Annotated in this window: 48 protein-coding genes and 1 riboswitch; of the genes, 21 read left to right on the top strand and 27 right to left on the bottom strand. The window is 65.0% G+C overall.

Features of this window, described 5'->3' with window-relative positions:
• The first annotated feature begins 29 nt into the window (after window positions 1–29).
• The 6 genes from HUX88_RS20095 to HUX88_RS20070 all read left to right on the top strand — a co-directional run bounded on the left by HUX88_RS20095 (window position 30) and on the right by HUX88_RS20070 (window position 6422).
• A complete protein-coding gene (locus HUX88_RS20095) occupies window positions 30–2525 on the top strand; it encodes an MASE4 domain-containing protein (RefSeq protein WP_176362912.1) in 2496 nt (831 codons plus the stop codon).
• An 81-nt stretch (window positions 2526–2606) separates the two neighbouring features.
• Window positions 2607–3464 (top strand): metallophosphoesterase, encoded by an 858-nt coding sequence (locus HUX88_RS20090; protein WP_117014916.1) that lies wholly within the window; start codon window positions 2607–2609, stop codon window positions 3462–3464.
• A gap of 10 nt (window positions 3465–3474) precedes the next feature.
• Window positions 3475–3942 carry a GNAT family N-acetyltransferase gene (locus HUX88_RS20085; RefSeq protein WP_117014917.1) on the top strand — a complete coding sequence of 156 codons (468 nt, stop codon included), beginning with the start codon at window positions 3475–3477 and terminating at the stop codon, window positions 3940–3942.
• Between the two features lie 80 nt (window positions 3943–4022).
• Window positions 4023–4517 (top strand): type VI secretion system tube protein Hcp, encoded by a 495-nt coding sequence (locus HUX88_RS20080; protein WP_176362911.1) that lies wholly within the window; start codon window positions 4023–4025, stop codon window positions 4515–4517.
• Between the two features lie 297 nt (window positions 4518–4814).
• Entirely contained in the window at window positions 4815–5726 is a 912-nt protein-coding gene (locus tag HUX88_RS20075) for a hypothetical protein (protein ID WP_117014918.1), read from the top strand.
• 102 nt (window positions 5727–5828) lie between these two features.
• The gene (locus HUX88_RS20070; protein ID WP_176362910.1) at window positions 5829–6422 is read left to right on the top strand and encodes a hypothetical protein; all 594 of its coding nucleotides are present in this window, start codon (window positions 5829–5831) and stop codon (window positions 6420–6422) included.
• Here the strand turns inward: HUX88_RS20070 and HUX88_RS20065 are convergent.
• Window positions 6305–8662, bottom strand: coding sequence for a GspE/PulE family protein (locus HUX88_RS20065; RefSeq protein WP_176362909.1), 2358 nt, complete (start codon window positions 8660–8662; stop codon window positions 6305–6307). The genes HUX88_RS20070 and HUX88_RS20065 overlap by 118 nt on opposite strands.
• A gap of 10 nt (window positions 8663–8672) precedes the next feature.
• Window positions 8673–9569, bottom strand: coding sequence for an MBL fold metallo-hydrolase (locus HUX88_RS20060; RefSeq protein ID WP_117015004.1), 897 nt, complete (start codon window positions 9567–9569; stop codon window positions 8673–8675).
• Between the two features lie 193 nt (window positions 9570–9762).
• Between HUX88_RS20060 and HUX88_RS20055 the strand changes: the two genes are divergently transcribed.
• From HUX88_RS20055 to HUX88_RS20015, 9 genes are all read left to right on the top strand, one after another.
• Window positions 9763–11382 (top strand): HD family phosphohydrolase, encoded by a 1620-nt coding sequence (locus HUX88_RS20055; RefSeq protein WP_176362908.1) that lies wholly within the window; start codon window positions 9763–9765, stop codon window positions 11380–11382.
• A 9-nt stretch (window positions 11383–11391) separates the two neighbouring features.
• Complete coding sequence (locus HUX88_RS20050) at window positions 11392–13671, top strand: adenylate/guanylate cyclase domain-containing protein (RefSeq protein ID WP_176362907.1); 2280 nt, start codon at window positions 11392–11394, stop codon at window positions 13669–13671.
• 244 nt (window positions 13672–13915) lie between these two features.
• On the top strand, window positions 13916–20395 hold the full coding sequence (locus HUX88_RS20045; protein ID WP_176362906.1) for a YDG domain-containing protein: 6480 nt from the start codon (window positions 13916–13918) through the stop codon (window positions 20393–20395).
• Entirely contained in the window at window positions 20347–20622 is a 276-nt protein-coding gene (locus HUX88_RS20040) for a hypothetical protein (RefSeq protein ID WP_176362905.1), read from the top strand. The genes HUX88_RS20045 and HUX88_RS20040 overlap by 49 nt, the downstream gene beginning before the upstream one ends.
• Before the next feature lie 205 nt (window positions 20623–20827).
• Entirely contained in the window at window positions 20828–22417 is a 1590-nt protein-coding gene (locus HUX88_RS20035; protein WP_176362904.1) for a ShlB/FhaC/HecB family hemolysin secretion/activation protein, read from the top strand.
• Window positions 22418–22445: 28 nt separating this feature from the next.
• Entirely contained in the window at window positions 22446–23288 is an 843-nt protein-coding gene (locus tag HUX88_RS20030; RefSeq protein WP_176362903.1) for a FecR domain-containing protein, read from the top strand.
• Window positions 23289–23374: 86 nt separating this feature from the next.
• Window positions 23375–25663 (top strand): cation-translocating P-type ATPase, encoded by a 2289-nt coding sequence (locus HUX88_RS20025; RefSeq protein WP_176362902.1) that lies wholly within the window; start codon window positions 23375–23377, stop codon window positions 25661–25663.
• Complete coding sequence (gene cueR, locus HUX88_RS20020; RefSeq protein WP_161096075.1) at window positions 25660–26046, top strand: Cu(I)-responsive transcriptional regulator; 387 nt, start codon at window positions 25660–25662, stop codon at window positions 26044–26046. The genes HUX88_RS20025 and cueR overlap by 4 nt, the downstream gene beginning before the upstream one ends.
• A gap of 5 nt (window positions 26047–26051) precedes the next feature.
• A riboswitch (cobalamin riboswitch) is annotated at window positions 26052–26273 on the top strand.
• 168 nt (window positions 26274–26441) lie between these two features.
• Window positions 26442–28478: a TonB-dependent receptor gene (locus HUX88_RS20015; RefSeq protein WP_176362901.1), complete on the top strand. Its 2037-nt coding sequence runs from the start codon at window positions 26442–26444 to the stop codon at window positions 28476–28478.
• Here the strand turns inward: HUX88_RS20015 and HUX88_RS20010 are convergent.
• The gene (locus HUX88_RS20010; protein WP_176362900.1) at window positions 28468–29232 is read right to left on the bottom strand and encodes a sulfite exporter TauE/SafE family protein; all 765 of its coding nucleotides are present in this window, start codon (window positions 29230–29232) and stop codon (window positions 28468–28470) included. The two genes, HUX88_RS20015 and HUX88_RS20010, sit on opposite strands and share 11 nt — an antisense overlap.
• 97 nt (window positions 29233–29329) lie before the next feature.
• Between HUX88_RS20010 and HUX88_RS20005 the strand changes: the two genes are divergently transcribed.
• Window positions 29330–30052: a glutathione S-transferase gene (locus HUX88_RS20005; RefSeq protein ID WP_176362899.1), complete on the top strand. Its 723-nt coding sequence runs from the start codon at window positions 29330–29332 to the stop codon at window positions 30050–30052.
• Here HUX88_RS20005 and HUX88_RS20000 read toward each other — a convergent pair whose 3' ends face one another.
• The 4 genes from HUX88_RS20000 to HUX88_RS19985 all read right to left on the bottom strand — a co-directional run bounded on the left by HUX88_RS20000 (window position 30053) and on the right by HUX88_RS19985 (window position 32266).
• Window positions 30053–30253: a heavy-metal-associated domain-containing protein gene (locus tag HUX88_RS20000; RefSeq protein ID WP_176362898.1), complete on the bottom strand. Its 201-nt coding sequence runs from the start codon at window positions 30251–30253 to the stop codon at window positions 30053–30055.
• A gap of 66 nt (window positions 30254–30319) precedes the next feature.
• Entirely contained in the window at window positions 30320–31627 is a 1308-nt protein-coding gene (locus HUX88_RS19995; protein ID WP_176362897.1) for a type II toxin-antitoxin system HipA family toxin, read from the bottom strand.
• On the bottom strand, window positions 31624–31833 hold the full coding sequence (locus HUX88_RS19990) for an XRE family transcriptional regulator (RefSeq protein WP_229213388.1): 210 nt from the start codon (window positions 31831–31833) through the stop codon (window positions 31624–31626). The genes HUX88_RS19995 and HUX88_RS19990 overlap by 4 nt, the downstream gene beginning before the upstream one ends.
• 148 nt (window positions 31834–31981) lie before the next feature.
• Window positions 31982–32266 (bottom strand): type II toxin-antitoxin system HicB family antitoxin, encoded by a 285-nt coding sequence (locus HUX88_RS19985; protein WP_117014933.1) that lies wholly within the window; start codon window positions 32264–32266, stop codon window positions 31982–31984.
• 274 nt (window positions 32267–32540) lie between these two features.
• Here HUX88_RS19985 and HUX88_RS19980 point away from each other — a divergent pair, with 274 nt between their 5' ends.
• The gene (locus tag HUX88_RS19980; RefSeq protein ID WP_117014934.1) at window positions 32541–33173 is read left to right on the top strand and encodes a CCXG family PEP-CTERM protein; all 633 of its coding nucleotides are present in this window, start codon (window positions 32541–32543) and stop codon (window positions 33171–33173) included.
• Window positions 33174–33241: 68 nt separating this feature from the next.
• On the opposite strand, the gene HUX88_RS19975 is transcribed toward HUX88_RS19980, so the two are convergent.
• The 10 genes from HUX88_RS19975 to HUX88_RS19930 form a co-directional block, all read right to left on the bottom strand.
• Window positions 33242–35071: a PhoH family protein gene (locus tag HUX88_RS19975; protein ID WP_176362896.1), complete on the bottom strand. Its 1830-nt coding sequence runs from the start codon at window positions 35069–35071 to the stop codon at window positions 33242–33244.
• 274 nt (window positions 35072–35345) lie between these two features.
• The gene (locus HUX88_RS19970; RefSeq protein ID WP_301547078.1) at window positions 35346–35810 is read right to left on the bottom strand and encodes a peroxiredoxin; all 465 of its coding nucleotides are present in this window, start codon (window positions 35808–35810) and stop codon (window positions 35346–35348) included.
• Window positions 35811–35834: 24 nt separating this feature from the next.
• A complete protein-coding gene (locus tag HUX88_RS19965) occupies window positions 35835–36779 on the bottom strand; it encodes a polysaccharide deacetylase family protein (RefSeq protein WP_176363005.1) in 945 nt (314 codons plus the stop codon).
• A 36-nt stretch (window positions 36780–36815) separates the two neighbouring features.
• Window positions 36816–37868: a bifunctional UDP-4-keto-pentose/UDP-xylose synthase gene (locus HUX88_RS19960; protein WP_117014937.1), complete on the bottom strand. Its 1053-nt coding sequence runs from the start codon at window positions 37866–37868 to the stop codon at window positions 36816–36818.
• A gap of 22 nt (window positions 37869–37890) precedes the next feature.
• The gene (locus HUX88_RS19955) at window positions 37891–38835 is read right to left on the bottom strand and encodes a formyltransferase (RefSeq protein ID WP_176362895.1); all 945 of its coding nucleotides are present in this window, start codon (window positions 38833–38835) and stop codon (window positions 37891–37893) included.
• Window positions 38828–39823 (bottom strand): glycosyltransferase, encoded by a 996-nt coding sequence (locus tag HUX88_RS19950; protein ID WP_176362894.1) that lies wholly within the window; start codon window positions 39821–39823, stop codon window positions 38828–38830. The genes HUX88_RS19955 and HUX88_RS19950 overlap by 8 nt, the downstream gene beginning before the upstream one ends.
• Before the next feature lie 11 nt (window positions 39824–39834).
• The gene (locus HUX88_RS19945) at window positions 39835–40974 is read right to left on the bottom strand and encodes a DegT/DnrJ/EryC1/StrS aminotransferase family protein (protein WP_176362893.1); all 1140 of its coding nucleotides are present in this window, start codon (window positions 40972–40974) and stop codon (window positions 39835–39837) included.
• 52 nt (window positions 40975–41026) lie between these two features.
• Window positions 41027–41398 (bottom strand): SMR family transporter, encoded by a 372-nt coding sequence (locus tag HUX88_RS19940; protein WP_117014941.1) that lies wholly within the window; start codon window positions 41396–41398, stop codon window positions 41027–41029.
• A gap of 16 nt (window positions 41399–41414) precedes the next feature.
• Entirely contained in the window at window positions 41415–43076 is a 1662-nt protein-coding gene (locus HUX88_RS19935; RefSeq protein WP_176362892.1) for a glycosyltransferase family 39 protein, read from the bottom strand.
• Window positions 43076–43468 carry an Mth938-like domain-containing protein gene (locus HUX88_RS19930; protein WP_117014943.1) on the bottom strand — a complete coding sequence of 131 codons (393 nt, stop codon included), beginning with the start codon at window positions 43466–43468 and terminating at the stop codon, window positions 43076–43078. The genes HUX88_RS19935 and HUX88_RS19930 overlap by 1 nt, the downstream gene beginning before the upstream one ends.
• 196 nt (window positions 43469–43664) lie before the next feature.
• Between HUX88_RS19930 and HUX88_RS19925 the strand changes: the two genes are divergently transcribed.
• Complete coding sequence (locus tag HUX88_RS19925; protein WP_117014944.1) at window positions 43665–44897, top strand: pyridoxal phosphate-dependent aminotransferase; 1233 nt, start codon at window positions 43665–43667, stop codon at window positions 44895–44897.
• Between the two features lie 21 nt (window positions 44898–44918).
• Window positions 44919–46241 (top strand): homoserine dehydrogenase, encoded by a 1323-nt coding sequence (locus HUX88_RS19920; RefSeq protein ID WP_176362891.1) that lies wholly within the window; start codon window positions 44919–44921, stop codon window positions 46239–46241.
• A gap of 123 nt (window positions 46242–46364) precedes the next feature.
• On the opposite strand, the gene HUX88_RS32490 is transcribed toward HUX88_RS19920, so the two are convergent.
• The 7 genes from HUX88_RS32490 to HUX88_RS19895 all read right to left on the bottom strand — a co-directional run bounded on the left by HUX88_RS32490 (window position 46365) and on the right by HUX88_RS19895 (window position 51593).
• Window positions 46365–46850, bottom strand: coding sequence for a transposase (locus tag HUX88_RS32490; RefSeq protein ID WP_229219434.1), 486 nt, complete (start codon window positions 46848–46850; stop codon window positions 46365–46367).
• The gene (locus HUX88_RS32485; protein WP_229219433.1) at window positions 46829–47011 is read right to left on the bottom strand and encodes a hypothetical protein; all 183 of its coding nucleotides are present in this window, start codon (window positions 47009–47011) and stop codon (window positions 46829–46831) included. Before HUX88_RS32485 ends, HUX88_RS32490 begins: the two co-directional genes overlap by 22 nt.
• Window positions 47012–47126: 115 nt before the next feature.
• Window positions 47127–47279: a hypothetical protein gene (locus tag HUX88_RS32480; protein ID WP_229219432.1), complete on the bottom strand. Its 153-nt coding sequence runs from the start codon at window positions 47277–47279 to the stop codon at window positions 47127–47129.
• Window positions 47280–47601: 322 nt separating this feature from the next.
• Complete coding sequence (locus tag HUX88_RS19910) at window positions 47602–47919, bottom strand: BON domain-containing protein (protein WP_176362890.1); 318 nt, start codon at window positions 47917–47919, stop codon at window positions 47602–47604.
• A gap of 227 nt (window positions 47920–48146) precedes the next feature.
• On the bottom strand, window positions 48147–49607 hold the full coding sequence (locus HUX88_RS19905) for a sigma 54-interacting transcriptional regulator (protein ID WP_301549485.1): 1461 nt from the start codon (window positions 49605–49607) through the stop codon (window positions 48147–48149).
• A complete protein-coding gene (locus HUX88_RS19900) occupies window positions 49604–50179 on the bottom strand; it encodes a hypothetical protein (protein WP_117014947.1) in 576 nt (191 codons plus the stop codon). The genes HUX88_RS19905 and HUX88_RS19900 overlap by 4 nt, the downstream gene beginning before the upstream one ends.
• Window positions 50169–51593 (bottom strand): sensor histidine kinase KdpD, encoded by a 1425-nt coding sequence (locus HUX88_RS19895; protein ID WP_176362889.1) that lies wholly within the window; start codon window positions 51591–51593, stop codon window positions 50169–50171. The genes HUX88_RS19900 and HUX88_RS19895 overlap by 11 nt, the downstream gene beginning before the upstream one ends.
• A 177-nt stretch (window positions 51594–51770) precedes the next feature.
• On the opposite strand from HUX88_RS19895, the gene HUX88_RS19890 reads away from it, so the two are divergent.
• Complete coding sequence (locus HUX88_RS19890) at window positions 51771–53681, top strand: methyl-accepting chemotaxis protein (protein ID WP_176362888.1); 1911 nt, start codon at window positions 51771–51773, stop codon at window positions 53679–53681.
• A 7-nt stretch (window positions 53682–53688) separates the two neighbouring features.
• On the opposite strand, the gene HUX88_RS19885 is transcribed toward HUX88_RS19890, so the two are convergent.
• The 3 genes from HUX88_RS19885 to HUX88_RS19875 all read right to left on the bottom strand — a co-directional run bounded on the left by HUX88_RS19885 (window position 53689) and on the right by HUX88_RS19875 (window position 56635).
• On the bottom strand, window positions 53689–54909 hold the full coding sequence (locus HUX88_RS19885) for an acyltransferase (RefSeq protein ID WP_229213387.1): 1221 nt from the start codon (window positions 54907–54909) through the stop codon (window positions 53689–53691).
• Complete coding sequence (locus HUX88_RS19880) at window positions 54891–55853, bottom strand: tetratricopeptide repeat protein (RefSeq protein ID WP_117014951.1); 963 nt, start codon at window positions 55851–55853, stop codon at window positions 54891–54893. Before HUX88_RS19880 ends, HUX88_RS19885 begins: the two co-directional genes overlap by 19 nt.
• Window positions 55854–55987: 134 nt before the next feature.
• Window positions 55988–56635, bottom strand: a complete 648-nt coding sequence (locus tag HUX88_RS19875; RefSeq protein ID WP_117014952.1) for a glutathione S-transferase family protein — start codon at window positions 56633–56635, stop codon at window positions 55988–55990.
• A 201-nt stretch (window positions 56636–56836) separates the two neighbouring features.
• On the opposite strand from HUX88_RS19875, the gene HUX88_RS19870 reads away from it, so the two are divergent.
• The coding region (locus tag HUX88_RS19870; protein WP_229219431.1) for an alpha/beta fold hydrolase at window positions 56837–57671 on the top strand (835 nt) is incomplete at its 3' end.

Below are 57671 nucleotides of genomic sequence, written 5' to 3'. Positions count from 1 at the left end.
GCAAGGCCCGCGACCACGGCGGAGGGAGCATGACAGATAGATCGCCGGCAGCAAGCTTGCCACTGTTGCCATTGATGGCGGCGGATCGGCAGTCGCGCAGGCGCGCCCTGGCGTTGACGTTGATGTCGGCGTTGGTCTTTTGCGCACTGTTGCCCTATACCCAGGTGCCATTGGCGCCGCTGGCCGCCTTCATCCCCATCTACGAATCGAGCCTGCTGCTCAACGACCTGATCACCGCCGCGATGCTGTTCGGGCATTTCAGCGTGCTGCGCTCCAGATCGCTGCTGGTGCTGGCCGGCGGCTACCTGTTCACCGCGCTGCTGACCGTGCCGCACATGCTGACCTTCCCCGGCACATTTTCGCCGGCCGGCCTGCTGGGCGGCCACAGCCAGGCCACCGCCTGGCTGTACGTGTTCTGGCACGCCGGCTTCCCCGTGTGCGTGATGGCCCACGCGCTGCTGGGCCATCGCGAGCGGCGGCGTCCGCATGCCCAGGCGCTGCCGGGACGCGCGGCGCTGTGGGCGATCGTCGCCGCGCTGCTGGCCGCCGGCGCCTTCACCGCATTGGCCACGGCGGGCCACGAACTGCTGCCGCCTATCCTGGAGGGCGGCCGCTACACGCTGGCCGGGCGCGTCGCGCTCGGGGGCACCTGGGCCTGCAGCCTGGCCGCGCTGGCCGTGCTGTGGCGCTACTCCAGCCGCTCGCTGCTGGACATGTGGCTGGGCGTGGTGATGGCGGCCTGGCTGTGCGACATCGGCCTGTCGGCCGTGCTCAACGCCGGCCGCTACGACGTCGGCTGGTACGCCGGCCGCATCTACGGCCTGCTGGCGGCCAGCTGCGTGCTGATCGTGCTTCTGTTGGAGAGCAACAAGCTGTTCGCCCGCCTGGTGGTGTCGCACGAGCACGCGCTGCAGCGCGGCGCCGACCTGCACAGCCTGAACCTGCAGAACGAGCAGCGCGCCATGCAGTACGCGAACGCGCTGGAGGAGCTGCATTTCAAGGAAGAGGAAATCCGCGCGGTGGTGCACAACATCGCCGATTGCGTGCTCACCACCGACGCCGCCGGCGTGGTCCGCAGCGCCAATCCCGCGCTGGCCAAGGTGTTCGGCTACACCTCGGCGGACGTGGTGGGGCGGCACATCTCGCTGCTGATCCCGGAACTGGCGGCCGACAGCGAGCGCGCCTTCATCCGCGACGGCGAGGTCGGCGGCCTGCACCGCGACGGCCGCCAGTTGTCGCTGGAACTGGCGATGAACGATTTCGAGATGCACGGCGCGCGCCGCTCGGTGGTGGTGCTGGCCGACATCAGCGAGCGCAAGCAGTTCGTGGCCGAGCTGCGGCGCGCGCAGGTCAAGGCCGAGCAGGCCAACCAGGCCAAGTCGACCTTCCTGGCCAACATGAGCCACGAGCTGCGCACGCCGCTCAACGCCATCCTCGGCTTCGCGCAGATCCTGCTGTCGGACAAGATGCCGGTGACGCCGGAGAAGCGCCGCGAATTCACCCAGCACATCCTCACCGCCGGCAAGCACCTGCTGGTGCTGATCAACGAGGTGCTGGACCTGGCCAAGGTCGAGTCGGGCACGTTGTCGCTGTCGCTGGAACCGGTCGAGCTGCAGGGCATGATGGTCGCCTGCCAGCAGATGATCGGCCCGCTGGCCGACAGCCGCGAGCTGCGCCTGCGCTTCGTGGCCGACCCCGGCATGTACGTGCAGGCCGACCACACGCGGCTCAAGCAGGTGCTGCTGAACCTGCTGACCAACGCCGTCAAGTACAACCGCAAGGGCGGGCTGGTCAGCGTGACCTGCATCGCGCTCTCGCCCGAGCGCACGCAGATCGCGATCCAGGACGGCGGCGAAGGCCTGACCCAGGCCCAGCTGGGCCAGCTGTTCCAGCCCTTCAACCGGCTGGGGCGCGAGGCGCTCAGCGAGGAGGGCACCGGCATCGGCCTGGTGATGACGCGGCGCTTGGTGGAAATGATGGGCGGCACCATCGGCGTGAGCAGCACGGTGGGCGTGGGCAGCATGTTCTGGATCGAACTGAACGCGGCGGCGCGCCCCGGGCTGCCCGCGTTCGGCCCGCCGCAGCCGGCCGGGCCGGCGCTGGCCGCGCAGGACGGGCCGCGCACGCTGCTGTATGTGGAGGACAACCCCGCCAACCTGACCCTGGTCCGGGAGCTGGTCGGCCTGCGCGGCGGCCTCGCGCTGCTGAGCGCCAGCGAGGCGGCCACCGGCCTGCGGCTGGCGCGCGAGCGGCGGCCGGACGCGATCCTGATGGACATCAACCTGCCCGGCATGAGCGGCAACGAAGCCATGGCGCTGCTGCGCGCCGATCCCGCCACGCGCGGCATCCCGGTCATCGCGCTGTCGGCCAACGCCATGCCGCAGGACGTCGCGCGCAGCCGGCAGGAGGGCTTCCTGTGCTATCTGACCAAGCCGCTGAGCCTGGACGAGTTCAACGCCGCGCTGGACACGGCGCTGCGCAGCACGGCGCCGCAGGCGGCCTTCCCCGGCGGCGAACCGGTCTGACGCGGCGCCGGCGCCGATGCGGGCCGGGCCGTCGCAAATAGGCTATCATGCCGCCTCTTTACCCGTTCGATCGTCTTTCCCATGATAGTCCCCCGCAGCAAGCATTTCTCACCGCGCCGGAGCAAGCTGGAAGCGCTGGTCAACGTCGTCCTGATGGGCGGCGTGGTGAGCGCGCTGAGCTACCATTGCCGGCTGCACGGCCGCCTGGGCGTAACCCGCCACGCGCTCGCGCTGCCGGCCGCCAAGCGTCTGGCGCGTCCGCTCAAGATCGCGTTTGCTTCCGATTTCCACGCCGGCCCGCCGACCCACGCCGGCATCTTCCGCGACCTGTTCGAGCGCATCGCCGCCGAGCAGCCGGATGTGCTGCTGATGGGCGGCGACTACGTGTCCGGCCCGGCCGCCAACGCCGAGGCGTTGTGTCCGGCGCTGGCGGCGTGCCGGCCGCCGCTGGGCAAGTTCGCCGTGCTGGGCAACCACGACCTGTCCACCGACGACGGCGACATCTGCCGCCGCTTCGAGGCGGCCGGCGTGCGGATGCTGGTCAACCGTGCGCTGGCGCTGCCGGCGCCGTTCGGCAACGTCGCCATCTGCGGCATGGACGATCCCTGGACCGGCGAACCCGACGGCGCTGCCACCTTCGCCGGCGCCGACGCCGACCAGGTGCGCGTGCTGCTGATGCACGCGCCGGACGGCCTGCTGTACCTGGATGGCCGGGGCTACGACCTGGCCTTCGCCGGCCACACGCACGGCGGCCAGATCGCGCTGCCCGGCGGCACGCCGCTGGTGCTGCCGGCCGGCCCGCTGTCGCGTCCCTATCACTATGGACGCTTCCCGGTGCGCGGCAACGGCGACCTGATCGTCAGTCGCGGCGTGGGTTGCAGCCGCATACCGGTACGCATCAACGCCGATCCGGAACTGGTGATCTGTACTGTGCAATAATCTGCACACCATGCATACCGACATCCAACTCCAGACCGAAGACCCCACCGCCCGCGACTCCCTGTTGTTGATGGAAGAGTTGTCGACCGCGCTGGAGGCGATCACCGGCGACAGCGGCAACGCCTCGTTCGACATCGAAGACGTGTGCGGCCCGGCGGGCTGCTTCGTGGTGGCGCGCGACGGCGCCGGCGTGGCGCTGGGCTGCGGCGCGCTGCGGCCGCTGGAACCTGGCGTGGCCGAGATCAAGCGCATGTACGCGCGCCACGGCACCAGCGGCGTCGGCAGCGCCGTGCTGCGCTTCCTGGAAGAGCAGGCGCAGGCGCTGGGCTACCAGGCCCTGTGGCTGGAGACGCGCCTGGTCAACCGCCGCGCGGTCGACTTCTACGAAGCGCGCGGCTACCAGCGCATCGCCAACTACGGCAAATACATCGGCAACCCGCTGGCTGTCTGCTTCGAAAAGCAATTGCCCTCGGTTTGATCGGGTTGCATCTTTGACGAATCCCAAGCTGCCCGAACGGCTGCCGCGCAAAATGGCCTTTCCTATCAATGGAGGTCAAGATGGCAACCGACATATATGTGCAGATCGAAGGAATCAAGGGCGAGTCCGCCGATAGCCAGCACCGAGGGTGGATTGAGGCCGTCCATGTTGAATGGTCTGTGATTCAGCCCAGAAGCGCCACGGCCTCGACGGCGGGTGGCCACACCGCCGAGCGTGCCGAATTCGAGGAGCTGACGTTCATCAAGCACGCCGACCTATCCTCGCCTATCCTGATGCAAACCTGCTCGATGGGCAGAACGCTTCCCAAAGCCTTGCTCAAATTTATGCGAGCGGACGGGCAGGGGGAGCGGGTCAGGTATTTCGAGGTCGAGCTCACGAACGTGCTGCTCGCCCACGTCAGATCGACCATTCAGCCAGGCCACATCCTTGCCGAGAGCGTGGGGCTGAAGTTCTCCAGAGCCAAATGGAAATATACGCAGCAGAAGATTGGCGGCGGAACTGGTGGCAATACCGCAGGCGGATGGGATCTCGCATCGAACAGAATCTCAATTTGACCAATTCGATACAGCGTCTGGAGGACATCATGCACATGAGCAGCGTTGCCAGGCTTCGTTTGATGAATCGTGAAATGAAAATGGTCCGTTACTACGGCGACCTGGGACCAGGTAAGTGCTCACAGAGCTTTCGAACTGATTAATGATGGCGAGCTGGCGAATGCAGCAGATGAAATTTCGAGCCATACCACGGCATCTGTGAAAAAAAAGAAAAGGAACGTTGCCAAGGTTCTACCCGGTTTGGTCGCCCGGAGGAGGGAGGAAAGTGCTCCATTCAAAAGCGATGCGAAACGCTAAATGGTCGCGATCAAAATGAATTGTTTTCTGTGTCAGCGCGTTTTGATCGCGCTGTCGCTTTCCCTTTATTTCCCGCCGATAGGCGCCCAGCCTGCTGAACCGGATGCGGATATCTTGGGCAAGTGGCGAATCGTAAAGGATGTTAGCCCGACAGGCGCAACCTCCAGCCTTTCCGAACGTGATGTGAGACGATTGATAGGCCAGCCCCTGAGTGTGAGTGCTGAGCTGTTCGAGTTCAACAATCACCAATGCGCCCAGCCTGGCTATCGGCGCAATGTTGAGGATACCGTTGATTATTTCTATCGCGAGTGGCGAGTAAACTCCGATGAAATGCCCATCGGAGCGCGTGTCACGGTCGTGGAGAACCGGTGCGGGAACAACGTGCTTTATCCGACAAACAAGGACCACCTGATTGTGTCCGAGGACGGTTTCTTTTTCGAGGCTGTTCGGGTTGGGAGCAACGCGGCTGCGACACCTGAATCAACAAGCACATCCGAAAGAAAAGGGGCGAATGCCGATATCTTCGGCACATGGACAATCGACGGCGCCGACTGGCAAGGCTCGGGAAAAGACAGCGAGGCGACGAAGAAGAGCAGGGCGGCCATTTACATGGGGATGCCGGTCTACATCAGTGCCAGGCGGTTTTTTTTCAATGAAAACCAATGCAAAAATCCGACGTATAAGCGTAGCCGCCAACAGAAAACGGTCTACTTCCACGGCGACTGGCGTGCGGCCAAGGGGCGGCTTCCTTTTTTGCAAAACATGCTGACTGTAGTCGAAACGAACTGCGGCACCATCTATCCCATCAACAGAAAACTGATCCTGATCGAGGATAGGAACGGCATGTTCTTTTCCGCTGTGCCTCTTTTGCAAGATGAACGTGATAACACGCGCGGCTTAAGCGCACGTTAGCTGTCGGCATGGTCTTACATGCGGACGGCGGGTGCGCCGCTTCCGCGCCGGCGTGAAGTTTGTCATCATGTTGCTCGTTTCATAAAAAGGAGATGGCCGATTATGCGTATCATCGATCAGCGCTACCTTGCCAGCGGCAACCGTTATTCCTCCCAACCCTGCCTGCTCGGCATTCTCGAACTGGACCGCGAGCCGCCCACGCCGGCCGCCATGAAGGCGCTGGAGCGCCGCTTGCTGGCGGCCCTGCCGGGCCTGCGGCGCCAGCGCGGCCTGGTGGGCAAGCGCTGCGACGACCTGCCGCCGCTGGTGCCGCTGGTGCAGCAGGTGGCGCTGGAATTGCGCCGGCTGGCCTGCAACGAGGTGACGCTGGGATTCGTCGGCGTGGTGCCGCGCATGCGCGACCGCTACCGCCTGGTGCTGCCGTATTCTGCCAAGGGCGCCGCCGCGCCGGCGCTGTCGATGGCCACGCAGCTGGTGGACGCGCTGCTGGCCGGCCGCTCGTTCAACCTGAAGGCCGGCCTGTCGCGCCTGCGCGCGCTGGCCGACCGCCGCGCCACGCCGCGCAACGGCAAGCGTGGCTACTTGATGCAGACCGCCCGCACCATCTTGATGTCGGTGATGCCCAGCAGGACCTTCTCGATGCCGTCCATCTTCAATGTCAGCATGCCGTCCTCCAGCGCGGCCGCCAGCAGCTGAGCCACCCGTGCATGCTCCTGTAGCAGCTTCTTGACCTTGTCGGTGCCGATCATCAGCTCGTGCAGGCCGACGCGTCCCTTGTAGCCCTTGTTGCACTCGTCGCAGCCGATGGCGCGGTACAGCGTGAACTTGCCGTCCTTGGCGTAGCGCTGGCGCCAGCCGGCCAGCACGGCGGCGCGGCCGGCGGCGGCGTCCTTGAGGAAACTTTCCGTGCTCTGCAGCTCTTCGCAGAACTCCGTCAGCAGCAGGTTCAGTTCCTCCTCGCTCGGCTGGTAGGCCTGCTTGCACTTGCCGCACAGGCGCTTGGCCAGCCGCTGCGCCAGGATGCCCAGCAGCGCGTCGGCGAAGTTGAACGGGTCCATGCCCATGTCCAGCAGCCGCACGATCGATTCCGGCGCGCTGTTGGTGTGCAGCGTGGCGAACACCAGGTGGCCCGTCAATGAGGCTTCGATGCCCATGCCGACGGTTTCCTTGTCGCGCATCTCGCCGACCATGATGATGTCCGGGTCGGCGCGCAGGAAGGCGCGCATCACGGTCGCGAAGTCCAGCCCGGCCTTGCGGTTGACCTGCACCTGGCGCAAGCCTTTCTGCGTGATCTCGACCGGGTCCTCGGCGGTCCAGATCTTGGTGTCCGGCGTGTTCAGGTAGTTCAGCACCGAGTGCAGCGTGGTGGTCTTGCCGGAGCCGGTCGGGCCGCAGACGAAAAACAGGCCATACGGTTTCTCGATGGTGGCGCGCAGCCGCTCCAGGTTGAACGGCAGCACGCCCAGCTTGTCGAGCGGGATGGGTTCGCCGGCCGCCAGGATGCGCATCACGATGTCCTCGACGCCGCCGGCCGAGGGGATGGTCGCCACCCGCAGCTCGATGTCCAGCGGGCCGTATTTCTTGAACTTGATCTTGCCGTCCTGCGGCTTGCGCCGCTCGGAGATGTCGAGGTCGCACATGATCTTCACGCGCGCCACCAGCGCGCTGCGGTAGGCGGCCGGGATCTCGATGTAGGGCACCAGCGTGCCGTCCTTGCGGAAGCGGATGCCGGTCTTGCCCTTGCCCGGCAGCGGCTCGATGTGGATGTCCGACACGCCCTGGCGGTAGGCGTCGACGATAATCTTGTTGAGCAGCTTGACCAGCTCGTTCTCGACCGCCTCCGACACCTCGGCCGAACCGCCCTCGGCGTCGCCGTCGTCGTCGTCCATGCCCGACAGCAGATCGCCGACGCTGCCGTTGTCGCCGGCCGCGCCGAAGAAGTGCTCGATCATCTGCCGGAACTCGCGGCTGCTGGTCACGCGGAACACCGGCTTGGCCTTGGGGAAGATCTGGTTGACGATGTGGGTGTTGGCCACGCGTTCAGGATCCAGCGCCACCACCAGCATGCCGTCCTTGCCATCCTCCAGCGGCATCCAGCCCGATTCCTCGATGTACTGGCGCTTGAGGTTGCGCAGCAGTTCCACCGGCTTGAGGCGGTCCGGCCGGAAGTGCTCGTACGGCACGCCGAAGTGCCGCTCCAGCGAGGCGCCGATGGCCGCCGGCTTGACCTGGAATTCGTCGATCAGCACCTCCTCGACATCGACATCCTTCTTGCGCGCGGCGCGCGTGGCCAGCTCCAGCTCGGGCGCGGACAGCACCGCGTCGGTCACCAGCCCGTCATATTTGGTGCGTACCATTTGCGGCGGCTTCATGCGCTGGCTGAAGGCCACCGACAGCGTCTCGCACAACTCCTTCACGCCGGCCTCGGCGATGGTGGAGAAGGGCGCGCGGTCGCGGTTGTTGATGAACTGGACCACGCCCAGCAGCTCGCGCGACTGCACCGCGATCAGCGGCGCCACCAGCATCTGCTTGGTGCGGTAGCCGGTGCGCTGGTCCACGCCCTGCTGGAAGCGCAGCTCCGGCGAGTAGCGCGCCAGCTCGGCCTGGTCGTAGACGTCGGCGATGTTGACGGTCTTGCGGGTCAGCGCGACGTAGCCGGCGATGGAGGCGGGCGTGACCGCCAGCTTGAGGTCGCGGAACGAGGTCAGCCCGGTCTTGACCTTGGAGACGATGTAGTCCTTTTCATGGTCCATCGCGTACAGCGTGAAGCGGTCGCAGTTGAACAGGTCGCAGAACTCCATGCCCAGGTCGAGCATGATCTCGTCGAGGTTGCTGGTGGCGTGGATCTTGGTGGTGACCGTTTGCAGCTTCTGAAAGAACGCCAGCCTGAGGTCGACATCGCTGGGGTGTGGACTGGGGAGGCCGGCGTCGTTCATGATGCCCTCGCTAGGTCAGATGGACTTCCATGCCTTCGTAAGCGAGGAAGACTTTCAGGTCGCCCAGCAGCGGCGCGTGGCGCGCCATCACCTCGGCGAACACGGCTTCGAGTTCGTCGTCGCTGCGGGTCGGTTCATGATGGGTGCAGTATAGCGCTTTGGCGCCGGTGCGCAGCGCCAGCGAGAACGCCGAGTCGAAGGTGCCGTGGCCCCAGCCCTGCTTGGCCGGATATTCCTCGCGGGTGTAGGAGCAGTCGACGATCAGCGCGTCGACCCCTTGCACGGTGGCGTCGATGGCGGCGTTGCGCTCTTCCATCCATTGCTGGTAGGCGTCGTGCTCCGGGTGGCCGGGCGGGTGGATGTTGTAGTGCGGCTCGTGGTCGCCGGTGAAGAACACCGACTTGCCGTTGCATTCGATACGATAGCCGAGGTCGGTCACCGGATGGTTCATCACCACGTTGTGCACGGTGGCGTCGCCCACCGCGATCGGCTCGCCGACGGTGAGCGTGCGGTATTCGATGGTGGCGTCCATCTGCGTTTCGCTGACCGGGAAATAACTGTTTTGCAGCTGCACGCCCATCACGTGTTCGATACCGTTGCCGGTCACCGGGTCGGTCACGCCGTGCAGGCGCACGCGGCTGTCGCGCACGAACAGCGGCGTGAAGAAGGGCAGGCCGTGGATGTGGTCCCAGTGGCTGTGGGTGATGAAGATGTTGGCGTGGATCGGCGTGGTTTTGTTTTGCAACAGCGATTGCGCCAGCGAAAAAATGCCGGTGCCGCCGTCGATGACGATCAGGGTGTTGTCATCGGTGCGTACCTCGATACACGTGGTGTTGCCGCCGTAGCGCGCGGTGCGCGGTCCGGGGGAGGGAATGGAACCGCGCACTCCCCAAAAAATAAATTTCATGCTCATCCCTGTTTTTTAGCTCGATACGCCAATTGATGATAACTTTTTTTCCCTGCAACAGGGAAAAAGCCGACACTGCCCATGGTAATTTTGTCTCGCCGCGCATTTGTTGATGTACAACAGCTTGCGCTGAGGCTACACTTCTTCAGTGCGCTTGACGCCAGTCCATTCAACCGCTAGTGAAAAAGCAACCATGCAAGAGTTGAATCAAACCCAGATCGCGCAGCGGCTCGACCAGTTGACCGAGCTGAGCGTCCAGCTGGGCAGCAGCCACGACACCGATACGCTGTTGGAGCGCATCCTGATCGTCGCCAAGAGCATGACCAACGCCGACGGCGGCACCTTGTACCGCCCCAGCGAGGACAAGCGTCACCTCGATTTCGCCATCCTGATCAACGACACCTTGCAGACCCACCAGGGCGGCGTCAGCGGCCAGCCGATCTCGGCGCCGGGCGTGCCGCTGTTCGACGACAACGGCGAGAAGAACCTGGCCTCGGTGGCGGCCTACGCGGCCCACTTCGGCCTGTCGGTCAACATCGAGGACGTGTACAAGGCCGACGTCTTCAACTTCTCCGGCATGGTCAAGTTCGACCAGCTGCGCCACTACCATTCGCAATCGTTCCTGACGGTGCCGATGAGCGACCACGAGGGCGAACTGGTCGGCGTGCTGCAGCTGATCAACGCCAAGGACAAGGACACCGGCGCCATCCGCGCCTTCACCCAGACCGACCAGCGCTTCATCGAGGCGCTGGCGGCGCAGGGCGCGGTGGCGCTGACGCACCAGCGGCTGATCGCCCAGTTGGAGGAGCTGCTGGAAGCCCTGGTCAACTTGATCAACATCGGCATCGATGAAAAATCGCCGTACACCGGCCGCCACTGCCAGTTCGTGCCGGAACTGACGATGATGCTGGCCGAGGCCGTGCACAACACCGAGTCCGGCCCGATGGCCGAGTTCCGCATGACCGACGCCGACCGCAAGGAACTGTGGCTGGCCGGCCTGCTGCACGATTGCGGCAAGATCACCACGCCGGTGCACGTGGTCGACAAGGCCACCAAGCTGGAAACCATCTTCGACCGCATCGCGCTGATCGACACCCGCTTCGAGGTGCTGCAGCGCGACGCCGAGATCGCCGCGTTGAAGCGCAAGCTGGCGCCGGGCAGCGACCACGCCGCCATCGACGCCGAACTGGCCGCGCAACAGGCCGCGCTGCGCGCCGACCGCGACTTCATCCGCGCCGCCAACGTCGGCGGCGAGGGCATGGCGGCGGCCGACCAGGACCGCGTGCGCGCCATCGCCCAGCGCCGCTGGACCGGCCCGGACGGCGTCGAGCGCGACTTCCTCGACGCCGACGAGGTGATGAACCTGACCATCAAGTTCGGCACCTTGACCGAGCCCGAGCGCAAGCAGATCAACAACCACATCTCGATGACGATCCGCATGCTGGAGGCGCTGCCGTGGCCCAAGCACCTGAAGAACGTGCCGGAATACGCCGGCGGCCACCACGAGCGCATGGACGGCAAGGGCTATCCGCGCGGGCTGACCAAGGAGCAGATGTCGGTGCCGGCGCGGCTGATGGCGATCGCCGACATCTTCGAGGCGCTCACCGCCAAGGACCGGCCGTATAAAAAGGGCAAGATGCTGTCGGAGTCGCTGCGCATCCTGGGCAACTTCTCGCTCAACGGCCACATCGATCCCGACCTGTTCGACATCTTCATCCGCAGCAAGATCTATCTGCAGTTCGCCCACAAGAACATGGACGAGAAGCAGATCGACGTCATCGACGAATCCCTCATCCCCGGCTACACACCGTAAGGAGCGCGCGTGCGCCTGATCCCCGCCAAGTGGACCAAGGTCCTGCTGAAGTACGGACCGCGCTGGCTGCTGGGCGTGCTGATCACGGCGGCCGGCGTGCTGTATTCGCTCAACATCTGGGAGAGCGAGGCGGTGGCCCGCTTCGACAACCTGCTGGCCGGCGAGCGCATGAAGCTGGCCGCGCCGGTGCTCGATCCGCGCATCGTCATCGTCGACATTGACGGCCAGGCGCTGACCGAGTTCGGCCGCTTCCCGTGGAGCCGCAACGTGCAGGCGCGGCTGATCTCGCAGCTGACCGGGCACTACCAGGTCAAGGCGGTCGGCTACGATATCTCCTTCCCCGAGCCGGACACCAGCTCCGGCTACGGCGTGCTGGAGAAGCTGTCCAACAAGGAGCTGAGCGACGTGCCGGCGCTGCGGCAAAAGCTAGAGGAACTGAAACCGTCGCTGGACTACGACGGCCTGTTCGCCGCCGCGCTGAAAGGGCAGCCGGTGATCCTGGGCTTCAACCTGTCGCCGGACCAGGTCAAGGGCGAGCTGCCCAAGCCGCTGTTCACCGAGCGCGACCTGAACGGGCGCGAACTGACCGCCTACAACGCCCCCGGCTTCGAGGCCAACGTGCCGGTGCTGCAGCGGGCGGCGGCCGGCGGCGGCAGTTTTTCCGTGTCCACCGATCCGGACGGCATCGTGCGCTCGGCCTACCTGATCCAGCAGGTGGGCGACAACTACTATCCCTCGCTGTCGGTGGCCACGGCCGGACTGTACCTGGGCGCGCTGGCGATCAAGCCGCTGCTGACCGAATCGGTCGACCAGCTGTCGCAGAGCCAGCTGGAGAGCGGCGGCTACGACGCGCTGACCATCCTGCTGCCGGACCACAAGCAGCGCGTGATCCCGGTCGGCGAGGCGATGTCGACGGTGGTGCAGTTCCGAGGCACCGGCGGCCGGGCGGGCGGCGCCTTCCGCTACGTGTCGGCGGCCGACGTGCTGACCGGGCGCGCGCCGGTCGGGCTGTTGAAGGGCACGGCCGTGCTGATCGGCACCACCGCGCCCGGCCTGGTCGACCTGCGCGCCACGCCGGTCAAGGCCGAGTATCCGGGGGTGGAGATCCACGCCAACATCATCAAGTCCATCCTCGACAACCGCTTCAAGTCGCGCCCCTACGCGGCGTTCGTGATCGAGGCCGCGCAGATCCTGGCGATCGGCCTGCTGCTGAGCTTTGCGCTGGCCGCGCTGTCGCCGCTGCGCTCCATCCTGCTGGGCGTGCTGGTGCTGGCCGCCAGCTTCGGCCTGAACTACTACGAATACACCTCGCTCGACCTGATCTACAACCTGGCCATGCAGCTGATCGTGATCGCCTCGGTGTTCGTGCTCAACGTGGCGTGGGGCTATTTCTTCGAGGTGAGGAAGGGGCAGGCGCTGGTGTCGCGCTTCGGCGAGTACGTGGCGCCCGAGCTGGTGGCCGAGATGGCCGACGACCCGGAAAAATACAATATGGACGGCGAGAGCCGCGAGCTGACCGTGCTGTTCGTCGACGTGCGCGGCTTCACCACCATCTCCGAGGGGCTCACGCCCAAGCAGCTGCGCGAGTACATCAACCTGTACCTGACGGCGATGTCGGAGGACATCCGCGACAGCCACCGCGGCACGCTCGACAAGTACATCGGCGACGCCGTCATGGCCTTCTGGGGGGCGCCGGTGGCCTTCCCCGACCACGCCAGCCGGGCGGTGGCCACCTCGCTGCTGATGCAGGCCAGCGCGCGCCGGCTCAACGAGGACTTCATCGCGCGCGGCTGGCCGCCGCTGAAGATCGGCATCGGCCTGAACACCGGCCTGATGCACGTGGGCGACATGGGCTCGAAGATCCGCCGCGCCTACACCGTCATGGGCGACGCGGTGAACCTGGGCTCGCGGCTGGAGGGCATCACCAAGGTCTACGGCGTGGGCATCGCGGTGGGCGAGGCCACCCGCGCCGCCGCGCCGGAATACGCCTACCGCGAGCTGGACCTGGTGCGGGTCAAGGGCAAGCACGAGCCGGTGGCGATTTTCGAGCCGATTGTTCTGGACAAAGATATGGACCCGGCCACGCGCGGCGAGCTGGATCGCTGGCACGCGGCGCTCGCTGCGGTTCGGATGCAACAGTGGGACCGGGCGATGGAGATTATCGTTAACTTGCAGGAAATATTTCCTGAGCGTAGGCTCTACTCCCTATATACTGAGCGCATCACTCACTATCGAGCCCATCCTCCCGGCGCGGACTGGGATGGCGTGACCACATTCGAGACCAAATAGTGGAAAAAGCGTAAACATGATGGCGAAATAACCCGGCGCAATCTCGCCACACGCGGGAAAAAATCTGCCGCCCGGCAGGAAAAAGACGTGGCGGCCTCGGCAAAGAAGGCTACACTTAGGAATATTAGTTTCCTTGTGGATATGCTTTGCGGGCGCGATTCATCTCCCGATCACACTCCGAATAACTGGTTCGCGGCATTCCGGGGCGCGCGGACGTCACTCCCACCGGATAGAGGATGCCGTTATGAAAGCCGACACCAGCCGCTCCACGCAACGCCGCGCGCAGGCCGCGCCCTTGCGCCGCAAACTGATCGCCGTCATGGTGGCCGCCTGTTATTCGAGCGCGCAGGCGGGGCCATCCAACCCGACCGTGGTGGCCGGCCAGGCCAGCTTCAACCTGCAGGGCAAGACCTATTCGATCACCAACACGCCCAACACCATCATCAACTGGCAGAGTTTTTCGGTGGCGCCGGACGAGATCACCCGCTTCATCCAGCAGAGCGCGGACAGCAAGGTGCTCAACCGCATCACCGGCCAGAACCCGACCCAGATCCTTGGCTCGCTGCAATCGAACGGCAAGGTGTTCCTGATTAACCCGAACGGCGTGATCTTCGGCGCCGGTTCGCGGGTGGACGTCAACGGCCTGGTGGCGTCGAGCCTGGCGATCTCCAACGCCGACTTCCTGGCCGGCAAAAACAACTTCAGCGGCGACGCCACGGTGGGCAAGGTCAGTAACGCGGGCACGATCACCACGCCGTCCGGCGGCCAGATCTTCCTGGTCGCGCCGGCTGTTGAAAATAGCGGCGTCATCTCGGCGCCCAACGGCGACGTGGTGCTGGCGGCGGGCCACAGCGTGCAGCTGTTCGACTCCAAGGATCCGAACGTGCAGGTGGTGGTGTCGGCCCCGGCCGACCAGGCGCTCAACCTGGGCCAGATCGTGGCGCAGGGCGGGCGGGTCGGCGTGTACGGCGCGCTGGTCAACCAGCGCGGCGGCATTAACGCCAACAGCGCGGTGCGCGGCGCCAACGGCCAGATCATCCTCAAGGCGAGCGGCACCACGCTGCTGGAGGCGGGCAGCACGACCACCGCCACCGGCAGCAACCTCGCCACCGGCGGCGACATCCGTCTGCTGGGCGACCGCGTGGGCCTGACCGGCAATGCCGTGGTCGACGCCAGCGGCGCGGCCGGCGGCGGCACGGTGCTGGTGGGCGGCGACTACCAGGGCAAGAACGCGGCGGTGCAGAACGCGCAGCAATCGTATGTGGGCAAGGACAGCGTGATCCGGGCCGACGCCACGGCGAACGGCGACGGCGGCAAGGTCATCGTCTGGAGCGACCAGGCCACGCAGATGTTCGGCGCCATCTCCGCGCGCGGCGGCGCCAACGGCGGCAACGGCGGCTTCGTCGAAACCTCCGGCCATTACCTGAACATGCAAGGCACGGTCGATACCCTCGCGCCCAAGGGCGCCACCGGCAAGCTGTTGCTCGATCCGAGCGATGTCTACATCGCCGACAACAGCGGCGTGTCCGGCGTGCCCAGCTCGGTGGGCAACCTCAACCTGGTGACCGGGGGTACGACTTTCCTGGAATCGGGCAGCGTGCAGGATTCGCTGCTGCTGACCGGTACGCTGCACACGGCGCTGCTGGCCAATAACGTGACGGTCAGCACGGGCAACCCCAACGGCAGCGGCGGCGGCGACATTTCGGTGCTGAGCCAGATCCTGCTGCCGTCCGGCCGCACGCTGTCGCTGACGGCCGACCGCGACATCAACCTGAAGGCCCCCATCACCGGCGGCAACAGCGACTTGGTGCTGACCTCGGGCCGCTCCATCGTGCAGGTCACCGAGCCGATCGCGGCGCTCACGGTCCACAACATCAACGCGATGGCGGTCACCAACATCACGCTGGCCAACGACGGCAACGACATCGGCGGCTACGCGTCGCTGCAGGCCACCAACGGCAATGTGCTGCTGACCGGCACCAGCGTCAACCTGGCCAACAGCCTCGCGGGCGGCACGCTGACGGCCACGGCCCAGAACGGCGATTTGCGGGTCAGCGGCAACGTGACCAGCACCGGCAACATGACGCTGACCTCGGCCAAGACCAACGGCCTGGCGACGGTCGACAGCGGCATGTCCGTGCTGTCTTCGTCCGGCAATGTCGTGGTGCAGGCCGATAACATGACGCTCAACGGCACGCTGTCCGCGGCCGCGACGCACGGTGTGCGGCTGACGCCGTATTCCGACGCCACCGCCATCCAGGTCGGCGCCGGCGCCACCGACGCCGCCGGCGTGCTGGGCCTGAGCGATACCGAACTGAAGCATGTCCAGCTGCCGAACAATGGCTGGCTCAGCATCGGCGACGCCGCCGGCGGCAGCGGCTACGGCAGCGGCACCGGCAACCTGTCCGTGGTCGGCAACCTCGATTTGACCGGCGGCCAGAACGCCGGCACGCTGACCTTGTTCAGCCAGGGCGGCAACATCAGCGTCGCCAGCGGCGCGGCCGTCAAAAACACCGGTGCGCTCAGCCTGATCACGCACCCGAGCGGCGACTACCGCATCACCAACGCCGGCAGTCTCACGTCCAGCTCCGGCATCAACCTGTACGCCGGCAAGATGACGCTGGCCGGCGGCACGCTCAACAGCAGCTCGGTCAGCCTGGGTTCGACCAACGCCGTCGACATCGGCGCGACCGGCAACCCATCCAACACGCTGGCGCTGACCAACGCCGACCTGGCCAGCGCCAACACCAGCTGGCTGACGATCGACAACAACAACCAGAGCGCCGCCGGCAACATCGTTGTCAGCCAGCCGCTGACGCTGACCAACAGCCTGGCCCTGACCGCCACCGGCAACATCGCGATGCAGGCTGCGGTCACCACCGGCGGCCTGGCGCTGCGCGCCGGCACCAGTTCCAGCATCAGCGCCACCGGCAACGTGACCGTCAACGGCATCTTCAATCTGCAGGCGGGCAACTGGAATCAGGTCGGCAGCCTGCCGAGTTTCAGCGCCACCGATTTCCGCATCGCCGGCGGCAGCTTCGTGCGCGCCGCCAGCGGCGATGGCGCGATGACGCCCTACCATCTGGTCGATGTCTATGGCCTGCAAGGCATGGCCTCGTTGCCCACCACGTATTTGTACACGCTCGACAACGACATCGACGCCAGCCAGACCGCGCACTGGAATTCCATGGGCGGCAGCAACTACCAGGGCTTCAAGCCGATCGGCGATCTCGATCATGCCTATGCCGGCACGTTCGACGGCAACCACAAGAGCATCAGCGGCCTCTACATCAACCTGCCCACCACCAACCAGATCGGCCTGTTCTCGGTGCTGGGATCGGGCACGATCCGCGACCTCCGGATCGCCGGCGCGACGGTCGAGGGCAACAGCTACACCGGCGTACTGGCCGGCAGCATCCAGATGGGCGGCACCGTCAGCGGCGTGGCGATCGAATCCAACGTCTACGGCAACGGCACCAACCTCGGCGGGCTGGCGGGCTACTCCAACGGCGCCATCGGCACCTCCTACGTGGTCGGCAACGTGATCGGCAAGAACGCCTACAGCGTCGGCAGCACCGGCGGTCTGCTGGGCGGGAACGGCATGTACGGCACCCTGAACACCACCTACAGCAGCGGCGACGTCAAGACCAGCACCAACGACGTGGTCCACGCGCTGGTCGGCGCCGGCGCCGGTGGCGGCGCGGTGACGCACAGCTACTACAGCGCGGCGGGCGCAGGCAGCGACAGCGCCGGCGCGGCCGGCCTGACTTCGACGCAGATGATGCAGCAGGCCAGCTTCAGCGGTTTCGACTTCACCGGCGGCACATCGGTGTGGCGCATCTACGCAGGCCACACGACGCCGCTGCTGCGCGGCTTCCTGACGCCGCTGACGGTGAACGTGACCGGCACCGGCGGCACCAAGATCTACGACGGCGCGGCGGCGGCGTTCGGCCAGACCTACACGCACGCGGACGTCAGCGGCACGCTGGGTTTCGACGGCGCGATCAACACCGGCACCTACAACCTGGGCGGCCTGTATTCGCACCGCTACGACATCAGCTACGATGCCGCGCCGCAGATGGTCATCACGCCGCGCCACATCACCGCCACCGTCACCGGCGCCAGCAAGACCTACGACCGGCTGACTGATCTGGTGCTGGGCACTTCCGACGGCGTCTACGACTTCAGCTACGGCAACGTCGTCGGCACCGACAAGCCCGGCATCAGCGGCACGCTGAGCTTCGCCGACAAGACCGCCGGCACCGGCAAGACCGTCACGGTGGCCAGCGCGTCGCTGACCAACAACCCGAACAACAACTATGTGCTGGATGGCGCCGTCACCGGCAGCGGCACGATCAACAAGGCCAAGCTGCAGATCAGCGGCCTGAGCGCGCCCGGCCGCACCTACGACGGCACCACCGACATCACGGTGAACGGCACCGCGTCGGTCACCCCCATCTCCGGCGACGCCGTGACGCTGAGCGGTTCCAACAGCGCCAAGCTGCAGAACAAGAACGCCGGCGCCAGCAAGCTGGTGCTGCTGGACCTGAACAACTACAGCTTGTCCGGTGACGACGCCGGCAACTACATGTTGGTGTCGCCATCGAGCCTGATGACGGAAATCGCCCCCGCGCAGCTGAGCGTGAGCGGCGTCACCGCCAACAGCCGCGTCTACAACATGAACTGGAATCCGGCCGCCAGCCAGTACGGTACGGGCGCCACGCTGAATGTCGCCGGCGGCACACTCGGCGGCGTGATCGGCGGCGACGTGGTCACGCTGTCGGCCGGCAGCGGCACCTTCTCCGACCGCAACGTCGGCACCGGCAAGAGCGTGACGGCCAACGGCTTCGTGCTGGGCGGCGCCGACGGCGGCAACTATGTGGTGACCGGCCTGCCGACCGGCCTGACCGCCAACATCACGCCCGCGCCGCTGACGCTGACCCTGCTCAGCCGCCAGTACGACAACACCACCAACGCCACCTACTCCGGCGCCACGCTGAGCGGCGTGCTGGGCATGCCGGAAGGCCCGCTCGACGCGGTGTCGCTGCTGATCGGCGAGGGCAGCACCCTCAGCTATGCCGACAAGAACGTCGGCGTCAACAAGGTCGTCAACATCACCGGCGCCCAGCCCGGCATCACCGGTTCCGCTTCCGGCAACTACACGCTCAATGCTGGCGCCCGGGGCACGATCACGGCCCGTCCGACGTCGACCTGGAACGGCAGCGGCGGCGGCCTGTGGAGCGCGGCCGGCAACTGGACCGACAGCATCGCGCCGGACGGCGCCAACGTGCTGGCCGCCGTCATCGGCAGCAGCGCCGGCACCATCACCTACGACGCCAGCGCCGGCAACGTCAAGCTGAACGCGCTCACGGTCGGCAGCGGCAGCCAGCTGGCGCTGACCGCCGGCACGCTGATCGTCAACGGCACCTCCGACCTGAGCAGCGCCACGCTCACCCTCAACGGCGGCAACCTGGTGCAGAACGGCGCGATGACGGTCGCCAACCTGGCCTTGACCAACGGCGTGCTGAGCGGCACCAACAGCGCCGCCAACCTGACCGCCTACAACCTGACGCAAACCAGCAACGGCAGCATCGACACGAGCGGCTCGCTCAACGTCTACAGCAACGGCAACCTCTCGATCGGCAACGCGCGGGCGCAAAGCGGCATCACGCTGGTGGCCGGCGAGGGCAGCGGCGCCATCAGCCAGACCGGCGCCCTGCAGACCGACAGCCTGCACGCGTTCGCCACCAACGGCATCGCGCTGACCAACACCGGCAATCATGTGAACGCCTTTGCCGCCAGCAATGGGCATGGCAACATCGCGCTCACCAACACCGTCTCCAGCGGCGAGCTGGCGCTGGGCGCCTTGACCACCACCAACGGCAACATCGTCATCGACAACCATGGCGGCATCCACACCGGCGGCGCCATCCACGCCTACAACGGCGGCGTGTCGATCACCGCGCACAGCCCGATCACCATCAGCGACCAGGTGGCCGGCGACGACATCGCGCTGTCGGCCAGCACCGACATCACCTTGCTGTCGGGATCGCAGCTGAACGCGACCAATACGATCAAGATGACGGCGACCAACAACATCGTGCTGGGCGGCCTGCTCAGCGTGACCTCGCCGACCGGCAGCATCTCGGCGCTGTCCACCAACGGCAGCATCAGCGTCGGCAGCGCCACCACGATCAACAGCAACGGCGCGCCGGTGTCGCTGGCTGCGCCGTTCGGCTCGGTGAGCGCGGGCTCGATTTCACTGGGAAGCGGCACGGTGCCTGTCATCGATTCCGGTTCGTACCGCCGCAGCGTGGCCGCCGACGCCGCCGCCAAGGCCGCCGCCGATGCGATCGCCGCGCCGCAGCCGACGCCGCCGTGCCAAGGCCGCCGCCGATGTGGCCGCCATGCAGCAGCCGACGCCGCCGCGCGCCGCCGCCGATGGCGGCGCAGGCTGCGCCGACGCCGCCGCCAAGGCAGCAGCCGATGCCGCCGCCAAGGCCGCCGCCGACGCGGGCCGCCACAGCAGCAGCCGACGCCGCCACCTGCCGCCGCCGATGCGGCGGCGCAGGCTGCGGCCGACGCCGCCGCCAGGGCCGCCGCCGAAGCGCTGCCAAGGCAGCGGCCGGATGCCGCGGCCGCCAAGGCCGCAGCGATGCCGCCGCTGCTGCCGCGGTGGAAGCGCCGGAGGCCAGGCCGCCGACGCCGGCCTCGCAAGCCCTGAACAGCACGGTCAACATCATCAACACGGTCACCCAGGTCAATCTTGTCAAGAACCCGGTGGTCTCTTTGCCGACGGAAAGCAGCGTGGCGTCGACGGCGTCGGGCGGCGGCAGCAGCGGTCCCGCCAAGCCGGACGACAAGGTGCCGGACGAAAAAGACAAGGCCAGCGGCAAGGTCGATGTGCTCGCCAGCAAAAACGAGCCGACCAAAAAGATGTACTGCAATTGAGGAAACGCGATTTGCGCTGGGTCGGGCGCCGGGAGTGGACTGAAATCCAACACTCGGCACCGGCGCCATCCAATTCGGCATTTCAAATAGGCATTGAATATGGCGGCTATGCTAGCATCGGCAGAGCGTTCGCTGAGTGCGCCGGCGTTAACGAGAGGCTTTCAAAGTTGAAAAAATACACGCGACAAACACTACGAGCGACCCCATGAGAAATAGCTTAACCCGCTTCCTGGCAGGTTCTCTTTTAAGCGCCGCCGTGGCGTCGGCCTGGGCCGCGGACCAGCCGCCCGCCGAGAGCGCCCCCATCCGTTTCGAGATCGCCCGTTTCGAGGTCAAAGGCAACACCTTGCTGCCGCAGGCGCAGATCGACGCGCTGCTGGCCAAGTACACCGGCAAGGAGCGCGACTTCGGCGACGTGCAGCGCGCGCTGGAGGCGCTCGAGGCCGTGTACCACCAGCGCGGCTACAACGTGGTGACGATCGAGCTGCCGGAACAGGAGCTCAACCGCGGCGTGGTGCAGCTGCGCGTGGTGGAGACGCGCATCGGCCGCATCCAGGTCAAGAACAATCTGTACTTCGACGAGAACAACATCCGCTTCAGCCTGCCCGCCCTGCAGGAGGGCCGCACGCCGGACCTGAAGGCGGTCTCGGCCAACCTGAAGCAGGGCAACGAGAGTCCCGCCAAGGAAGTCACGCTGAAGCTGCAAAGCGGCGAGCGGGACGACGAGGTCGACGCCATCCTGGACGTCAAGGACCAGACCCCCTGGAAGGGCATGGTCAACATCGACAACACCGGCACCCCGCAGACCGGCAAGACCCACCTCGGCTTCATCCTGCAGAACGCCAACCTGTTCAACCGCGACCACCTGGCCTCGCTGCAGTACACCACCTCGGCCGAGGAACCGGGCCGCGTCAAGGTGTACGGCGCCGGTTACCACATTCCGCTGTACGCGCTGGGCGATTCGCTGGACTTCTTCGCCAGCTATTCCAACGTCGATTCCGGCACCGTGTCGGCCGGCGCGGTCAACCTGGCCGTCAGCGGCAAGGGCGCGGTGTACGGCGCGCGCTACAACCAGAGCCTGGCCAAGCGCGGCGAACTGGAAGCCAAGCTCAGTTACGGCGTCGACTACAAGGCCTACAAGAACAGCGTGCAGCTGCAGGGCCAGGAGCTGGGCAACGACGTCACCGTGCATCCGCTCAGCGTGAGCTACCAGGCCACGCTGCCGCTCAAGCAGGGCGAGGTCAGCGGCCAGTTGACGCTGCTGCGCAATGTCTCCGGCGGCGCCAAGGGCGACCAGCACGCGTTCACGCTGGCGCGCGACGGCGCCAAGGCCGACTACACCATGCTGCGCCTGGCCGGCAGCGCGACGCGGGCGCTGGCCAACGACTGGCAATTGCGCGCCATCGTCAACGCCCAGTACACCAGCGACGCGCTGATCCCCGGCGAGCAGTTCGGCGCCGGCGGCGCGACCTCGGTGCGCGGCTTCGTCGAGCGCGAGATTTCCAACGACTCCGGCCTGGGCGTCAACCTGGAGGCCTACACGCCCAACGTCTGCAGCCACGCGGGCTGGAACTGCCGCCTGCTGGGCTTTTACGACGCTGCCTACGTCAAGCGCAACCACGCTCTGCCCGGCGAACTGACCAGCACCAGCATCGCCAGCGCCGGCGTCGGCGCGCGCTTCGTGCTGTCGACCTACGCCAACCTGCAACTCGATTTCGGCCACGTGGTCCGCGCCGGCAACACCGGCCGCGACAACGCCAGCCGCCTGCACTTGCGCCTGGGACTGGCGTACTGAGCGTCCCCTGAATGTACTGGAAATGAATATGTCACAGCCTAAAAACTCTCTCGTGGTCCGGGCCTTGCTCAACGGCCTGCTGTTGCTGGCGCTGTGCGGCGCGGCGGGCGCCGGCTGGGCCGCGCAAGTGGTGGGTACGGTGGTCCAGCTGAGCGGGCCGCTGCTGTCGAAGAAGGCCGACGGCGTGGTGCGGATCTTGTCGATGCGCTCCGAAGTCGAGAGCGGCGATATGCTGGTGACCGAGAAGAACACCTACGCGATGGTCAAGTTCATCGACAACAGCGAAATCACGCTCAAGCCGGGCACCACCTTCAAGGTCGAGAACTTCAGCTACGACGCCGGCAAGCCCGAGGCCGACAACGCCTCGTTCAGCCTGGTCAAGGGCGGCCTGCGTTCGGTCACCGGCCTGCTGGGCAAGCGCAACAAGGAAAAGTTCGCCATGAAGACGCCGAGCGCCACCATCGGCATTCGCGGCACCACCTTCATCGCCGACATCGTCGAGCCGAGCGAGGAGGCGGTGGCCGCGCGCCTGGCCTACAACCTGGCCAGCACCGCCTCGCTGGACGCGCTGGCCGCGCCGGTGCGGCCGCTGATGCTGGCGCAGTTGACGCTGCCGCCGGGCGGGGTGCGCGCGCCGGGCCTGTACGTGCAGGTGCTCGACGGCTTGATCCATGTGACCAACCCGTCCGGCTCCAGCAATTTCAGCGCCGGCCAGTTCGGCTACACGCCGAGCTTGCGGACGCCGCCGGTGGTCCTGCCGGCCAATCCGGGCATCCAGTTCGCGCCGCCGCCGGTGTTCAACCAGAGCACGGGACCATCGTCCAGCACCGGCCCGGGCAAATCGAACGTCATCGACTGCGAAGTGCGCTGAATTCCGCCGTGCCCGCAATTTGGACTTGACCTTCCCATCGTGGGATACTTGATGCTGTCGTCATCGAGTCTTCCATTGGGATCGTCATGTCCAGCTCCGCCTCTCCTGTAGCGCAATCGATCAACATCGAGGGCATGACCTGCGCCTCCTGCGTGGGCCGCGTCGAACGCGTGCTGGCTGCGGTGCCGGGCGTGGACAAGGTCAGCGTCAACCTGGCCACCGAATCGGCGCGGGTGGAATCGTCGCAGCCGCTCGATTTCTCCCTGCTGGCGCAGGCGGTCGACAAGGCCGGCTACCACGCCACGCCGGAACTGCCGCCATCCGCACCCGCGCCCGTGCCGGCCGCGCCGACGCTGGTCCACCCCACCGGTGGCCGCGCGGTGGTGCTGGCGGCCTTGCTGTCGCTGCCTTTGCTGCTGCCAATGCTGCTGGAACTGGCCGGCGTCCACTGGATGCTGGACGGCCGCCTGCAGCTGCTGCTGGCGACGCCGGTGCAGTTCTGGCTCGGCGCGCGCTTCTATCGCGCCGGCTGGCTGGCGCTGCGTGCCCGCAGCGGCAATATGGACCTGCTGGTGGCGCTGGGCACCAGCGCCGCATATGGCCTGAGCGTCTACCAATTGTTCGCGTCGACGTCCGCCATGCCGCACCTGTATTTCGAAGCGTCGGCCGTGGTGATCACCCTGATCTTGCTGGGCAAATGGCTGGAGGCGCGCGCCAAGCGCCAGACTACGTCGGCCATCCGCGCCTTGCAGGTGCTGCGGCCCGAGTCCGCGCGCGTGCGGCGCGGCGAGCAGGATGTCGAAGTGCCGATCGCCGACGTGCGGCCGGGCGAGTTGGTGGTGGTGCGTCCCGGCGAGCGGGTGGCGGCGGACGGCGAGGTGGTGGAGGGCGCCAGTCATGTGGACGAGGCGCTCATCACCGGCGAAAGCCTGCCCGTGGCGCGCCATGCCGGCGACCGCGTGACGGGCGGCGCCATCAACGGCGAGGGCCTGCTGCTGGTGCGGGTGACGGCGGTGGGCGCGGAGAGCACGCTGGCGCGCATCATCCGGCTGGTGGAGGACGCGCAGGCGGCCAAGGCGCCGGTGCAGCATCTGGTGGACCGCGTCAGCGCGGTGTTCGTGCCGGTGGTGCTGGTGCTGGCGGCGCTGACCTTCGCCGGCTGGTGGCTGGCGACCGGCGACGCCGAGCGGGCCATCATCAATGCGGTGGCGGTGATGGTGATCGCCTGCCCGTGCGCGCTGGGATTGGCGACACCGGCCGCGATCATGGCCGGCACCGGCGTGGCGGCGCGCTACGGAATACTGATCAAGGACGCGGAGGCGCTGGAACTGGCGCACCGCATCACCACCGTGGCGTTCGACAAGACCGGCACGCTCACCGAAGGCAAACCGTCGCTGGTGGCGCTGGAGCCGGCCGGCATCGACGAGGCGCGGCTGCTGCAACTGGCCGCCGCCATCCAGCGCGGCAGCGTACCCACGCTGGCCCGCGCCGTCACCGAAGCCGCCGCCGCGCGCAACGCCGCCACGAGCGATGGCGCCGCCGCCGCGCCAATCGTCGCCATGCCGGCCGGCGCCACTGTCGCTGCCGCTGCGCCGGTTGCGACCGACGTCACCGCCTTGCCCGGGCGCGGCGTGGCGGCCATTGTCGACGGCACGCGCCTGATCCTGGGCAGCACGCGGCTGATGCAGGAGGAGGGCGTCGCGCTGGACGCATTGAGCGCCCGCGCCACCGCGTTGGAACAACAGGGCCTGACGATCTCCTGGCTGGCCGCCTCAAACGCGCCGCAGCCCGCGCAGCTGCTTGGCCTGCTGGCCTTCGGCGACCGCGTCAAGCCGCAAGCCCGCGCCGCGCTTCAAGCCCTGCGCGCCCTGCACATCGAGACCATCCTGCTCACCGGCGACAACCAGGGCAGCGCCGACGCCGTCGGCAAGGAACTGGGCATCGACCGCATCGTGGCCAACATGCTCCCCGCCGACAAGGCCAGCATCGTGGCCGGCCTGAAGACTGGCCACGCCTGCATCGCCATGGTCGGCGACGGCATCAACGACGCCCCCGCGCTGGCCGCCGCCGATGTCGGCATCGCCATGTCCAGCGGCACCGACGTCGCCATGCACGCCGCCGGCATCACGCTGATGCGCGGCGACCCCGCGCTGGTGGCCGCCGCCATCTCGATCTCGCGCCGCAGCTACAGCAAGATACGACAGAACCTGTTCTGGGCCTTCATCTACAACCTGGTGGGCATACCGCTGGCCGCCTTCGGCCTGCTCAACCCCATGGTCGCCGGCGCCGCGATGGCGCTCAGTTCCGTCAGCGTGATCAGCAACGCCTTGCTGCTGCGCCGCTGGAAGCCCGACCACCTGAAAGGACAAGCATGAATATCGGACAAGCCGCGGCGGCCAGCGGCGTATCGGCCAAGATGATCCGCTACTACGAAAGCATCGCCCTGATCCCGCCGGGGCGGCGCAGCGACGCCGGCTACCGCATCTACGGCGAGAACGACCTGCACGCGCTGCGCTTCGTCAAGCGCGGGCGCTCGCTGGGCTTCTCGCTCGACCAGATCCGCGACCTGCTGTCGCTGTGGCAGAACAAGGAGCGCGCCAGCGCCGACGTCAAAACCATCGCCATGGGCCATGTGGCGGAACTGAACCAGCGCATCGCCGAACTGACCGAAATGCGCGACACGCTGCAAACGCTGGCCAGCTGCTGCCACGGCGACCATCGCCCCGACTGCCCCATTCTCCAATCGCTGGCCGATTAATTAAAGTATAATCGGCCCGTTTTGGTGCTCGCGCGCCTGTCCAGGCGCGCAGTTAAACGGGAAACATGGAGCTGGCCACGCCAGCCAACATGTGCTGCCCCCGCAACGGTAAACAAGCGTCGTCGTTGACGACAAATCCGCCTCTTCAGACCACTGTGCAGTCGCATGGGAAGGTCAGGCGGTGTCGCTTGCCAGCCCGGATACCGGCCAGACAGGTGGAAATGCCCAGGCATTTCTGTTCAATCCGCTCACGGGGAGGTGAGGGGATTGCATCTGTTTCGATCTACATCTATGCATCTATTTTGCTCGCCACGGCTTTGCCGTCTGGCGGCCGTGCCTTGCGCACGCGCCGTTCGCTCACCCCTGCGCTTCGACTGTTCGTTGAAGGAGCATCCATGATTTTGCTTTCGATAGCCGCGCTGGCGGCGACGGTTCCGCTGGCGACCAACGGCGAGCCTGTGATGGAGGCGGTGGAAGTGCGCGGCCACTACGACAACGGCGTCGGCACGTCCAGCGCCGCCAGCCAGGGATCGGTGACGGCGGCGCTGATCGCCAACCGTCCGGCGCTGCGGCCCGGCGAGCTGCTGGAGTTCGTGCCCGGCGTGATCGTCACGCAGCACAGCGGCGACGGCAAGGCCAATCAATACTTCCTGCGCGGCTTCAACCTCGATCACGGCACCGACTTCGCCACCTTCGTCGACGGCATGCCGGTCAACATGCGCGCCCACGCGCACGGCCAGGGCTACACCGATTTGAATTTCCTGATGCCGGAACTGGTCGACCGCATCAACTACAAAAAAGGCCCGTACTACGCGGACGAAGGCGACTTCGCCTCGGCCGGCGCGGCGCACATGGGATTGGCGAACAAGCTCAAAGAAAGCACCGCCAGCATCACCGTCGGCGAGCACCAGTACTACCGCGCCAACCTGACCGGATCGACGCCGCTGGGCGAGGGTAACCTGGTCTACGGCGCGGAGCTGGGACACAACAACGGCCCGTGGGTCAGCCCGGAGGCCTTCCACAAAAGCCTGGGCGTGCTGCGCTACAGCCAGGGCGGCAGCGACAACCAGTTCAGCGTCACCGGCATGGCCTACAAGGGCGGCTGGTACGCCAGTAACCAGATCCCGCTGCGCGCGGTGCAAAGCGGCGAGATCGACCGGTACGGCGCGATCGACACCAGCGATGGCGGCATCACGTCGCGCTACAGCGTATCGGCCACGCTGCGCCAGCGCACCAGCGACACGCTGTTGCAGGCCAACGCCTACCTGGTGCAATCGAGCCTGGACCTGTACAACGACTTCACCTACTTCCTCGACGACCCGGTCAACGGCGACCAGTCGCGCCAGACCGAGAAGCGCCGCATGACGGGCTTCGACGTGGCGCAGACGTGGTTCGGCAAGTGGGGCGGGCTGGAAGTGAACAACAAGGTCGGCCTGCAGGGACGCTACGACTACATGTCGCCGCTGGCGCTGTACAGCACCGTCAAGCGCCGGATCACCGGCACCATCACGGAATCGAAGGTCAAGGAAGCCAATGCGGCGCTCTATTTCGAGAACACGGTGCAGTGGCGCGAATGGCTGCGCACCACGGCCGGCTTGCGCTATGACCGCTACCGCTTCGATGTGAGCAGCAATATCGCCGAGAACACGGGCAAGGTCAGCGTCGGCATGACGTCGCCGAAACTGGCGGTGGTGCTGGGGCCATGGGCCAAGACGGAATTCTTCATCAACTACGGCGAGGGCTTCCACAGCAACGATGCGCGCGGCACCACAGTGCACCTGACGCCGAAGGAGCGGGAGCCTATCGATCCGGTCACGCCGCTGGTCAAGACGCGCGGCGCGGAGCTGGGCGTGCGGACCGAGTTCGTGCCCGGCCTGCAAAGTTCGATGGCCTTGTGGAAGCTGCGCTCAGCGTCCGAGCTGGTGTTCTCCGGCGACGCGGGCGATACGGCGGCAAGCCGTGGCAGCTACCGTTCCGGCATCGAGTGGAACAACCACTACATCGCCGCGCCATGGCTGCTGTTCGACCTGGACCTGGCTTACTCTCGGGCGCACTACACCGAGCATGACGCGGCGGGCGATTACATTCCGGGCGCGGTCGGCAAGGTGGCCTCGTTCGGCGCGACCGTCACCGATCTCGGTCCGTGGTCCGGCGCGTTCCAGATGCGCTACTTCGGACCGCGTCCGCTGATCGAGGATAACAGCCAGCGTTCGGCGACGACTGCGATCGCGTATGCGCGGGTGGGCTACAGGATAGACCGGCGCTGGGCCGTGTCGCTGGACGCGTTCAACCTGTTCGACCGCAAGGCCAGCGACGTGGATTACTACTACGCCTCGCGCTTGCCGGGCGAGCCGGCCGAAGGCGTCAACGACATCCACTACCATCCGGTGGAGCCGCGCACCTTCCGCCTGACGTTGAAGGCTACATTCTGACGAACATCCACACGGTCAGCGCGGCGCCGACCAGCACCACGAAGCCGCGCATGACTTTTTCCGGCAGGCGGTGGATCAGCCATCCGCCGCACAAGCCGCCGGCGATGCCACCCACGCACAGCGCCAGCGCGGCCGGCCAGCTGATCAAGCTGGAGGTGGCGAAGATCAGCGTGGCGGCGGCGTTCATCGCCATCGCCAGCACGTTCTTGGTGGCGGCTGCGGCGCGCACCTGCTGGCCGGCGATGGTCAGCGCGGCCAGCATCAGGAAGCCGATGCCGCCGCCGAAGTAGCCGCCGTAGATGGCGATGCAGCTTTGCACCAGCATCAGCGTCCAGGGCGGCATGCTGCCTGCCGCGTGCAGCGGTTTCTTGCGGAAGCTGCCCCACGCGAACACGCTGGTGGCGAACAGCACCAGCCAAGGCACCAGCCGCGCGAAGAAGGACGGCGGCGTATTCAAAAGCAGGATGGCGCCGAAGATGCCGCCGATGGCGCTGATGATCAGCATCTGCTTGAACGTCAGCGGCCCGACGTCGCCCGCCAGCTTGCGGCCGGCGTAGGCGGAGGTGATCTGGCTCGGGAACAGGGCGATGGTGGAGGTCATGTTGGCGGCCAGCGGATTCAGGCCGGCCAGCAGCAGCGCGGGGAAGGTGATGAACGAGCCCCCGCCGGCAAGGGCGTTCTGCACGCCGGCCAGGAAGCCGGCGGCGGCGACCATCAGGACAATCGGGAGTTCAAGCGGAGGGACTGGTGGCATGGCGTCTGGGAAGTGGTCGGGTCAACGGTCGATTATAACCGTGTACTGAATATCGTTTTGGGCGGCGCTCCGCCGTTGTCGGTGCTACCATCTTGGCATGACAACACCATACCAACTTTATTACTGGGACGGCCTGCAGGGCCGCGGTGAATTCGTGCGCCTGGCGCTGGAGGAGGCGGCCGTGCCGTATGTGGACGTGGCGCGACAGAAGAAGGGCATGCCGGAGCTGATGGCGTGCCTCGATGGCGGCCAGGTCGATCATCCGTCGTTCGCGCCGCCGGTGCTGCGCGCGGGCGAGCTGCTGATCGGGCAGACCGCCAACATCCTGATGTTCATCGGCGCCCGCCACGGCTTGGCGCCGCGCGCGGAGGCGGGGCGGCTGTGGACCAACCAGCTGCAGTTGACCATCGCCGACATCGTCAACGAGGCGCACGACACGCACCATCCCATCGCCGTCAGCAAGTACTACGAAGAGCAGAAGAAGGAAGCCAAGGCGCGCGCCAGGTGCTTCCGCGAGGAGCGCATACCGAAGTTCCTCGACTACTTCGAGGGCGTGGTGGCGCGCAATCCGGGGCGGGGAGGGTATGCGGTCGGCTCGCGGCTGACGTATGTGGACTTGTCTCTGTTCCAGCTGATCGAAGGCTTGCGCTATGCGTTCCCGAAGACGATGGCGCGGCTGGCGCCATCGTATCCGGCCTTGACCGCCTTGCGCGACAAGGTGGCGCTGCGGCCCAACATCGCCGCCTACGTCGGGTCGAAGCGGCGGATACCGTTCAATGAGGACGGCATCTTCCGCCACTACCCGGAGCTGGACAAATAATCAGGCCGCGCCGGTGACGGGGTAGCCCGCGTCGGCGATGGCCGATTTGAGCGAGGCCAGCGGGGTGGCGCTGTCTATGCGAACGGTCTTGCTGGCCAGGTCGATCTCGACCTTCGCCGCCGCATCGACCGCCTGCACCGCCTTGGTCACCGCGCCCACGCAATGGCCACAGCTCATGTTTTGCACTTGTAGTTGATACATCGTCCTACTCCTTGAACAGTTTCGATGATCATACTGTAGGCCTTCCCGTCGTGGGAAGGTCAAGCACTATCGCGCGTTGCCCGCGAGCGGCAGCGTCTCCAGGCGGTTCTCGATCTCAAGGCGCACGGCGTCCGGCATCTCCATTTCATGCAGCGCCTTGGGCCAAAGGTCCTTGGCGCGCGTGACCGTTTGCGTGACGGCCGCCTTGACGATGCGCTCCGAAATGCCCGCCTGTTTGGCGATGGCGGCATAGGTGTCCAGCGTTTCCTGCCGCTGCAACTGGTCGATGGCGACGTTGGTGGCGAAACCCCGGAAGCCGGCCAGCGCCGCGACGCACACGATGTCATAGGCCGGCGCAAGCTCGGGGCGGACGCCGTCGCGATACAGCACGCTGAAGTTCTTCAGGTGCGCGTCCGAGTTCCCGATCAGCGTGTTGACGGCCTGCCGGATGAAGAACTGGCGGACATCCTCGATGCCGCGCGTGCCAAGGCGGTCCAGCACCTGGACCAGCTTGACGAATTCCCTGGCGCCGGAATACTTCTGGGCCGGCATGAGGGTGAGCAGCTGGCAGGCGTCCTCCATGTGCACCGCGCCGGCGGGGCCGCGGTCGAAGCGCTCGACCGCCAGGAAGCGCATGCCGGCGCCCAGCGCGGCCACCAGGTCCGGGTGGTCGTCCATCGTGCTCATGGGCGCCGGCCGGCATGCCGCGACATCGACTCCGGCCAGGCCGGCCAGCCGCATGCAGGCGTGCTCGTTCATCACCTGCGAGTCGTCGCCGGCCAGCGGCAGCTTGGCGATGAGGTCGGACGGCGTGCCCTTGACCGGCATGCGGTACCGCTTGCCGTCCCGGGCGTGGGACAGCGCCACCTTGTCCTGCACGCCGGACAGCGAGGCGGCGCCCTCGGCGGCCTGCTCGGGCACGCTGATTTCAAGATTGTCGGCGCCGCCGGTGACGCCGTAGGCGCGGGCCGCAGCCGTCAGGTTGTCGAGGTTGGCGGGCAGCACGGTCACGGCGCCCGGCAGGTCCTCGCCGGCGGCGGCCAAAATGCCGAAGTCGTCCATGTCGCGGTCGCTCTTGCGCGTGGCGGCCAGGCGCCGGCGCAGCGCGCCCTCCGGCAGCAGGCCCGCGAAGAAGGGCGGCAGTTCGCCGCGTTCGCGGTACACCGCCGGGTCGAAATGGTTCTTCAGGGTTTCCTGCGTCACTTGCTCGGCGCCGGGCAGCGTCATCGACAGGGAGAGCGTGGCGCGCCGCGTATCGGCCTGGTATTGCTCAGTCGCGAGGAAACGTGTAGCGCGGCCCGCCTCGCACAGCCAGCCCACGTGCCGGCCGCGCAGCCATACTTCCAGATAGCGGGGGACCAGCGCGTGGTTCAATTGAGTCCGCCCAGCAGCCGGTCGACCGTCGATGGAACGTCGTCCGGCCCGATGGCTTTGCCGGACAACAGGCGCGCGACCTCCGGCAGCAGATGTTTGGGGATCAGGACCAGCGTGGCATCCATCGCGCCGGCCAGCGCTTCGTAGGTGCTCAGGCGGGAATCCAGTTTCCCGCTCAGTACGTTGCTGACTTGGGGGACGTTCATTCCGCTGACATCCGCAAGGTTCTGCAGTGTTTTTCCCAGTTGGATACGGCGATGTTGTAGTTGCTCGAACACGGACATTTTATTCTTTCATGTAAATTATGGGTCTAATTTTACGTGAAAACATAAATGTCCGCGCATTGGCGTGTGCTCAGTCCTCCGGCGGATCGTTCAGCTTGGCCAGGTCCAGGCTGACGAGCGCCCAGATGCCGCCGGCGTAGTCCGGCTCGCGCGACAGGTATTCCACCTCGGAGGGTTTGATTTCGAAGGCCTTGCCTTGCTCGACCAGTTGGCCGACATGGCCGTAGATGGCCTTGGTGGCGTTGCTCATGGCCTTGTCCACCGTTTCGCCGGTGGTGACGCAGCCGGGAATGTCCGGCACGGTGACACCATACTTGGTGTTGCCTTTTTTTCGGATCAGGATAGGGATGTCCATGGTCTTGTCTCGGCGGTGGTCCGAAAGTCTGGCGAAATCAATGACTTGCAGTGTCTAGTGTCATACAGGTTGCTGCCGGTTTCAAGCACTTTCGTGGTTGACGTCGTCTTTATTGTGCACTGCATTAGAGATTGACATCGGAATTTTCTTACGATACCATTTAAATAATTCTTAAGCGCATTTTAAGTTTGCTAAGAGAAACATTTCCCGGCCCCCAACCCCTGCGCCAGGCTTGCATTTTTCCAACCACTACAACCTCCGCACAGGGACCAGCATGAAATCCATTAAATTCGCCACAGTAGCACTCGCATTGGCCGCCATCGGCAACGCCAACGCCGCCGTGATCACTTTCCAGACCGGCAGTTCCGGCGCCGGCTCACAGGCTAGCGCGCAAGATTACCGCAGCGTGGTTGACGCCGCCGTTGTCGGCGGTCATACGACCGTTTTGAGCAGCTACGACAACGTGTCGAATAATTCGGTGTTCGGCACCGGCAACTCGGACATCGCCTTCAAGTCCACCATCGATTTCGGCCTGAGCGCCGCCGGCACCTACTCGTTCCGCGCCGGCGTGGACTTTGGCCGTGGCGGCGCCGTATTCCTGGACGGCCAGGCCGTCGCGGTGAACAGCAACGACATGTGGTGGAACTTCAACTACAACACCCCGAACGGCGCCTTCCTGATCAACAACCAGGCGCTGTCGGCCGGCAACCACACGCTGACCATCTACGGCCTGGAAGGCTGCTGCGATGGCGGCCAGCAAGTGCAGTACGCGGCCGCCAACGGCAATTTCCAGAGCTTCAGCGTCAACACCCTGGCGCCAGTGCCTGAACCGGAAACCTACGCCATGCTGCTGGGTGGCCTGGCGCTGGTCGGCGGCTACGCCCGCCGCCGCAACAACAAAGCCTGATAGAAAAAAGAAGCCCCGCCGGCATTGCTGCGGGCGGGGCTAACAGGTACGGGTTTATTCTACTACATTTACAACACGTCGCTGGCGTGGTCCGCCAGGCGCGAGCGTTCGCCGCGCGCCAGGGTCACGTGACCGCTGTGCGACCATCCCTTGAAGCGATCCACCACATACGTCAGGCCGCTTGAACCCTCGGTCAGGTAAGGCGTGTCGATCTGCGCGATGTTACCCAGGCACAGGATCTTCGTGCCGGGACCGGCGCGCGTCACCAGCGTCTTGACCTGCTTGGGCGTCAAGTTCTGCGCTTCGTCGATGATCAGGAACTTGTTGACGAAGGTGCGGCCGCGCATGAAGTTGAGCGACTTGATCTTGATGCGCGAGCGGATCAGGTCCTGCGTCGCCGCACGGCCCCATTCGCCACCGTCCGAATCGGACTTGTTGAGCACTTCCAGGTTGTCGTCGAACGCGCCCATCCATGGCGACATCTTCTCTTCCTCCGTACCAGGCAGGAAGCCGATGTCCTCGCCGACCGGCACCGTCACGCGGGTGACGATGATTTCGTTGTAGAGCTTGGTCTCCAGCACCTGCGCCAGGCCGGCGGCCAGGGCCAGCAGGGTCTTGCCGGTACCGGCCTGGCCCAGCAGGGTGACGAAGTCGCACTCCGGATTCATCAGCAAGTTCAAGGCGAAGTTCTGCTCGCGGTTGCGGGCGGTGACACCCCACACATTGTTCTTGTTGTGGCTGAAGTCGCGCAGGGTTTGCAGCACGGCGGTCTTGCCGTTGATCTGCTTGACCTGGCCATAGAACGGCGCTTCGCCATTCTTCGGCTCCAGGAAGATGAACTGGTTGACCAGCAGCGACGGCACGAACGGGCCGGTGACGCGGTAGAACGTCGCGCTCTGGCCGTTCTTGTTCTCCTGCCAGGATTCCAGGTCCTTGCCGTGCTTGGTCCAGAAATCGTCCGGCAGCTGGACGATGCCCGAGTACAGCAGGTCGGTGTCTTCCAGCACGTGGTCGTTGAAGTAGTCCTCGGCCGGCAGGCCCAGCGCGCGCGCCTTGATGCGCATGTTGATGTCCTTCGACACCAGCACCACCGGACGGCCTTCCTGTTCCGCTTCAAGCGAGCGGACCACGGACAGGATCTGGTTGTCGGCCTTGCCGACCGGCAGGCCGACCGGCAGGTCCGCCGTTTGCAGGCGCGTCTGGAAGTACAGGCGGCCCTTGGCGTCCTTGTTGCCCAGCTTGGACAGCGGGATGCCGTTCTCGATGGCGTCGTCGTCGGTGTTGGAAACCAGCGCGTCCAAGGTGCGCGACACCTGGCGGGCGTTGCGCGCCACCTCGGTCATGCCCTTCTTGTGGTTGTCCAGCTCTTCCAGCGTCATCATCGGCAGGTAGACGTCGTGCTCCTCGAAGCGGAACAGCGACGATGGATCGTGCATCAGCACGTTGGTGTCCAGCACGAACAGCTTGGTGGTGCCGGTCTGGTCCGCGTGACGGCTGGTCGAGGACTTGATCGCCACTTCATGCGGCTTGTGCTTGGCCGGATGCGGCGCCTCGGCGGTGATCGGCGTGACCTTGCTGCGCGCGGCCGGCACCGGCTTGGCCTTGGCGGCCGGCTTGGCCGGTGCCGCGGCGGGCGCGATGCCGGCGGCGGCGTTCTTCAATACGGCGGGCGCGGCCTTCAACACGGCGGCCACGGCTTTTGACTTGGTGGTGGTTTTCGGGGTTTCTGCTTTGGCTTTTGCTACAGGCACTGCTTTGACGGGCGCCGCTTTCTTCGGCGCGGGCGCGACTTCAGCCACCGCTGCGATGGCGGGGACTGGGCGCGGCCCTGTCGCTTTGGGATAATCTTTGGCCAGAAGTATAGTCGCTGGCTTACTAGGTAATTTTGGCAGTGGCATCAGGATCTCATTTGAAGAATATCTGGAGGAATCCGCCCATAGGCGCAGCACACTTTCTGGTCTTGAAAGTGTTGGGACCGGATGGGGTGGATGCTGGGTAAAACAGGGTTATAAGACTGCCGACGGGCGCTCATCATGCCCGGAGAAAGTACCGCGTGGTGGCCGGCTGGCCACCATGTAGGGTGGTGGTGTGAATTACAGTGATGACTCAAGGGCTGTTACGCATAGTTCTGCTACGGTTGAGCAACTCTGGAAGCCGCAACGCGTGCAACAATTAAACCTGACGCGCTACGAATTCCAGCACTTCATCGACGTGACCCGCTACTTTCACGCCTCTCCATTCTTTCACCAATTGCCCGGTAGCGTCAATCACAAACGTACTGCGTTCGATGCCGCGCACCGTCTTGCCGTACATTTGCTTCATCTTCATGACGCCGAACTGCTGGCAAAGCGCCTCGTCGGGGTCGGAAATGAGCTCGAAGGGCAGGCCCAGCTTGGTCTTGAAGCTTTCGTGCGAGCGCAGCGAATCGCGGCTGATGCCGTAGATTTCGGTGCCGGCCGCCTGGAATTGCTCGTACAGGTCGCGGAACGCCATGTTCTCGGTGGTGCAGCCCGGTGTGTTGTCCTTGGGGTAGAAGAACAGCACGGTGTGGCGCGCCGGCCGGCCCGACAGCTGGAAGGTCTGGCCGCCGGTCATGGCGGCGGAAAAATCGGTCACTACGGAAGGGCTATCAGCCACAGGCTATCTCCTGAACGGTACGCATTAAGAACGGGCGGCGCCCTGCACGATCAGCTGGCCCGAGCGACCCGGCAGCTCGCCCCAGGTGATCGGGCAAACCGGCATGGCCTGGTGCCGGACCTTCTGATGGTAATCGGCCATCGACGCCAATGTGTAGCCTTGCGCCTTCCAGCCAGCCAATAACTGCTCGAATATGGGGGCGAGTTTTTGCCCTTCAAGTTCGGAGTGCAAAGTATATACGTGGTCGCGCGTGGCGCCGGCCGTCAGCTTCAGCAGGAAGGCGGCGATGTTGCCGGTGCCGATGACGACGCCGTCGATCTCGCGGCCCAGCAGCTCGTCCAGCGTCGGCAGCGTGGTGGGCAGCTGGATGTGGGACAGCACCTTGTCGCCGTCGGACAGGCGGTGCGGGCCGTCGGCCGGATTGGCCAGCGTGCCGTTCTCGTTGAGCACGCAGCGGCCGTCGGACGCGTAGGCGTAGCCTGCGGTGTCATGCTCGGCGAAGGCGGCGTTGTTCATCTGCCAGCCGGCCGCGCCGTGGGTGCGCGGCGCGGTGCCGAACACCTGCGTGAAGCGGGCGGCGGCCTTGCGCATCATGGCGGTGGACCATTTGCCGTCGCGCCTGGCGACGTTGTCCTGCCACAGCACGTGGTCCCAGGTGTGGATGCCGCATTCGAAGCCGGCGTCGCGCACGCTGCGCAGCTGTTCGGCGCATTCCTTGCCGATGTCCGGGCCCGGCAGCAGGGTGCCGTACATCAGCGTCTTGATGCCGTAATGCTCGACCACGGACGTGCGCGAGACTTTGCTGAAGAACCCCGGACGCAGCGCGCGGCGCAGCGCCCAGCCGGTGTGGTCCGGCCCCAGCGAAAACAGGAAAGTGGCCTGGGCGTTGTGCGCCTTCAGCATCCGCACCAGGTTCAGGGTGCCTTCACGGGTGCCGCGGTAGGTGTCGACATCGATCTTCAACACCATCAGCGGCGCTTGCGTTTGCAAAGTCTCGGTCAAATCTTAGTCCATCAGTTTTTGTGCTTCGGCCACCTGGCTGCGGTAGGCGTCGAAGATCTTCTTCAGCGCTTCGGCCATGGTGGTGGTCGGTTTCCAGCCCAGCTCTTCGCAGGTGTTGGTGATCTTCGGCACGCGGTTCTGCACGTCCTGGTAGCCCGCGCCGTAGTAGGCGCCCGAGGTGGTCTCGACGATCTTGACCTTGGCGGCGCCTTCGGCGTACTCGGGGTACTGCGGCGCCAGTTCCAGCATCATGCCGGCCAGCTCGCGGATCGAGTAGTTGTTGACCGGGTTGCCGATGTTGTAGATCTTGCCGCTGGCGGCGCCGTTCTTGTTCTCGATGATCTTCATCAGCGCGTCGATGCCGTCGTCGATGTCGGTGAACGCGCGCTTCTGCGCGCCGCCGTCCACCAGCGAGATGTTCTCGCCACGGACGATGTGGCCGAAGAACTGGGTCACCACGCGCGACGAGCCTTCTTTCGGCGTGTGGATGGAGTCGAGGCCGGCGCCGATCCAGTTGAACGGACGGAACAGCGTGAAGTTCAGGCCTTCCATGCCGTAGCCCCAGATCACGCGGTCCATCAGCTGCTTGGCGTTGGAGTAGATCCAGCGCGGCTTGTTGATCGGGCCGCAGATCAGCTCGGAGTTCTCGGGATCGAACTCGTCGTCGTGGCACATGCCGTACACTTCCGAGGTCGACGGGAACACCAGGTGCTTGCCGTACTTGGCGGCCGAGCGCACGATGGGCAGGTTGGCTTCGAAGTCCAGCTCGAACACGCGCAGCGGCGCCTTGACGTAGGTCGACGGCGTGGCGATCGCCACCAGCGGCAGGATCACGTCGCACTTCTTGACGTGGTACTCGACCCATTCCTTGTTGATGGTGATGTCGCCCTCGAAGAAGTGCATGCGCGACTTGTACGCCTCATTCTCCAGGACGTCGGTGATACGGTCGGTGCTCATGTCCATGCCGTAGACATGCCAGTCGGTCGTTTCCAGGATGCGCTTCGACAGGTGATGGCCGATGAAGCCGTTGACGCCGAGGATGAGGACTTTTTTCATTTGATAGTTACCCAGGTAATGTTCATTGTCCGCCAGCGGACAGCTCCGCCAGGCGGGATTGCAACTGCTCGGCCGTGACGGAAACCCCGTCGGCCGTCAAGGCGGAAATCGTCAGCATGCGGCCATCGCCGCACACGCCAAAGATGCAATTATCCACTACTGTCAAGCCAGGTGGCAAACTTAGCGATACAACATTGCCGAAATTGCCAGATAATCGGGCCCGTTGCAGCACGTAGCGCACGCCGCCGATATCGGTGAAGGCGCCGGGGTAGGGCGGGGCCACGGCGCGGTGCAGGTTGTACACGTCCTGGGCCGGCAGCAGCCAGTTGATGCGGCCGTCCTCGGGCTTGCGGCCGCCGAAGTAGCCGCCCTTGCTCAGGTCGTTCTTGATGCGCGGCGCCGTGCCGTCCAGCAGCGACGGCAGCACCATCCACAGCGCCTGCTCGGCCGCCACGGTGACCTTGCCGAACACCTCGAAGGCGGTGTCGTCGGGCAGGATAGGCACCTCCATCTGCGACACGATGTCGCCGGCGTCCGGCTTGACGGTCATCTCGTGCAGGGTGGCGCCGGTGACGGTGGCGCCGTGCAGCACCGCCCAGTTGACCGGCGCGCGGCCGCGGAATTCCGGCAGCAGCGAGCCGTGCATGTTGAACGCGGGCGCCACCGCCAGCAGCTCGGCCGGCAGCATGTTGCGGTAGTAGAAGCTGAACATCAGGTCCGGCGCGATGTCCCGCACCTGCTCCAGCAGCTCGGGCGACTTGGCGTCGACCGGCGTGATGTAGGGGATGCCCTCGGCCTGGCACAGCGAGATCACCGATTCGAACCAGATGTTCTCGTTGGCGCTGTCCTCGTGCGTGACCACCAGCGCGACGTCGACGCCGCCGGCCAGCAAGACCTTCAGGCAGCGTACGCCGACGTTGTGGTAGCCGAAGACGACGGCGCGTTGACGCTTATTGGATTCACTCATGGCCTCGGCCCACAGTACGTTTTTCCACACCGGCCGGCGCATCGAGCGACTGGCCGGGCTTTTGTTCCAGGATCGTTTGTACCACGTAGCGCGGGCGCGCGCGCACTTGCTGGAAGATGCGGCCCACATACTCGCCCAGCAGGCCGATACCGAACAGGATAGTCCCCATGAAGAAGAAGGCAATCGCGAACAGCGTGAACAGGCCCTCGGCCTCGGCGCCCAGGAACAGGCGGCGCACCAGCAGCACCATCACCAGCAGGCCGGAGGCGATCGACAGCAGGATGCCGAACATCGAGAAGAATTGCAGCGGCACCAGCGAGAAGCCGGTGACCAGGTCGAAGTTCAAACGGATCAGGCTGTACAGCGAGTACTTCGATTCGCCGGCCGCGCGCTCCTCGTGCTCGACGATGATCTCGGTCGGCTTGCGGGCGAAGCGGTAGGCCAGCGCCGGCACGAAGGTGTTGACCTCGCCGCACTGGTTGACCAGGTCGATCACGTTGCGGCCGTAGGCGCGCAGCATATTGCCCTGGTCGGTGATCTTGATGTTGGTGATGCGTTCGCGCAGGTGGTTCATGGCCTTGGACGCGTAGGTGCGCCATGCCGAATCCTGGCGCTTGCGGCGGATCGAGCCGACGTAGTCGTAGCCTTCGCGGATCTTGGCCACCAGGTTGCCGATTTCCTCGGGCGGGTTCTGCAGGTCGGCGTCGAGCGTGATCATGATGTCGCCGCGCGAGGCTTCGAAGCCGGCCAGGATGGCCATGTGCTGGCCGTAGTTGCCGTTGAAGAGCACCACGCGGGTGACGTCGGGACGGGTGCGGAACTGCTCGGCCAATATCGAGACCGAGTTGTCGCGGCTGCCGTCGTTGACGAACACGATCTCGTAGGTCGTGCCGAGCTTGTCGAGCGCCGGGTACAGGCGGTCGAACAAGGCTTGCAGGCCGGCCTGCTCGTTGTAGATCGGGATAACGACGGAAATTTCTGGCTTCATCAACGACACGCTCATTTGATCAAAATCTCTTTCACGGCTGCGACGGCACGGTCGACATCGGCCGTGGTCATGGCATAGAACATCGGCAGGGTCACGGTCAGGCGGCCGACTTTTTCCGACACGGGGAACATGCCCTCCTTGAAGCCGCGCTCACGGTACATGGTGAACAGGTGGATGGGCGCGTAGTGGTAGCCGGTGCCGATGTTGAAGCGCTCCTGCATCGCGCGCATGAAGTCGGCGCGGGTGGTCGGGCCGTTATCGGGCAACACGATCTGGAACAGGTGGTAATTGCTGGTCTCGAAGGCCCGCACCGGCAGCTGGGCGCCGGACTGCGCCTCAAACTCGGGGCCGAAGGCCTGGTAGTAGTGGCGCGCCAGGTTGCGGCGGTGCGCGGTGATGTTGTCGATGTTGGCGAACTGGCCCAGGCCGATGGCGGCCATGATGTCGCTCATGTTGTACTTGCCGCCGAGGACGTCCACATCGATGCCGTCGACGCCGCTGCGGGTCACGCCCTGCAGGCGGTACTTCTCGGCCAGCTTGGCCTCTTCGAGGTTGTTCAGCACCAGCGCGCCGCCTTCGCCGGTGGTGATGTTCTTGTTGGCCTGGAAGCTGAACGAGACGAAGTCGCCGAACGAGCCGATGCGCTTGCCGTTCCACTCGGAGCCGAACGCCTGCGCCGCGTCCTCGATCACGCGCAGATTGTGCTTCTTGGCGATGGCGTACAGGCGGTCCATGTCGACCGGCAGGCCGGACAGGTAGACCGGGATGATGGCCTTGGTGCGCGGCGTGATCGCGGCTTCGACCTTGTCGAGGTCGATGTTGCGGGTGACCGGGTCGATGTCGGCGAACACCGGCGTGGCGCCCACTTCGATGATGACGTTGGCCGTGGCGACCCAGGAGATCGAGGTGGTGATGACTTCGTCGCCGGCGCCGATGCCGGCGATGCGCAGCGCGATCTCCATGGTGCAGGTGCCGGAGTTGAAGGTGCGTACGGGGCGGCCGCCGAAGTATTCGGACATCTGGGCTTCGAAGGCGGCCACTTTGGGGCCGCTGGTGATCCAGCCGGAACGCAGCACGTCGCCGACGGCGGCGATGGTTGCCTCATCGATGGTGGGTTTCGAAAAAGGCAAGAAAGGTAAGGCGGAGGTCATGGGTGTCGCTCTCGATATTGATTTGGCTTATGGCCGCATTCTAAATTGTTCGTCAGGTCCGCGCCAGCAAGGCGACGCCGACCAGGATGATGCCGATGGCGACCAGGCGCTGCACCGTCAGCGCTTCGCCGAACAGGTACCAGGCGCCGATGGCGGTGACCACGTAGCCCAGCGACAGCATCGGGTAGGCGATCGACACGTCCACCCGCGACAGCGCGATGATCCACAGCACCACCGACAGCACGTAGCAGGTCAGGCCGCCGATGATGGGCAGTTGCATCGCCACCTTCAGGCCGACCGAGAACAGGTTGTTGAGCGTCAGGTGGATCTCGCCGATGTTCTTGGTGCCGGCCTTGAGCAGCAGTTGGGCAATGGCGTTCAACAGCACGCCGAAAACGATAAAACCGAAAGTTGCGATATTCATGTGTTTTTTTTATAAGTTACAGGTTGGCGACCACGACGCGGCGCGTATCCTCGGCCACCACGCGCATCGGCAGGCCGTCGTCCTTCAGCTCTTCGTACTTCTCCGGGCTCAAAATGGCCAGCGCCTTGACGCCTTGCCTGGTTTGCGCGTTCCACTGCACGACGAACTCGTCGACCGTCGGGATGGACAGCTCCGGCTGCTGGCGCAGGCCGAAGGTGAACTCGTCCCAGTAATCGACCAGCACCACGGTGCGGCGCAGGTAGAAGGTCATCGACTGCTCGTAGGTGGTGATCGAATAGATCTTGGTGTCCGGCTTGAGCTCGGGCAGCATCTTCAGCGCCACGGCTTTGCCGGAGCGCATTTTGCCATACGGCTCGAAGCCGGCCAGGATCAGCTGGGTCGCGGCGAAGCCGGCCACGGCCATGGTGAGCACGGTCAGGTCGCGGCGCAGGTGGCGCGCATGCAGCAGCGCCAGCGCGCCGCCGGCCGCGGCCACGATGCCGGCCATCAGCACCCACGGCTGGTAGGCCTCCAGCAGCGCGGTTTCCTCGCGGTGGCGCACCGCCATGGTGACCATCTGCGGCACGGCGGCAATGCCGGCCACGCCGATCAGCACCAGCAGGCCGGCGGCGATCATGCGGCTGCGGCGCGAGGCGTTTTCCAGGTAGACGCCGATCAGCAGGGCCAGCGCCGGGAAGATCGGCAGGATGTAGCCGGGCAGCTTGGAGCTGGAATAGCTGAAGAAGAAGAAAATAAACACGGCCCAGATCAAGAGCATCAGCTTGGGCTGGAACACCGTGTTGCGTTCGCGGCGCACGGCGCCCCACAGCGCCTGCGGCAGCACGCCCAGCCACGGCACGATGCCCGGCACCAGCATCACGAAGAAGTAGTACCACGCGCCTTCGCGGTGGTGGGTCTTGAGGAAGAAGCGTTCCCAGTGTTCGTGCACGAAGAAGAAGTAGGGCTGCTCGGGATTGCGCTGGGCCACCAGCACGAACCACGGCGTGGCGACGGCGAAGAACAACAGCAGGCCCTTGCCCAGGTGCAGGCGCTTCCAGATGGCCAGATCGCCCGACAGCGCCGAGTACAGCACCAGCACCGCGCCCGGCAGCACCAGGCCGATCAGGCCCTTGGCCAGCACCGCCAGCGCCATGCCGGCCCAGCAGACCAGCATCCAGTTGCGGCGCGCGCTATCGGTGGCGCCGTCGCGCTGGGCCAAGACGACCGCGCACAGCACGATGGTCATCATGCCCGACAGGCTCATGTCGAGCGAATCGATCTGGCCGGAAGCGACCCAGAACAGGCTGGAGCCGAGCGCCAGCGCGGCGTAGAAGCCGGCGCGGGCGCCGAACACGCGGTTGCCGGCGTAGCCGGTCAGGATCACGCCGCCCAGGCCGCACAGGCCGGTCCACAGGCGCGCCTGCCATTCGCCCAGCCCGAACACGGCGAACGAGGCCGCGTTCATCCAGGTTTGCAGGGGCGGCTTTTCAAAGTACTTGATGCCGTTCAGGCGGGTGGTGATCCAGTCGCCGGTGGTGAACATTTCGCGCGCCATCTCGGCGTAGCGGCCCTCGTCGGGCGGCACCAGCGTCCGCACGCCCAACACGTACAGCCAGACGATGACGAAGGCGGCCAGCAGCGACCAGACGATTTTCTTGGAGTTGTACAGGTCGTTCATCAGGCGGTGGTGCCCTCGTTGTGGTCGATGATCAATGCCAGCGTGACCTTGCGGCCTTCGCCCATCAGGATGTTGTAGGTGCGGCAGGCGGCCTGGCTGTCCATGCATTCGACGCCGATGCGGCGCATGGTCAGCGCGGCGGTCAGGCGCGGGTGGATGAAGCGCTGGCGGGCGCCGGTGCCGAGGATGACGACGTCCGGGCTGTCGGCGCCGATGATGTCGAAATGCTCTGCGGTAATAGCGTCGAAGGTCGGGGCGTCCCAGGCGCGCGGCGGGACTTCCGGCAGCACGATCAGGCTGTAGTTGTAGCGTTGGGCGTTGATTTCGACCCCGGTTTCATCGTAACCGGTCACGGTCTGGTATTTTTGGGTATCGCTGGCGTGGAGCTTCATGACGGAAATCGTGGGTTTAGTCGGCAAAAGAAGCGCCATTGTAGCGTTTTTCCGGGGTGTTCCTGCGCTTTCCACCCCTTACAGGTTGATTAAATGGGAGGCTTTCGGCAGAATGGTTCTTTTCGCATTGCAGCACGGGCCGCCGGGGCGTTTTGGCAGTCCTGAGCGATTTGCCTCACCAAGACAGGATTTTATTTTGCGACCGATTCAAAAATCGAACAAATTAGCGGAAGTCTGCTACGAGATCCGCGGCCCGGTGCCGGAAAAAGCCCGGCAGATGGAGGAAGAAGGCCACAAGATCACGAAGTTGAATATCGGCAACTTGGCCGTGTTCGGTTTCGATCCGCCCGATGAAATCGTCCAGGACATGAAGATCAACCTGCCGAACGCGGCGGGCTACACCGATTCCAAGGGCATGTTCGCGCCGCGCAAGGCCGTGGTGCACTACACCCAGGGCAAGAACATTCCCGGCGTGACCATCGAGGACGTCTACCTGGGCAACGGCGCGTCCGAGCTGATCGTCATGTCGATGAACGCGCTGCTCAACACCGGCGACGAGGTGCTGGTGCCGGCGCCCGACTATCCGCTGTGGACCGCCGCCGTGTCGCTGTCGGGCGGCACGCCGGTGCACTATGTGTGCGACGAGATGCAGGACTGGTTCCCGGACATCGACGACATGCGCCGCAAGATCAACTCCAACACGCGCGCCATCGTCGTCATCAACCCGAACAATCCGACCGGCGCGCTGTACCCGGTCGAGCTGCTGCTGCAGATCATCGAACTGGCGCGCCAGCACCAGCTGATCATCTACGCCGACGAAATCTACGACAAGGTGCTGTACGACGGCGCCGAGCACGTCTCGATCGCCTCGCTGGCCGACGACGTGCTGTTCGTCACCTTCAACGGCCTGTCGAAGAACTACCGCGCCTGCGGCTACCGCGCCGGCTGGATGGTGGTGTCGGGCCAGAAGGACCATGCGAAGGATTACATCGAGGGCCTGAACATGCTGGCCTCGATGCGCCTGTGCGCCAACGCGCCGGGCCAGTTTGCGATCCAGACCGCGCTCGGCGGCTACCAGTCCATCCAGGACCTGGTGGGGCCGGGCGGGCGCCTGCTCAAGCAGCGCGACCTGGCGCACAAGCTGCTCACCGATATTCCAGGCGTAACGTGCGTCAAGCCGAAAGCTGCGCTGTATATGTTCCCACGCCTCGATCCGAAGATCTACCCGATTTCGGACGACCAGCAGTTCGCCTATGAGCTGCTGGCCGAAACCAAAGTGCTGATCGTTCAGGGCAGCGGCTTCAACTGGATCGCCCCGGACCACTTCCGTGTCGTGTTCCTGCCGAACACCGACGACATGACGGAAGCCTTCGGCCGTATCGCCAAGTTCATGGAAGGCTACCGGAAACGTCACGGCGCCAGCTTCTAACAAACAATAGAAACGATTTATATGAAACCCATCAAAGTAGGTTTGCTCGGCGTCGGTAACGTCGGCGGCGGCACGTTCGACGTGTTGGCGCGCAATCAGGAAGAAATCCGCCGCCGTGCCGGCCGCGGCATCGAAATCGTCGCCGTCTCGGCCCGCAACCTGGAGCGCGCCAAGCAGCGCACCGGCGGCAAGGTCAAGGTGGTGGCCGACCCGTTCGACATCGTCAACGATCCCGAGATCGACATCGTCGTCGAGCTGATCGGCGGCTACGACCAGGCCAAGGCGCTGGTGCTGCAGGCCATCGCCAACGGCAAGCACGTGGTCACCGCCAACAAGGCGCTGCTGGCCGTGCATGGCAACGAAATCTTCGCCGCGGCGCAAGCCAAGGGCGTGATGGTGGCGTTCGAAGCGGCCGTGGCCGGCGGCATCCCCATCATCAAGGCGCTGCGCGAAGGCCTGACCGCCAACCGCATCGAATGGTTCGCCGGCATCATCAACGGCACCACCAACTTCATCCTGTCCGAGATGCGCGACAAGGGCCTGGACTTCGGCACCGTGCTCAAGCAGGCGCAGGAACTGGGCTACGCCGAAGCCGACCCGACCTTCGACATCGAGGGCGTGGACGCCGCGCACAAGGCCACCATCATGTCGGCGATCGCGTTCGGCATTCCGGTGCAGTTCGACAAGGCGTATGTGGAGGGCATCTCCAAGCTCAACGCCATCGACATCCGCTACGCCGAGCAGCTGGGCTACCGCATCAAGCTGCTGGGCATCGCCAAGCGCGCCAAGGTCAACGGCGTGGAAGGCGTGGAGCTGCGCGTGCATCCGACGCTGATCCCATCGAAGCGCTTGATCGCCAACGTCGAAGGCGCGATGAACGCCGTGCTGGTGCAGGGCGACGCCGTCGGCGCCACGCTGTACTACGGCAAGGGCGCCGGTTCCGAGCCGACCGCCTCGGCCGTGATCGCCGACCTGGTCGACATCGCCCGCCTGGCCACGGCCGACGCCGAGCACCGCGTGCCGCACCTGGCGTTCCAGCCGAACGCGATGACCGACATCGAGATTCTGCCGATGTCGGAGATCACCACCAGCTACTACTTGCGCATGAACGTCAGCGACCAGCCGGGCGTGCTGGCCGACCTGACCCGCATCCTGGCCGACGCCACCATCTCGATCGACGCGATGATGCAGAAGGAACCGGCGGAAGGCGAGACCCGCACCGACATCATCTTCCTGACGCACCAGACGCAGGAAAAGAACGTCATGGCGGCCATCGCCAAGATCGAAGGCCTGGCCACCGTCTGCGGCCAAGTCACCAAGATCCGCCTGGAAAACCTGAGCTAATTCAACCTGGGGTCAGATACCGTCTTGAATGGCAAGCCCTTTCGATAAGTAATTAGGATCGAAAGGCTTGTCATTGTGTATCACCCCATAAATCAGGTGAGCCAGTTTGTGCATGACTGCCGATCACGGCTTTCTGTGCCATGCCAGTGCAAGCCGCTCGGCGAATTGGCGCAGGATGGGGTTATGACGGCGCGCCACCAGGCTAGGCATATACAGCGCAGCGCGCAATGATGTATTGCCTGTTCGACTGATGGTCGTTCGTCCCCTCACTGAGCTTCCGGAGCTGCGTTGTTTGGGCGTTACGCCAAGGAAGGCGGCGAAGGCTTTCACTGCCAAAGCGGCGGATATCGCCCAAACTCCCAATACTTTGGCCGCCGTGGTCATCCCTACGCCGGGGATTGTGGTGAGCAACTCCGCATCGTGCTTCAGGCCAGGATGGCGATCGATGTGATCGTCGATGTCGCTTTCAAGCTTCTCAATTTCTGCGCTGAGCCAGGTGATATGCTGCCGCCGTTGCTGCACCACCTCGTCCATTCCACCGATGGCTAACGCCTCCGGCGGTTCTCTTTCCTGCTGGCGGATATCCTTCAAGGCGAACGCTGTGTCCATGCCGCAACTGGCGCTGTTCCAGCGGCGGCGGACTCCAGGGCGCAGGCCGCATTGCGCAGTAGCGAGCGATCCAGGCCGGCGTCGATGGCATCGTTCTTGTTGCGAATATTCTCGCTGTGGCCAAAGCCTTTGATGCAGGCCGGATTCTCCACGCTCACCATCAGGCGGCCTGGTGCAACGCAAGCGCCACCGGCTCGGAATACACCCCGGTCGCCTCCATGCAAACGTGCAAGGCCGATAACGGCACCTTGGATTTGCCAGCCAATCGAGCAGCGCTCATTTGACCTTCGATGGGTTTTCCAGCACCTTGGTCTTGGTTTTTCCGTTGACCAGCAGTGCAATATCTAATTTTCTCTTACTGACATCAATACCTACTGCTGCGTATATCGCGTCCATTTTTTGACCTTCCTCGTATGCAGGCTTACGCATTGACGCGATGGCCCAAGATACCGTTCGGACTTATCAAATGAAACAGGCAGAGGCACCTATCTGACCCACGTGCTCCCATGGCACTAAGTCTGATCAGCGTCACTCACCGGCCGCACTTACTTCGTTATTATCCGATGGAATGCCGGTACGCTCAATATACGAAGTCTGACATTCGGACTGAGCTCTTCCGTAGCGACCGCTACGGAAGAGCTCGTGTCCGAATGTCAGACTTGACCCCAAATTGTTTGGGCGAAAAAAAACCGGACGGCGCCTACGTGCGCTGTCCGGTAAAGGGTTGCTCCTATTTACTCGGGGTTGCTGCTTACTTCGATGCGACGGTCAGTTCGCTCTTTACTTCCTTCACGCCAGGCACTGCCGAGGCTACCTGGATCGCTTTGGTGCCGATGTCGGTGCTCGCCACCGAACCACTCAACACAACCACGCCGTCGGTGGTGGTCACGCCGATTTGCTTTTGATCCGCCAGGGAAGCCTTGATCTTGCTGGTGATGGCTTCGTCATTGGTGGCGGCGCCAGCCATGGCGGCATCGGTCTGGCCAGCAGCAAATGCGGTGCCCGTCGCGGCGGCGGCGGTCAGGGTGGCGGCAACCATCAGGCGGGCGATCAGTTTGGTAGTCATCATGATTTGCTTCCTTTGTTCAAGTTTGAGGGTGAAACGTCAGTGACGTTATCCTCTCCTTTGCAAAGGCCGTGCCAGCCATAATAAGTTCTTTAAAATCATGTGCTTACGTCATATTTTCCTATTGGAAATCGACTGACCGTGGCATTCCCGGCCATATTGCCCCGATTTTGTCGGGAAATGGCGACAAGCCGCCGCCGCCATTCTGTAACTGATTGATTTATATTGATTTATTCCTGTCGCTCTGCAGCGACAGCGGTACCGTCGCTGCGGAACAGGCTGGCATCCAGGTCGTGCTTTTGCAGCAGGCGGTAGAACTCGGTCCGGTTGCGCTCGGCCAGGCGGGCGGCGTCGGCCACGTTGCCGTCGGTGAGTTTCAGCAGCTGGACCAGGTAGTTGCGTTCGAAGCGCTGCTTGGCTTCGGTGTAGCTGAGCACCTCCAGCGACGGCACCCGCAGCGCACGCTGCACCAGCGACAGCGGCACCAGCGGCGCGGTCGCCAGCGCGCACACGTGCTCGACCACGTTGTACAGCTGGCGCACGTTGCCGGGCCACGCCGCCGTGGTCAGCGCCTCCAGCGCGCCGGGCGCGTAACCGCGCACGGTCTTGCCGTACTTGGCGGCCAGCGTCTGCAGGAACTGGGTCGCCATCGGCGCGATGTCCTCGCGGCGCTGCGACAGCGGCGGCAGGGTCAGCGTGATGACGTTGAGCCGGTAGTACAAGTCTTCGCGGAACTGGCCCTCGTGCATGGCCGCGTCCAGGTCGCGGTGCGTGGCCGACAGGATGCGTACGTCCACCGGCCGCGCGACGTCGGAGCCGAGCTGGCGCACCACGCGCTCCTGCAGCACGCGCAGCAGCTTCACCTGCAGCAGCAGCGGCATGTCGCCGATCTCGTCGAGGAACAAGGTGCCGCCGTCGGCCGCCTGCAGCAGGCCCTCGCGGCTGGAGACGGCGCCGGTGTAGGCGCCCTTGATGTGGCCGAACAGTTCCGACTCCAGCAACGCCTCGGGAATCGCGCCGCAGTTGACGGCGATGAACGGCGCCTTGCTGCGACGGCTGGCGCGGTGGATGGCGTTGGCCAGCAGCTCCTTGCCGGTGCCGCTTTCACCTTGGATCAGGATGCTGGCGTCGGAGGCCGCCACCAGCCGCGCCTCGGCCAGCAGCTCGTCCATGCACTGGCTGCGGCTGATCAGGCCGGCACGCCAGGCGTGGTCGCCGCTGGCGGGGCCGGCCTCGGGCGCCGACAGGCTCAGCGCCTGCACGATGCGCTCCAGCAGCGTCTTGGCGTCGAACGGCTTGGTCAGGTAGGCGAAGGCGCCCAGCGTGGTGGCTTCGACCGCGTCGGGGATGGTGCCGTGCGCGGTCAGCAGGATCACCGGCAGGGCCGGGTAGCTGCCGCGGATCTCCTGGAACAGCGACATGCCGTCGCGGTCCGGCAGGCGGATGTCGGTGATGACCAGGCGCGGCAGCTCGATCGACAGGCGCGCCAGCGCCGCCTCCGCGCTGCCGACCGCCGTCACGCGGTAGCCGTTGGCGCTCAGGCGCATCGACAGCAGGCGCAGCAGGTCGGCGTCGTCGTCCACCAGCAGCAGGTGCGCGCCCTGGCCGGCGGCGGCGCTGCGCGGCGCGCCGTTGTCGCCGGCGCGGGTCAGCGCGCCGGGTTCGCGTTGGATGTCGGCCGGCGCGTTCATTTGATCACCGCCTGCGGGCCCGGCGCCGGACGGGCCGGCAGCGTGCGCTCGATGGTCTTCAAGCCTTCCAGCATTTCGTTGAGCTGGTCGATGCGGCGCTGGCTGTCCTTCTGCTGCACGGCCAGCTTGTCGGCGTGCTCGGCCAGCCGGCGCGTCTCGGCGCAATTGCTGGACAACAGCTGCGCCAGCGCCTTGAACGGCTGCGCCTCGGTCTCGGTGGCGGTGGCCACGCTGTCGAGCAGCGCCTGCGCGCGCGCCAGGTCGCCGCTGCCGCGCGTGAGCATCAGCACCATGCCCATCTGGACCGCCACGCGCGGGCTGCGTTGTTGCAGGCTCAGTCCGCTCAACTCCTTGAGCATGTCGCCCTGCGTCATCTTGCGCAGCTGCTGGTGATAGCTGAGCAGCGGCCCCACTTCATCGGGTGGCGGTGGCGGCGGCAGTTCGACGATGGCCGGCGGCGGCGGCAGCGTCACTTCGGCCGGCGTGGGCAGCGGCGGCCGGGGCTGGGTCAGCGTGCAACCGGCCAGCGACAGGCTGAGCAGCAGCAACAGCAAGGGGGAATTACGTTTCATAGGGCAGTTCGATCCGGAAGTGCGCGCCCTGGTCGGACGGCAGCAGTTGCAAGGCGCCGCCGTGGGCGGCGACGTATTCGTAGACGATGGACAGGCCGATGCCGTTGCCCCGGCGCGCGCCGGCGGGCTGGCGCGTGCCCTGGTAAAACGGTTCGAAGATGCGGGCCGCGTCGTCCGGCGCCACGCCCGGTCCCTGGTCGAGGCAGTCCAGCAGCAGCTTGCCGCCGGCCTCGGCGACGCGGAACGTCACCTGGCCGTCGCGCGGGCTGAAGCGCACGGCGTTCGACAACAGGTTGCCGATGGCGACCGCCATCTTCTCGGCGTCGACCGCGATCGGCCGGGCGCGGCCCTCGATGGCGACGCCCAGCCCGGCGGCCTGCCATTGCAGGCGCTGCGCGGACACGGCCTGCGCCAGCAGCGCCGCCATGTCGGCCGGCTCGCGCTGCAGGCGGTGGGCGTCGAAGGTGGCGGCGTTGTAGCGCAGCAGCGCCTCGATCTGCGATTGCAGCGCCGCCGTGTTCTGGTTCAGGATGCCGGCGATCTCGCGCTGGTTGGGCGACAGCGCGCCGGCCACGCCGTCCTCCAGCAGCGCCACGCCTTCGCGCAGCGCGGCCAGCGGCGTCTTCAGTTCGTGCGAGATGTGGCGCAGGAAGCGGGCCTTGTCCTCCTCCAGGTCCGACAGCCGCTGGCGCAGCCAGTTCAGCTGCTGGCCCACGTGCTGCAGGTCGCTCGGGCCGCGCACGGCGATGGGCTGGTCGTAGCGGTTCTCGCCGAGCCGGTCGATGGCCGATTCGATCTGCGCCAGCGGGCGCGACAGCCACAGGCCGAAGCCGCCGGCCAGCAGCGCGGCCAGCACGATGGAGGCCATCACTTGCCCCTTGAGCACGCCGCGCCGCTGGTCCAGCTCGGTGAGCAGTTCGCCGTTGCGGCGTTCGACTTCCTGCTTGACCTCGTCGGCCAGCTCGGCGTTCACGGCCGGCAGCGGCGCCAGCACTTTCTCCAGCGCCTGCTGGCGCGCGCCGGAACGCGGACGCGCGGGCGCCTGCAACAGCTCCCAGGCCTGCTCGCCCGCATGGCGCCAGCGCTCGAAGGTGGCGGGCGGCGTGTAGGGCAGGGCGGCGGACACGGCGTCCAGCGCCGCGCGCGCCTCGCGCCAGGCGTCGGCGTAACGCTTGCGGAAGGCGGGGTCGTCCAGCACGAGGAACTGCCGCGCGCTGCGCGTCATCGCCACGCTGCGCTCGGCCAGTTGCTGGGTGTTTTCGGTCAGTGCCAGGGCGTGGCGTCCGCTGTCGCGGCTGTGGGCGGCGAGCCGGTCCAGCGTCCACAGCGCGTGCAGCGAAGCGGCGCTCAGCAGCACGGCGATCAACAGGAAGACGCCCAGCAGCAGCTGGCGAAACGAGAGTTTCGTAAGCATCGTCGTTAAATAGTCTCTATATTGGCTGAATGATATGGCGAAAGCGCCCCTACAGCCTGTTCGATTGGTTGCGTTGTTGTCCGGCACGGAGCGGAAATTTTATGTTGCGCGCGGCAACACACTTCGATTACGCTGATTTACAAATGTGCTGGTGCCGATTTAACTTTTGGGGGTGTCATGGCTAGTCTTCTGCGTCGTTTGTCGATCCAGCAAAAACTGATGCTCAGCATGGCGGCCTGCCTGCTGCTGTTCCTGGCGATCTCGGCGACGCTGAGCGTGGTCATGACCGGCAACAGCATCCGCGAGCGCGTGGTGAACCAGGAGCTGCCGGCCGAGGTGGGCGAGATCCGCAACGATATCCTGCGCCAGATCGGCGAACCGCTGGCGGCCGCGTTGTCGGTCAGCGCCAACACCTTCCTGCTGGACTGGGAAAAAGCCGGCCTGCCCGACAGCGGCCTGTCGGCCTGGACCGCATACGCGGCCAGCATCCGCAAAAGCGCCAAGGCGGCGGCGGTGTCGTGGGTCTCGGCCAGCACCGGCAAGTACTTCGACGACAAGGGCTACAACCGCACGCTGGACAAGGGGGCGGCGGCCGACCAGTGGTTCTTCGGCTTCCTCGCCAGCGGCAAGCCGTACTCGCTCAACCTGGACAAGGAACCGGGCGCCAGCACCTACAACGTCTTCATCAACACGCGCTTCGATACCGGCGACGGCAAGATCGGCGTGGCCAGCCTGGGCCTGGCGGTCAACAAGCTGGCCGAGAACATCCGCAGCTACAAGGTGGGCTTGTCCGGCTTCGTGTACCTGGTGCGGCCGAACGGCATGCTGATCGTGCACCACGATACCGCGCTGGCGGACGGGCAGCACTACATGAAGGACCTGCCGGGCTTCAATGCCGAGCTGAGCACCAAGCTGCTCGGCGGCCAGAACTACGCCAGCGCCGCGTACTCGGCGCCGGGCGGCAAGCGGCTGGTGGCGTCGTCGTTCGTGCCGGAACTGAATATGTACGTGATCGCCGAAGTGCCGGAGTCCGAGGTGCTGGGCGCGGTCACGCGTTCGGTGACGATCTCTGCGCTGGTGGGCGGCCTGGTGGGCGGCGGCATCGGCCTGTTCGTGGTGTACCTGGTCAGCCGCGCGATCGCCGCGCCGGTGGCGCGCGCCGCGCAGATGCTGGGCGAGATCGCCGACGGCAATGGCGACCTGAGCCGCCGCATGACGGTCGAGAGCGAGGACGAGGTCGGCGCGCTGGCCGATGGTTTCAACCGCTTCGTGTCGTCGCTGAACGCCACCATACGACAGGTGCGCGACAGCACGGAGACCATCGCCACCGCGTCCAGCGAGATCGCCAGCGGCAACCTGGACCTGTCGGCGCGCACCGAGGCGCAGGCGTCCAGCCTGGAGGAGACCGCGTCCGCGATGGAGCAATTGACGGCCACCGTGACGCAGAACGCCGAGAGCGCCAGGCACGCCAACCAGCTGGTGCAGTCCGCGTCGGGCTACGCGACCGAGGGTGGCGCGGTGGTGGGGCGTGTGGTGCAGACCATGGTGTCGATCAAGGACAGCTCGCGCAAGATCGTCGACATCATCGGCGTGATCGATGGCATCGCGTTCCAGACCAACATCCTGGCCTTGAACGCGGCGGTGGAGGCGGCGCGCGCGGGCGAACAGGGACGAGGATTCGCGGTGGTGGCGTCCGAGGTGCGCAACCTGGCGCAGCGCTCGGCCGGCGCGGCCAAGGAGATCAAGGAGCTGATCGGCGACTCGGTGACGAAGGTCGATGCCGGCAGCGTGCTGGTCGATGAAGCCGGCGCCACGATGAGCAAGATCGTGTCCTCGGTGGAGCAGGTGACCAGCATCATGGGCGAGATCGTCGCCGCCAGCCACGAGCAGAGCGAAGGCATCGCTCAGGTCAACCTGGCGGTGACCGAGATCGACAGCACCACGCAGCAGAACGCCGCGCTGGTGGAGGAGGCGGCCGCCGCAGCGGGATCCTTGCAGGAGCAGGCCGCCAACCTGGCCGAGGTGGTCAGCGTGTTCAAGCTGGAGGATGCGCCGCGCGCCGGTACCGGCCGCCTGGCGCTGCGCTAGGCACAGTCTACTTGCCGCCTGTGGACACCTGATTAGGAATGACTGCGAGCCCCTGCATTGGATTCCTCGGATACAAGCGCGCCCGCAGTTGCATGAACGGTGTCTCTACTAGTCGGTACAGTAGCCAACCGCCAAAAATTCCAATGGCCATGACCACGATAATGGTAAGTGGTGCGTCGACGTCAACGTCCTTTGCCTGAAGTTCTGGACTAAGAGCCATAAACACCGGCTTGTGGACCAAGTACACGGCATACGACCAGAGCGCCAAGCTCTTCGCCCCCGGGATCTGCAGTCGGTTCAGCAACGACGATGGGCTAAGCGCCGAGCAGGTCAGCAGCGCGAAACTGGCTGCGACCAGCGAAAAGCCAAAGGTCGACGCAAGGAAGACAGTCGGTGCTTCGTTCATTACACCGTATAGCACGGCTGCGGCACTGGCGAGACCCGCCACAAACAACGCGTTCCCATAGCGAAGCAAGCGGGCGAATCCTACGGGATGGAAATTCTTCAGCAAGGCAATGGCTACCCCCGGCAGTAATTCGTCGAAGCGGCCATAGCTTGAGTAGTACACTGGCGCAGCGAATACATCCTTGCCACTCATGAAGGCAATGCCGCGCGCTGTCATGCCGGCCGCGATGGCGGCAAGCAGGGCACACCAAAGCGGGCGCGGCGAGCGCCTGCTACCGACCAGGGCAACCACCGCCAGCGGCAGCACCAGGTAGAACTGCTCCTCAATGCAAAGCGACCATGAATGTGTAAACGTCTGGTCATAATTCATACCTATATTTTGGGTGAATGTGAGAAAGCGCCAGAGAGAGGCCATTTTCTCGCCCGAGATTGGACTGTGGGGCAGCAGCAGGTAGACGGCCAGCAGTACGTAGTAGTTCGGGAGGGTGCGCAGCAGACGTCGAGCAAAAAAAGCCGGCAAGTCCAGACTCTCGCCGCGGGCTGCGGGCGCCAGGAGCTGGTTGCCGATCAGGTAGCCGCTCAGTACGAAAAACAGGTCGACGCCGGCCCAGCCAATGCTCCCTATAGCGCCAAAGCCCGGCCCTTGTCTGACAAAGCCGTTGTAGTGAGACATCAGCACCATTGCTATTGCTAGCGAGCGCAGGGTGTCCAGCCCGACAAGGCGGGCGGGCGAATCAAAATGCACCATTAGAGTTTTTTTGGTGAAGGTTTTTTTACTTGGTTTCTTCTGGCCGGAGAACGATCTCACTTCAGCGTCTGACATGCCTTCATACCCATGGTGTTCGGCCGATGCAGGAAGAAGTCGCCACGCTCCTGGTCCCGCGGAACACCCAAGCCAGTCCAGTACATGATCGCAAGGGCGCATTCCGCCTCGGGAGTCGCCCCACCATAGCCGGTTCCCCTGTCAACCGCTATAAGAAACCATTCGGCTGCCTTGGCGTAGTCCTGAGGCACCCCTTTGCCCTGAGCATACAGCCTACCGATAGCAAACTCAGCCCTATGAGACGACCTCAACGGAAATGGTGGGCGATCACGAGGCGCGATCTCCGGTTGGTATAGTTCCATTGCCTTGGCGAAGTTCTGCGGGATACCAATGCCGAACTCATTCATCTCGCCTAGCCTTCGGCGGGAAAAATCGGGATAAGCCCGCTCAGACAATGCGATTTCATATAAATGTGCCGCCTTTTGCTGGTCAACTGGCACATAGATGCCTAGATCGTAGATCTCCGCGAGCGCAAAGGTCGCTTTGCCTACACCATTGGCGGCGGCGGCCTCTAACCAACGCAGGCCTTGATTAACATCGCGAGCCACTCCCTTGCCTTCAAGATAGCGGCCAGCCAGTTGAAATTGCGCGTCGGCTTCTCCCTTTTCAGCTTCCATTCGAATTGCGTTGGCTCTCTTTGTTTCTTCTTCGTCCGTAATTGGCTGTTCGACCGGACAGTGGGGACAATAAGGGGAAGTAAAGATCGAAGAAATCCACCGCAGCCCCTTGTCGGGATCGACGTAAGGCCCGCCTTGATTCCTGATGAAATCCAGTCTTTCGTTTAGCAAGGAATCAAGCCGGTCACGACCGTCTTCGACAGCCACGGATGTCAAAGGCTCCAAATGCGAATTGGAAGTCAATACTGCGCAGAGCATGCCTAAAAATAATTTGTGTATTCTGTTTGAGTGTCTTGGCATTGTGATTTCAAAGAAGCGTGCCGTCATGGCAGAGATGTCGTGATACGATCCATTGTATTTATTGTAATCGATCGATCTGGCTGGGCCTGCTCGACAGATCGGCGTCGTTGAGGACCGATAGCGGCCTGTGCGGTGAGCATTGTGATTATCCGTAGACGAACTCAGTCCGAACTCCCGCGATTGAACGCCAACTGGGCGGCGAACGCGCGCTGGTAGGCAGGGCGCGCTTCTCCGCGCGCGACATACGCGGCCAGGCTGGGGAATTCGTTCAGCACACCTGACGGCCGCAGCCTGAGCAGCACCGACACCATGGTCAGGTCGCCCGCGCTGAACGCGCCGTCCAGCCATTCGGCATCCGCCAGGCGCGCCGAGAGCTGATTCAGGCGATGGCGGATGCGATCGACGATCAGCGGCATGCGCTCCTTGCTCCAAGGCTTGTCGCCCTCCAGAAATTTCGCGGTGACCAACTCAAGGATCGGCGGCTCCATCGTGTTGAGCGCTGCGAATATCCACGTCACCGCACGGGCCCGGGCGTTGGCCTCGTCCGGCAGCAAACCCGCATGGTGCGAAGCGATATGGAAGATGATGGCGCCGGATTCGAACAGCGCCAGGTCGCCTTCCTCGTAGGTCGGGATCTGGCCGAAGGGATGAAGCGCCAGATGCGCGGGCTCCTTCATCGCGGCGAACGAAACCGGACGCACCTCGTAGGGCAGCCCCGCTTCCTCCAGCGCCCAGCGAACGCGCGTGTCGCGGGCCAGCCCCATGCCGCCGTCGGGCGAGCGTTCAAAAGCGGTAATCGTGATGGTCATGATGGTCTCCTGTGATGGTGAAATCCAGCCTTCTCATAGATGACGACGAACGGCACGCCGCCGAATCGACATGCCGCGCCAAATCTTTCCAATTATGCGCCGATGTGCGGTAAGCTTGCAAATTAACCAAGCTTGTCAACAGCCTACCAGGAGCGTGGATTGAAGCAGCCGTTTTCCAGGAATTTTGCAGCAGTCGTACTGATGTGTGCTTTCACCGCGGCGTCCGCCATTGACGCCACCGGCCAGGATGGCGTCAATGTCGGCCCCTATCACGTCGACGCGGTGAGTGCAGGCAGCGGCCCCTACACCGTCATCTTCGAATCGGGCTTTGCCAGCGATCTGTCGGTCTGGAGAAAGGTGGCGCCGGATGTCGCCAAGTCGGCCAAGGTGTTTGTTTATTCGCGCGCCGGGATCGGAAAATCCGATGCGCGTCCGGAACCGCGCACGCCGCAGCGCAGCAGCGCGGAGCTGGACCAGGCGATCGAAGCCGCCCACCTGTCGCCGCCGTTCATCCTGGTCGGCCACTCCTACGGCGGCTATCTGATACGCCTGTTCGCCCAGCGCCATCCTGAGCAGGTCGCCGGCATGGTGTTTGTCGATCCCAGCATGGAACGTTTCGACACCGAGCTCAAGAAGATCGATGCGGCCAAGGTCGCGCAAGACCAGAAGTACCTCGACTCGCTGACGCCCGCGCCGTTGAAGGCTGAAAGCAAACTGGTGGACGACGCCTTCGCCGCCGCCAGCCTGCTGCCCGCGCCACGGCTGCCGGACGTGCCGGCCGTCGTGCTGACCTCGACCATGGTGCGCGAGCAGCCGGAATTCTTCATGCATACGGTGCCGGCGGTGGCGGTGTGGCGTTCGCTGCATGAGCAGTTGTTCCTGCAGTTTTCGTCCGGCAGCCATGTCGTCACTGCCAATAGCGGACACAACATTCATCTGGAAGAGCCGGCGCTGGTGACCGGCGCCATTCAGCAGGTGATTGCCGGCGCCGCGGCGCAGGACCAGCGCCGCGCGCACAAGCTGGCGCAGGACCGCC

It is taken from the genome of Duganella sp. BJB1802, from assembly GCF_013369445.1.
Taxonomy (GTDB): Bacteria; Pseudomonadota; Gammaproteobacteria; order Burkholderiales; family Burkholderiaceae_D; genus Rugamonas; species Rugamonas vulcania_A.
The sequence above is the reverse complement of the archived record's forward strand: the minus strand, read 5'-3'. Positions and strand labels throughout refer to the sequence as shown.

Coding starts and splice junctions, on each gene's coding strand:
- HUX88_RS32490 (WP_229219434.1), bottom strand. CDS start 46,850: ATGGACACAGCGTTCGCCTTGAAGGATATCCGCCAGCAGGAAAGAGAA.
- HUX88_RS19960 (WP_117014937.1), bottom strand. CDS start 37,868: ATGAAAAAAGTCCTCATCCTCGGCGTCAACGGCTTCATCGGCCATCAC.
- HUX88_RS20015 (WP_176362901.1), top strand. CDS start 26,442: ATGATTTTGCTTTCGATAGCCGCGCTGGCGGCGACGGTTCCGCTGGCG.
- HUX88_RS20070 (WP_176362910.1), top strand. CDS start 5,829: ATGCGTATCATCGATCAGCGCTACCTTGCCAGCGGCAACCGTTATTCC.
- HUX88_RS19930 (WP_117014943.1), bottom strand. CDS start 43,468: ATGAAGCTCCACGCCAGCGATACCCAAAAATACCAGACCGTGACCGGT.
- HUX88_RS20010 (WP_176362900.1), bottom strand. CDS start 29,232: ATGCCACCAGTCCCTCCGCTTGAACTCCCGATTGTCCTGATGGTCGCC.
- cueR (WP_161096075.1), top strand. CDS start 25,660: ATGAATATCGGACAAGCCGCGGCGGCCAGCGGCGTATCGGCCAAGATG.
- HUX88_RS20065 (WP_176362909.1), bottom strand. CDS start 8,662: ATGAACGACGCCGGCCTCCCCAGTCCACACCCCAGCGATGTCGACCTC.
- HUX88_RS19955 (WP_176362895.1), bottom strand. CDS start 38,835: ATGAGTGAATCCAATAAGCGTCAACGCGCCGTCGTCTTCGGCTACCAC.
- HUX88_RS19890 (WP_176362888.1), top strand. CDS start 51,771: ATGGCTAGTCTTCTGCGTCGTTTGTCGATCCAGCAAAAACTGATGCTC.
- HUX88_RS19875 (WP_117014952.1), bottom strand. CDS start 56,635: ATGACCATCACGATTACCGCTTTTGAACGCTCGCCCGACGGCGGCATG.
- HUX88_RS20080 (WP_176362911.1), top strand. CDS start 4,023: ATGGCAACCGACATATATGTGCAGATCGAAGGAATCAAGGGCGAGTCC.
- HUX88_RS19895 (WP_176362889.1), bottom strand. CDS start 51,593: ATGCTTACGAAACTCTCGTTTCGCCAGCTGCTGCTGGGCGTCTTCCTG.
- HUX88_RS20025 (WP_176362902.1), top strand. CDS start 23,375: ATGTCCAGCTCCGCCTCTCCTGTAGCGCAATCGATCAACATCGAGGGC.
- HUX88_RS20055 (WP_176362908.1), top strand. CDS start 9,763: ATGCAAGAGTTGAATCAAACCCAGATCGCGCAGCGGCTCGACCAGTTG.
- HUX88_RS32480 (WP_229219432.1), bottom strand. CDS start 47,279: ATGCGTAAGCCTGCATACGAGGAAGGTCAAAAAATGGACGCGATATAC.
- HUX88_RS19945 (WP_176362893.1), bottom strand. CDS start 40,974: ATGACCTCCGCCTTACCTTTCTTGCCTTTTTCGAAACCCACCATCGAT.
- HUX88_RS19920 (WP_176362891.1), top strand. CDS start 44,919: ATGAAACCCATCAAAGTAGGTTTGCTCGGCGTCGGTAACGTCGGCGGC.
- HUX88_RS19965 (WP_176363005.1), bottom strand. CDS start 36,779: ATGGTGTTGAAGATCGATGTCGACACCTACCGCGGCACCCGTGAAGGC.
- HUX88_RS32485 (WP_229219433.1), bottom strand. CDS start 47,011: ATGGTGAGCGTGGAGAATCCGGCCTGCATCAAAGGCTTTGGCCACAGC.
- HUX88_RS20030 (WP_176362903.1), top strand. CDS start 22,446: ATGTCACAGCCTAAAAACTCTCTCGTGGTCCGGGCCTTGCTCAACGGC.
- HUX88_RS19975 (WP_176362896.1), bottom strand. CDS start 35,071: ATGCCACTGCCAAAATTACCTAGTAAGCCAGCGACTATACTTCTGGCC.
- HUX88_RS19885 (WP_229213387.1), bottom strand. CDS start 54,909: ATGTCAGACGCTGAAGTGAGATCGTTCTCCGGCCAGAAGAAACCAAGT.
- HUX88_RS19980 (WP_117014934.1), top strand. CDS start 32,541: ATGAAATCCATTAAATTCGCCACAGTAGCACTCGCATTGGCCGCCATC.
- HUX88_RS20075 (WP_117014918.1), top strand. CDS start 4,815: ATGGTCGCGATCAAAATGAATTGTTTTCTGTGTCAGCGCGTTTTGATC.
- HUX88_RS19910 (WP_176362890.1), bottom strand. CDS start 47,919: ATGATGACTACCAAACTGATCGCCCGCCTGATGGTTGCCGCCACCCTG.
- HUX88_RS19905 (WP_301549485.1), bottom strand. CDS start 49,607: ATGAACGCGCCGGCCGACATCCAACGCGAACCCGGCGCGCTGACCCGC.
- HUX88_RS20095 (WP_176362912.1), top strand. CDS start 30: ATGACAGATAGATCGCCGGCAGCAAGCTTGCCACTGTTGCCATTGATG.
- HUX88_RS20045 (WP_176362906.1), top strand. CDS start 13,916: ATGAAAGCCGACACCAGCCGCTCCACGCAACGCCGCGCGCAGGCCGCG.
- HUX88_RS19990 (WP_229213388.1), bottom strand. CDS start 31,833: ATGAACGTCCCCCAAGTCAGCAACGTACTGAGCGGGAAACTGGATTCC.
- HUX88_RS19935 (WP_176362892.1), bottom strand. CDS start 43,076: ATGAACGACCTGTACAACTCCAAGAAAATCGTCTGGTCGCTGCTGGCC.
- HUX88_RS20060 (WP_117015004.1), bottom strand. CDS start 9,569: ATGAAATTTATTTTTTGGGGAGTGCGCGGTTCCATTCCCTCCCCCGGA.
- HUX88_RS19900 (WP_117014947.1), bottom strand. CDS start 50,179: ATGAAACGTAATTCCCCCTTGCTGTTGCTGCTGCTCAGCCTGTCGCTG.
- HUX88_RS19950 (WP_176362894.1), bottom strand. CDS start 39,823: ATGAAGCCAGAAATTTCCGTCGTTATCCCGATCTACAACGAGCAGGCC.
- HUX88_RS20090 (WP_117014916.1), top strand. CDS start 2,607: ATGATAGTCCCCCGCAGCAAGCATTTCTCACCGCGCCGGAGCAAGCTG.
- HUX88_RS20035 (WP_176362904.1), top strand. CDS start 20,828: ATGAGAAATAGCTTAACCCGCTTCCTGGCAGGTTCTCTTTTAAGCGCC.
- HUX88_RS19880 (WP_117014951.1), bottom strand. CDS start 55,853: ATGACGGCACGCTTCTTTGAAATCACAATGCCAAGACACTCAAACAGA.
- HUX88_RS19985 (WP_117014933.1), bottom strand. CDS start 32,266: ATGGACATCCCTATCCTGATCCGAAAAAAAGGCAACACCAAGTATGGT.
- HUX88_RS20000 (WP_176362898.1), bottom strand. CDS start 30,253: ATGTATCAACTACAAGTGCAAAACATGAGCTGTGGCCATTGCGTGGGC.
- HUX88_RS20085 (WP_117014917.1), top strand. CDS start 3,475: ATGCATACCGACATCCAACTCCAGACCGAAGACCCCACCGCCCGCGAC.
- HUX88_RS19940 (WP_117014941.1), bottom strand. CDS start 41,398: ATGAATATCGCAACTTTCGGTTTTATCGTTTTCGGCGTGCTGTTGAAC.
- HUX88_RS20005 (WP_176362899.1), top strand. CDS start 29,330: ATGACAACACCATACCAACTTTATTACTGGGACGGCCTGCAGGGCCGC.